The sequence below is a fragment of the Tateyamaria sp. Alg231-49 genome (assembly GCF_900143535.1).
Classification (GTDB): domain Bacteria; phylum Pseudomonadota; class Alphaproteobacteria; order Rhodobacterales; family Rhodobacteraceae; genus Tateyamaria.
In genome coordinates this window covers 1-57,671 of sequence record NZ_FRFA01000016.1, presented here as the reverse complement: position 1 = coordinate 57,671, position 57,671 = coordinate 1, and the positions used below count along the sequence as shown (strand labels likewise).

General features: G+C 58.2%; 51 protein-coding genes (1 of these 51 running past the window's edge). 27 read left to right on the top strand and 24 right to left on the bottom strand.

Going from position 1 to position 57,671, the window contains the following annotated elements:
• The 11 genes in view from DHN60_RS18300 to hemA are tightly spaced (at most 57 nt apart) and all read left to right on the top strand, a layout consistent with a single transcriptional unit that may run on beyond the window.
• On the top strand, positions 1-2,147 hold the 3' portion of the coding sequence (locus DHN60_RS18300; RefSeq protein ID WP_234423704.1) for a magnesium chelatase subunit H. It extends 1,399 nt beyond the left edge of the window; 2,147 of the gene's 3,546 nt are visible here — the last part of the coding sequence; the start codon falls outside the window, past its left edge; it ends in the stop codon at positions 2,145-2,147.
• Positions 2,148-2,175: 28 nt separating this feature from the next.
• Positions 2,176-3,072 carry a ferredoxin:protochlorophyllide reductase (ATP-dependent) iron-sulfur ATP-binding protein gene (bchL, locus tag DHN60_RS18295; RefSeq protein ID WP_108838765.1) on the top strand — a complete coding sequence of 299 codons (897 nt, stop codon included), beginning with the start codon at positions 2,176-2,178 and terminating at the stop codon, positions 3,070-3,072.
• Positions 3,072-3,737, top strand: coding sequence for a magnesium protoporphyrin IX methyltransferase (bchM, locus tag DHN60_RS18290; RefSeq protein WP_108838764.1), 666 nt, complete (start codon positions 3,072-3,074; stop codon positions 3,735-3,737). The genes bchL and bchM overlap by 1 nt, the downstream gene beginning before the upstream one ends.
• Complete coding sequence (locus DHN60_RS18285) at positions 3,734-5,161, top strand: PucC family protein (protein WP_108838763.1); 1,428 nt, start codon at positions 3,734-3,736, stop codon at positions 5,159-5,161. Before bchM ends, DHN60_RS18285 begins: the two co-directional genes overlap by 4 nt.
• Positions 5,162-5,179: 18 nt before the next feature.
• Positions 5,180-5,953 carry a photosynthetic reaction center subunit H gene (puhA, locus tag DHN60_RS18280; protein ID WP_108838762.1) on the top strand — a complete coding sequence of 258 codons (774 nt, stop codon included), beginning with the start codon at positions 5,180-5,182 and terminating at the stop codon, positions 5,951-5,953.
• A 57-nt stretch (positions 5,954-6,010) separates the two neighbouring features.
• Positions 6,011-6,643, top strand: coding sequence for a photosynthetic complex putative assembly protein PuhB (gene puhB, locus DHN60_RS18275; protein ID WP_108838761.1), 633 nt, complete (start codon positions 6,011-6,013; stop codon positions 6,641-6,643).
• Between the two features lie 34 nt (positions 6,644-6,677).
• Positions 6,678-7,115 carry a photosynthetic complex assembly protein PuhC gene (gene puhC, locus DHN60_RS18270; RefSeq protein ID WP_234423703.1) on the top strand — a complete coding sequence of 146 codons (438 nt, stop codon included), beginning with the start codon at positions 6,678-6,680 and terminating at the stop codon, positions 7,113-7,115.
• Positions 7,116-7,137: 22 nt separating this feature from the next.
• Positions 7,138-7,434: a hypothetical protein gene (locus DHN60_RS18265; protein WP_108838759.1), complete on the top strand. Its 297-nt coding sequence runs from the start codon at positions 7,138-7,140 to the stop codon at positions 7,432-7,434.
• On the top strand, positions 7,431-8,558 hold the full coding sequence (gene acsF, locus DHN60_RS18260; protein ID WP_108838758.1) for a magnesium-protoporphyrin IX monomethyl ester (oxidative) cyclase: 1,128 nt from the start codon (positions 7,431-7,433) through the stop codon (positions 8,556-8,558). The genes DHN60_RS18265 and acsF overlap by 4 nt, the downstream gene beginning before the upstream one ends.
• Complete coding sequence (puhE, locus tag DHN60_RS18255; RefSeq protein ID WP_108838757.1) at positions 8,558-9,364, top strand: putative photosynthetic complex assembly protein PuhE; 807 nt, start codon at positions 8,558-8,560, stop codon at positions 9,362-9,364. The genes acsF and puhE overlap by 1 nt, the downstream gene beginning before the upstream one ends.
• The gene (gene hemA, locus DHN60_RS18250; protein ID WP_108838756.1) at positions 9,354-10,571 is read left to right on the top strand and encodes a 5-aminolevulinate synthase; all 1,218 of its coding nucleotides are present in this window, start codon (positions 9,354-9,356) and stop codon (positions 10,569-10,571) included. Before puhE ends, hemA begins: the two co-directional genes overlap by 11 nt.
• On the opposite strand, the gene DHN60_RS18245 is transcribed toward hemA, so the two are convergent.
• Positions 10,568-11,488 (bottom strand): NAD(P)H-binding protein, encoded by a 921-nt coding sequence (locus DHN60_RS18245; RefSeq protein WP_108838755.1) that lies wholly within the window; start codon positions 11,486-11,488, stop codon positions 10,568-10,570. The two genes, hemA and DHN60_RS18245, sit on opposite strands and share 4 nt — an antisense overlap.
• On the bottom strand, positions 11,469-12,419 hold the full coding sequence (hemC, locus tag DHN60_RS18240; RefSeq protein ID WP_108838754.1) for a hydroxymethylbilane synthase: 951 nt from the start codon (positions 12,417-12,419) through the stop codon (positions 11,469-11,471). The genes DHN60_RS18245 and hemC overlap by 20 nt, the downstream gene beginning before the upstream one ends.
• 94 nt (positions 12,420-12,513) lie before the next feature.
• Here hemC and hemE point away from each other — a divergent pair, with 94 nt between their 5' ends.
• On the top strand, positions 12,514-13,548 hold the full coding sequence (hemE, locus tag DHN60_RS18235; protein WP_108838753.1) for a uroporphyrinogen decarboxylase: 1,035 nt from the start codon (positions 12,514-12,516) through the stop codon (positions 13,546-13,548).
• 54 nt (positions 13,549-13,602) lie between these two features.
• Here the strand turns inward: hemE and DHN60_RS18230 are convergent, their stop codons facing one another.
• Positions 13,603-14,049: a cytochrome C gene (locus tag DHN60_RS18230; protein WP_108838752.1), complete on the bottom strand. Its 447-nt coding sequence runs from the start codon at positions 14,047-14,049 to the stop codon at positions 13,603-13,605.
• A gap of 152 nt (positions 14,050-14,201) precedes the next feature.
• Between DHN60_RS18230 and chlG the strand changes: the two genes are divergently transcribed.
• Genes chlG through idi form a run of 4 tightly spaced genes read left to right on the top strand, consistent with a single transcriptional unit; the run spans position 14,202 to position 18,094 of the window.
• Positions 14,202-15,101 (top strand): chlorophyll synthase ChlG, encoded by a 900-nt coding sequence (gene chlG, locus DHN60_RS18225; protein WP_108838751.1) that lies wholly within the window; start codon positions 14,202-14,204, stop codon positions 15,099-15,101.
• Complete coding sequence (locus DHN60_RS18220; protein WP_108838750.1) at positions 15,098-16,384, top strand: BCD family MFS transporter; 1,287 nt, start codon at positions 15,098-15,100, stop codon at positions 16,382-16,384. The genes chlG and DHN60_RS18220 overlap by 4 nt, the downstream gene beginning before the upstream one ends.
• 1 nt (position 16,385) lies before the next feature.
• A complete protein-coding gene (locus DHN60_RS18215) occupies positions 16,386-17,564 on the top strand; it encodes a geranylgeranyl diphosphate reductase (RefSeq protein WP_108838749.1) in 1,179 nt (392 codons plus the stop codon).
• Positions 17,564-18,094 carry an isopentenyl-diphosphate Delta-isomerase gene (idi, locus tag DHN60_RS18210; RefSeq protein WP_108838748.1) on the top strand — a complete coding sequence of 177 codons (531 nt, stop codon included), beginning with the start codon at positions 17,564-17,566 and terminating at the stop codon, positions 18,092-18,094. The genes DHN60_RS18215 and idi overlap by 1 nt, the downstream gene beginning before the upstream one ends.
• Here idi and dxs read toward each other — a convergent pair.
• From dxs to DHN60_RS18145, 13 genes are all read right to left on the bottom strand, one after another.
• Positions 18,091-19,971 (bottom strand): 1-deoxy-D-xylulose-5-phosphate synthase, encoded by a 1,881-nt coding sequence (gene dxs / locus DHN60_RS18205; protein ID WP_108838747.1) that lies wholly within the window; start codon positions 19,969-19,971, stop codon positions 18,091-18,093. The genes idi and dxs overlap by 4 nt on opposite strands.
• A 192-nt stretch (positions 19,972-20,163) precedes the next feature.
• On the bottom strand, positions 20,164-20,403 hold the full coding sequence (gene pufX / locus DHN60_RS18200; protein WP_108838746.1) for an RC-LH1 core complex protein PufX: 240 nt from the start codon (positions 20,401-20,403) through the stop codon (positions 20,164-20,166).
• Positions 20,404-20,432: 29 nt separating this feature from the next.
• Complete coding sequence (pufM, locus tag DHN60_RS18195) at positions 20,433-21,359, bottom strand: photosynthetic reaction center subunit M (RefSeq protein WP_108838745.1); 927 nt, start codon at positions 21,357-21,359, stop codon at positions 20,433-20,435.
• A 13-nt stretch (positions 21,360-21,372) separates the two neighbouring features.
• Positions 21,373-22,203, bottom strand: a complete 831-nt coding sequence (pufL, locus tag DHN60_RS18190) for a photosynthetic reaction center subunit L (RefSeq protein ID WP_108838744.1) — start codon at positions 22,201-22,203, stop codon at positions 21,373-21,375.
• Between the two features lie 108 nt (positions 22,204-22,311).
• Positions 22,312-22,476, bottom strand: a complete 165-nt coding sequence (pufA, locus tag DHN60_RS18185; RefSeq protein ID WP_108838743.1) for a light-harvesting antenna LH1, alpha subunit — start codon at positions 22,474-22,476, stop codon at positions 22,312-22,314.
• A gap of 12 nt (positions 22,477-22,488) precedes the next feature.
• Positions 22,489-22,647 (bottom strand): light-harvesting antenna LH1, beta subunit, encoded by a 159-nt coding sequence (gene pufB, locus DHN60_RS18180; protein WP_108838742.1) that lies wholly within the window; start codon positions 22,645-22,647, stop codon positions 22,489-22,491.
• Between the two features lie 142 nt (positions 22,648-22,789).
• Positions 22,790-23,020 carry a cytochrome PufQ gene (pufQ, locus tag DHN60_RS18175; protein WP_108838741.1) on the bottom strand — a complete coding sequence of 77 codons (231 nt, stop codon included), beginning with the start codon at positions 23,018-23,020 and terminating at the stop codon, positions 22,790-22,792.
• Positions 23,017-24,477: a chlorophyllide a reductase subunit Z gene (gene bchZ / locus DHN60_RS18170; RefSeq protein ID WP_108838740.1), complete on the bottom strand. Its 1,461-nt coding sequence runs from the start codon at positions 24,475-24,477 to the stop codon at positions 23,017-23,019. The genes pufQ and bchZ overlap by 4 nt, the downstream gene beginning before the upstream one ends.
• A gap of 88 nt (positions 24,478-24,565) precedes the next feature.
• On the bottom strand, positions 24,566-26,146 hold the full coding sequence (gene bchY / locus DHN60_RS18165; protein ID WP_108838739.1) for a chlorophyllide a reductase subunit Y: 1,581 nt from the start codon (positions 26,144-26,146) through the stop codon (positions 24,566-24,568).
• The gene (locus DHN60_RS18160; protein ID WP_108838738.1) at positions 26,139-27,140 is read right to left on the bottom strand and encodes a chlorophyllide a reductase iron protein subunit X; all 1,002 of its coding nucleotides are present in this window, start codon (positions 27,138-27,140) and stop codon (positions 26,139-26,141) included. The genes bchY and DHN60_RS18160 overlap by 8 nt, the downstream gene beginning before the upstream one ends.
• Positions 27,137-28,078 (bottom strand): chlorophyll synthesis pathway protein BchC, encoded by a 942-nt coding sequence (gene bchC, locus DHN60_RS18155; protein ID WP_108838737.1) that lies wholly within the window; start codon positions 28,076-28,078, stop codon positions 27,137-27,139. The genes DHN60_RS18160 and bchC overlap by 4 nt, the downstream gene beginning before the upstream one ends.
• 98 nt (positions 28,079-28,176) lie before the next feature.
• Positions 28,177-29,310, bottom strand: coding sequence for a methyltransferase (locus DHN60_RS18150; protein ID WP_108838736.1), 1,134 nt, complete (start codon positions 29,308-29,310; stop codon positions 28,177-28,179).
• Positions 29,311-30,186 (bottom strand): polyprenyl synthetase family protein, encoded by an 876-nt coding sequence (locus tag DHN60_RS18145; protein WP_108838735.1) that lies wholly within the window; start codon positions 30,184-30,186, stop codon positions 29,311-29,313.
• A gap of 131 nt (positions 30,187-30,317) precedes the next feature.
• On the opposite strand from DHN60_RS18145, the gene crtD reads away from it, so the two are divergent.
• The gene (crtD, locus tag DHN60_RS18140) at positions 30,318-31,784 is read left to right on the top strand and encodes a 1-hydroxycarotenoid 3,4-desaturase CrtD (protein ID WP_108838786.1); all 1,467 of its coding nucleotides are present in this window, start codon (positions 30,318-30,320) and stop codon (positions 31,782-31,784) included.
• 71 nt (positions 31,785-31,855) lie between these two features.
• Positions 31,856-32,695 carry a carotenoid 1,2-hydratase gene (gene crtC, locus DHN60_RS18135; RefSeq protein WP_159089289.1) on the top strand — a complete coding sequence of 280 codons (840 nt, stop codon included), beginning with the start codon at positions 31,856-31,858 and terminating at the stop codon, positions 32,693-32,695.
• Here the strand turns inward: crtC and DHN60_RS18130 are convergent.
• Genes DHN60_RS18130 through DHN60_RS18120 form a run of 3 tightly spaced genes read right to left on the bottom strand, consistent with a single transcriptional unit; the run spans position 32,692 to position 35,786 of the window.
• On the bottom strand, positions 32,692-33,171 hold the full coding sequence (locus tag DHN60_RS18130) for a TspO/MBR family protein (RefSeq protein WP_108838734.1): 480 nt from the start codon (positions 33,169-33,171) through the stop codon (positions 32,692-32,694). The two genes, crtC and DHN60_RS18130, sit on opposite strands and share 4 nt — an antisense overlap.
• Before the next feature lie 21 nt (positions 33,172-33,192).
• A complete protein-coding gene (gene crtB / locus DHN60_RS18125) occupies positions 33,193-34,236 on the bottom strand; it encodes a 15-cis-phytoene synthase (protein WP_108838733.1) in 1,044 nt (347 codons plus the stop codon).
• Positions 34,233-35,786, bottom strand: coding sequence for a phytoene desaturase (locus DHN60_RS18120; RefSeq protein WP_108838732.1), 1,554 nt, complete (start codon positions 35,784-35,786; stop codon positions 34,233-34,235). Before DHN60_RS18120 ends, crtB begins: the two co-directional genes overlap by 4 nt.
• A gap of 109 nt (positions 35,787-35,895) precedes the next feature.
• On the opposite strand from DHN60_RS18120, the gene crtA reads away from it, so the two are divergent.
• The 4 genes from crtA to bchO are packed head-to-tail and all read left to right on the top strand — an operon-like array spanning position 35,896 to position 40,117.
• Positions 35,896-36,597: a spheroidene monooxygenase gene (gene crtA / locus DHN60_RS18115; protein WP_108838785.1), complete on the top strand. Its 702-nt coding sequence runs from the start codon at positions 35,896-35,898 to the stop codon at positions 36,595-36,597.
• Entirely contained in the window at positions 36,594-37,601 is a 1,008-nt protein-coding gene (gene bchI, locus DHN60_RS18110; protein WP_108838731.1) for a magnesium chelatase ATPase subunit I, read from the top strand. Before crtA ends, bchI begins: the two co-directional genes overlap by 4 nt.
• 2 nt (positions 37,602-37,603) lie before the next feature.
• The gene (locus DHN60_RS18105) at positions 37,604-39,247 is read left to right on the top strand and encodes a magnesium chelatase subunit D (protein ID WP_108838730.1); all 1,644 of its coding nucleotides are present in this window, start codon (positions 37,604-37,606) and stop codon (positions 39,245-39,247) included.
• A 6-nt stretch (positions 39,248-39,253) separates the two neighbouring features.
• Positions 39,254-40,117, top strand: coding sequence for an alpha/beta fold hydrolase BchO (gene bchO, locus DHN60_RS18100; RefSeq protein WP_108838729.1), 864 nt, complete (start codon positions 39,254-39,256; stop codon positions 40,115-40,117).
• Positions 40,118-40,212: 95 nt separating this feature from the next.
• Here the strand turns inward: bchO and terL are convergent, their stop codons facing one another.
• Together terL and DHN60_RS18090 are read right to left on the bottom strand one after the other, a co-directional pair.
• Positions 40,213-41,682 carry a phage terminase large subunit gene (gene terL / locus DHN60_RS18095; protein WP_159089287.1) on the bottom strand — a complete coding sequence of 490 codons (1,470 nt, stop codon included), beginning with the start codon at positions 41,680-41,682 and terminating at the stop codon, positions 40,213-40,215.
• 234 nt (positions 41,683-41,916) lie between these two features.
• Positions 41,917-42,579, bottom strand: coding sequence for an IS6 family transposase (locus DHN60_RS18090; RefSeq protein WP_234423708.1), 663 nt, complete (start codon positions 42,577-42,579; stop codon positions 41,917-41,919).
• A 269-nt stretch (positions 42,580-42,848) separates the two neighbouring features.
• Between DHN60_RS18090 and DHN60_RS18085 the strand changes: the two genes are divergently transcribed.
• From DHN60_RS18085 to DHN60_RS18070, 4 genes are read left to right on the top strand one after another with little or no spacing between them, the layout of a single operon-like run.
• On the top strand, positions 42,849-44,288 hold the full coding sequence (locus DHN60_RS18085) for a hypothetical protein (protein ID WP_159089286.1): 1,440 nt from the start codon (positions 42,849-42,851) through the stop codon (positions 44,286-44,288).
• Positions 44,285-46,225 (top strand): ATP-binding cassette domain-containing protein, encoded by a 1,941-nt coding sequence (locus DHN60_RS18080; RefSeq protein ID WP_108838726.1) that lies wholly within the window; start codon positions 44,285-44,287, stop codon positions 46,223-46,225. The genes DHN60_RS18085 and DHN60_RS18080 overlap by 4 nt, the downstream gene beginning before the upstream one ends.
• Complete coding sequence (locus tag DHN60_RS18075; protein WP_108838725.1) at positions 46,218-47,519, top strand: HlyD family type I secretion periplasmic adaptor subunit; 1,302 nt, start codon at positions 46,218-46,220, stop codon at positions 47,517-47,519. The genes DHN60_RS18080 and DHN60_RS18075 overlap by 8 nt, the downstream gene beginning before the upstream one ends.
• 11 nt (positions 47,520-47,530) lie before the next feature.
• Complete coding sequence (locus DHN60_RS18070; protein WP_108838724.1) at positions 47,531-54,379, top strand: VCBS domain-containing protein; 6,849 nt, start codon at positions 47,531-47,533, stop codon at positions 54,377-54,379.
• Between the two features lie 53 nt (positions 54,380-54,432).
• Here DHN60_RS18070 and DHN60_RS18065 read toward each other — a convergent pair whose 3' ends face one another.
• From DHN60_RS18065 to DHN60_RS18055, 3 genes are all read right to left on the bottom strand, one after another.
• Positions 54,433-55,140, bottom strand: coding sequence for an IS6 family transposase (locus DHN60_RS18065; RefSeq protein WP_108838723.1), 708 nt, complete (start codon positions 55,138-55,140; stop codon positions 54,433-54,435).
• A 99-nt stretch (positions 55,141-55,239) separates the two neighbouring features.
• Entirely contained in the window at positions 55,240-55,986 is a 747-nt protein-coding gene (locus DHN60_RS18060; protein WP_159089285.1) for a hypothetical protein, read from the bottom strand.
• A gap of 559 nt (positions 55,987-56,545) precedes the next feature.
• Complete coding sequence (locus DHN60_RS18055; protein WP_108838721.1) at positions 56,546-57,313, bottom strand: DUF3658 domain-containing protein; 768 nt, start codon at positions 57,311-57,313, stop codon at positions 56,546-56,548.
• 123 nt (positions 57,314-57,436) lie between these two features.
• Here DHN60_RS18055 and DHN60_RS18050 point away from each other — a divergent pair.
• Positions 57,437-57,671: transposase (locus DHN60_RS18050; protein ID WP_159089284.1), on the top strand; the 235-nt coding region annotated here is incomplete at its 3' end.

Here is a 57,671-nt window from a genome sequence, read left to right as displayed (position 1 = left end):
ATGTGACGCCACCGGCAACTGTTAAAGATTTGCGCACAGCAATTTTGCAAGGTAATGCAGCAACTTACGGGCAAGACGCGAATGTGGCGGCCCGGGTCAGCGCCGACACAATCGTTGCAAACACGCCGTGGTTATCCGAGATTGAAACCGTTTGGGGCCCTGCCCCCGGTCGTATCCAATCAAATGGTGCGGATGTGTTTGTGTTGGGTGCGCAGTTCGGCAAAGTCTTTGTCGGTATCCAGCCCACATTCGGCTATGAAGGCGATCCGATGCGCCTGTTGTTTGAGACTGGCTTTGCCCCAACCCATGCGTTCAGCGCGTTCTATCAGTTCCTCAAGCATGAGTTGCAGGCAGACGCTCTGCTGCATTTCGGGATGCATGGCGCGCTGGAATTTATGCCAGGCAAACAGAACGGGTGTAACGGCAATGATTGGCCTGATCGGTTGATCGGGAATATGCCGAATATCTATCTTTATGCGGCCAACAATCCGTCCGAAGCGACGCTGGCGAAACGCCGTAGCAACGCGATTACGATCACGCATATGACGCCGCCGTTGCAAGCTTCTGGCCTGTATCGCGGTTTGGCTGATCTGAAAGACAGCCTGACCAAATGGCGCACGATGATGCCCGATGATACCGACCGCGCGCGCCTTGAGACGCTGATCAGTGCGCAGGCTGAAACGGTGCATCTGGATGCAAGCGATCTGCAAACGCTGTGGATCAAGCTGCTGGAAACCGAAGACGCCTTGATCCCCGATGGCTTGCATATCGTCGGGCGCGATCTGTCGGATGATGCCGTCGCAGACATGTTGAACCTGATGAGCTTTGACACGGATGCCGCCCGGAACGCCGCGCGCCAGCATCTATCGCACAGCGCTGAATTGGACGCGCTGATGCGTGCGCTGAATGGTCAGTTCATTAAACCTGTGGCTGGTGGTGACATCATCAACGCGCCAGATATTCTGCCAACGGGCCGCAATATTCACGCGTTTGATCCGTTCCGCATGCCGACGGCTTTTGCGATGCAAGACGGTGCGCGGCAAGCGGCCGAGCTGCTGAAAACGCATGCGGATTTGCCAAAGACCGTGGCGCTGGTTCTTTGGGGATCTGACAATATCAAGTCGAACGGTGGCCCGATTGCGCAAGCGCTGAACCTGATGGGTGCTGTGCCGCGGATTGACAGCCACGGTCGGTTATGCGGCGCTGATTTGGTGTCGCTGACCGATCTGGGTCGCGCGCGTGTTGATGTTGTGATGACGCTATCGGGTATTTTCCGCGATCTTCTGCCGTTGCAAACCAAACTACTGGCCGACGCCGCCTTGCAATGCGCGATGGCGGAAGAACCTTTAGAGATGAATCCGATCCGCGCCCATGCGTTGGCCTTTGCCAAAGCCAATGGGTGTGACATGCAGACCGCCGCCTTGCGCGTGTTTTCCAATGCCGAAGGTGCCTATGGGTCCAACGTGAACCAGCTTGTTGATGGCTCTGCTTTCGATGATGACGCGGATTTGGCCGATGCGTATCAAGCGCGCAAAAGCTTTGCTTACGGTGTTGATGGCGAGGCAAGCAAGCAAGCCGCGTTGTTGCAAGACACGTTGCAGCATGTGGAACTGGCGTATCAAAACCTTGAATCGGTGGAGCTTGGTGTCACGTCGGTCGACCATTATTTTGACACGCTTGGCGGGATTGCCGCTGCGGTGAAACGCGCCAAGAACGGGAAAGATACCCCGATATATATCGGGGATCAGACGCGCGGTGGTGCCAAAGTACGGACCTTGCGCGAACAGGTCGCGTTGGAGACCCGCGCGCGCAGTTTGAACCCTAAATTCTATGAACCGCTGTTGAACCACGGCCACGAAGGTGTCCGCCAGATCGAAGCGCATATCACCAATACCGTCGGGTGGTCCGCCACGACAGGCAAGGTTGATCCGTGGATTTATCAAGAACTGTCCGAGACGTTCGTGCTGGATGACGCGATGCGTCAGCGCCTTGCTGATCTGAACCCGCAGGCGTCGATGCGCATGGCGAACCGCCTGCTGGAAGCCTCTGACCGCGACTATTGGGTGCCGGACGCAGAAACACTGAACGCGTTGCAAAATGCAACGGACGCAATTGAAGACACACTCGAGGGCATTGCAGCCGAATGACCCGCAATTTTAGGAAAGGGACCACACAATGAGCCCACTTGATCGCAGTATTCCGAACCTTGGTGGTGACGGCGAAGGATCCGTGCAGGTCCATCAGGACGAAAGCGCCAAGATCGAAGGCGCGAAGGTTTTCAGCGTCTATGGCAAAGGCGGTATTGGTAAATCGACGACCTCTTCGAACCTGTCCGTCGCGTTTTCCAAGCTGGGCCACCGCGTTTTGCAGATCGGTTGTGACCCCAAACACGACAGCACATTCACGCTGACAGGAAGCTTGCAGCCCACAGTCATCGACATCCTGAAAAGCGTCGACTTCCATGCCGAGGAATTGCGCCCCGAAGACTATGTTGCGACGGGCTATAACAGCGTGAAATGCGTCGAGGCTGGCGGGCCACCTGCCGGTACAGGTTGCGGCGGTTATGTCGTGGGGCAGACGGTAAAGCTGCTGAAACAGCACCACATGCTGGAAGACACCGACGTTGTGATCTTTGACGTGCTGGGCGACGTGGTCTGCGGTGGCTTTGCCGCCCCCTTGCAACATGCAGATCGCGCGCTGATCGTCACGGCCAATGATTTCGACAGCATCTATGCGATGAACCGGATTATTGCCGCGGTGCAGGCCAAGTCGAAGAACTACAAAGTGCGCCTTGCGGGGTGTGTCGCGAACCGTTCGAAAGATACCGATGAGGTTGATCGCTATTGCAAGACCGTTGGTTTCGACCGCATCGCACATATGCCTGATCTGGATGCTATCCGTCGGTCTCGTCTGAAGAAAAAGACCTTGTTCGAGATGCCAGATGACGAAGATATCGTGCAGGTGCGCAAGGAATATATGCGGCTGGCCGAGACGCTTTATAACGGCACAGAGCCATTGGCCCCTGACCCGTTGCCTGACCGCGAAATCTTTGAACTACTTGGGTTCGATTGATGGAATATCAGGCTACACGCGACCGCGTCGAAACCTATTTCGACAACACGGCAACCAAAACATGGGAACGTTTGACATCAGACGCTCCCGTGTCCGGTATCCGTGCGACGGTGCGTGCAGGCCGCGATAAAATGCGCGACGTGTTGATCGGGCAATTGCTAAACGATCTGACGGGCGCGCGTATTTTGGACGCGGGCTGCGGCACCGGTGCGTTGTCGTTTGAACTGGCGGCGCGTGGCGCTGATATGGTGGGCGTCGATATCTCGCCGCAGTTGATCGCGATTGCAGAAAAGCGCAAGCCTGCGGATGTGCGCGGCACGATGACGTTTGCGGCGGGTGATATGCTGGACGCGGGTCTTGGGACATTTGACCATATCGTCGCGATGGACAGCATGATCTATTATTCCGCCGATGATATCGCGCGCATTTTGGACGACCTCGCACCGCGTTTGAATGACAACATGGTGTTCACCGTGGCACCGCGCACCCCGCTGTTGATGGCGATGTGGCGTGTTGGGAAACTATTCCCGCGCAGCGACAGATCACCGACAATGGTGCCGCACGATCCGGCGAAGATCGCCGCGAAAACCAATGGCCAGTTGCGTGAACTGACCCGCGTGAATTCCGGCTTCTACATCAGCCAAGCGTTGGAGTATCGCCCATGATCCCCAAGCGCGCAGTCCAAGGCATGACCCTGAAAATGCTGCCCTTCGCGGATGCAGCAAGCGAAGGTTTGCCTTTGTCACAACTGCTGCGCTTGTCGTTGTTCCAGATCTCTGTTGGGATGGCGGCGGTCATGTTGCTGGGCACATTGAACCGCGTGATGATCGTGGAATTATCGGTGCCTGCGATCATCGTCGCGACCATGATCGCGATCCCTGTTTTGATCGCACCGTTCCGCGCGCTGCTGGGGTTCAAGTCTGACAATTATCGTTCCGCTATCGGGTGGAAGCGTATCCCCTACTTGTGGTTTGGCACGCTTTGGCAGTTTGGCGGCTTGGCGATTATGCCGATGGCTTTGCTGGTCTTGGCAGGCGACAGCGCGATTGACGCAGGCGTGTTCGGCCAGATCGCAGCGGCGTTGGCGTTTCTGCTCACGGGCCTTGGGATGCATATGACGCAGACCGCTGGTCTGGCGCTAGCGGCTGACCGTGCAAGCGAGGATACGCGCGCCAAGGTCGTATCCCTACTATACGTCATGTACCTTTTGGGCATGGGCGTGTCGGCGTTGATTATCGGCACGCTGTTGAAAGATTACTCGTCCTTGCTGCTGGTGCAAGTCGTGCAAGGCGCGGCTGTTGTGACGATGGTTTTGAACATCACCGCCCTGTGGAAGCAGGAAAAGATGGCGCCCATGACCAAGGAAGAACGCAGCGTACCGCAGCCTGCCTTCCGCGCCGCTTGGGCTGATTTGACGCGCGACACTGATATGTTGCGGCTGGTTGTGACAATCTTTTTGGGCACCGTCGCGTTCAATATGCAGGACGTGCTGCTGGAACCTTATGGCGGTGAAATCCTTGGGCTGTCCGTATCAGCGACCACGCTTTTGACGGCGATGTGGGCGACTGGTGCTTTGCTGGGGTTCGGCCTTGCCGCGCGCTGGTTGTCGCAAGGCATCGACCCATACCGCATGGCGGGACGCGGTGTGATCATCGGCATCGCCGCGTTCAGTGCGGTGCTTTTGTCCGCGCCCATCGCCTCGCCTTTTCTGTTCTATACGGGGACCGCTTTGATCGGTCTTGGTGGCGGACTGTTCGCTGTGGCGACTTTGACGGCGGCGATGACAATCGACGTATCTGGTGCGGCGGGCCGCGGTCTGGCCCTTGGCGTTTGGGGTGCGGCGCAAGCGACGGGCGCGGGCCTGTCGATTTTTCTGGGAGGTGCGATCCGCGATCTGGTCAACACCGCCGCGAACACTGGCCTGCTTGGTAACGTCTTGCAAGCGCCATCCATCGGCTATTCGGTTGTCTATCAGATCGAGATCGGCCTGCTTTTCATCACAATAATTGCCCTTGGTCCGCTGGTGCGGGCACGCGGGCTTGGCACACAAAATCCGCGCAAATTGGAACTGACGGATTTTCCGACATGACACGCAAAGGAGATAAAAATGGTTGGCAATGAATTCTTCGGGAACTTTGATCTGGCAAGTATCGCGATCTGGTTGTTCTGGCTCTTTTTCGCGCTGCTGGTATATTACCTGCAAACCGAAAACATGCGCGAAGGTTACCCGCTAGAGCGCGAAGATGGCAAAGAATCCGCCAGCATTGGTCTGTTTCCAACGCCCAAGGACAAGACGTTTCGCCTGCCGCATGGGCGTGGTGATATCTCTGTCCCATCAGGCCAAAACCCTGAGCGTACGAAGCTCGCGATCGAGGCGACGTCGCAATCCGCAGGCTCGTCTTATGTGCCAACCGGCGATCCGATGATCGACGGTGTTGGTCCTGCGTCTTGGGCCCCGCGCCGCGACGTGACAGAGCTTGACGGTCATGGTCACAACAAGATCCAGCCGATGTCAGCCTTGCCAGATTTCGCCGTTTCAGCAGGTCGCGATCCGCGTGGCAAAGCGGTGGTTGCAGGCGACGGTGAAGTCATCGGCCGCATCATCGACATGTGGATCGACGTGCCGGAACAAATGGTCCGCTATCTGACGGTTGATCTGAACCCAGAGGGCAAAGGCAACACCCGCCTGATCCCGATGAATTTCTGCCGCATCCAAAGTGACCGCGTGACTGCGCGCGCGATCTACTCGGGTCAATTTGCAGATGTGCCAGGCATCAAAAAGCCCGACCAGATCACGCTTCTCGAGGAAGAAAAGATCATGGCCTACTTTGGTGGCGGCACAATGTACGCCGATTCAAAGCGTAGCGAACCCGTGATCTAAACCACGATTGTCGGGCCTTTCGCCAAGGCCCGACACCGACCACAAAGGGGATACCAAATGCATCACGATGATTTCAAATTTGAACCTGTGCGTGGCCTGCCAGAGGCGCTTCCAGCGGATGAACATATCCTGTGGCAAGGCAGCCCGCACGCGCTGCGCCTTGCCAAAGATGCTTGGGCGCTGAATTGGGTGTTGGGTTATTTCGCGCTGCTTGCTGCGATCCGCGTGATCATGGTGTCGCCTGATATGTCGCTGACGGCGGTGATGGCGCAAGGTATTCCGTTCTTGTTTGCAGGCGGTGTCGTAGCCTTGATCCTGATCGGGATCGCAACGGTCCAGGCCCGCAGCACCGTTTACACGCTGACAAATAAACGCGCTTGCATGCGCATTGGTGCCGCGCTGACGATGACGCTGAACCTGCCTTATGTGTGCATCGGCAACGCCCAAGCCGCCGTGCGCGCATCTGGTCTTGGCACCATCACGTTTGAATTGATTGGCGAGACGCGCCTGTCTTACCTGATGACATGGCCGCACGTGCGCCCTTGGCATATGCTCCGCACACAGCCTGCGTTCCGCGCCATCCCCGATGCGGCCCGTGTCGCCATAATCTTTGCCGAAGCCGCCGAAACACGCGTGTCTATGCCACACGTCACACGGGCCACCCCGTCTGACGTAATCGCCGCGGAATAAGATCATGGCTGTCACAAATTCACTCGCCACCCAAATGAAACATCGCGATCGCGATATGGTACCTGCCGTGCTGGTCAAAGCAATGTTCGGGCTCATGTTCGCCGCTGTCGCGCTTGTTGGTTACGCCAGTTACACCGACCGGCCTGTCACGGCCGTGCCACCCCACAGCGATATCGTAACCGAACGTGCGATTTCACTGATCGGGGACCGCAGCAACGGTGTTCAGGTTTTGGCCGCAGATGGCACACAGCTTGCCCATTCTACGGACGCAAAGTCCGGTTTCATCGACGTGATCTGGACCGCTGTAAGCCGCGAACGCACCGTGAAAGGTGCAAGTCTAGATGCGCCATTGCGGCTTGTGCGCCGCGAAAACGGCCATGTTGCCGTGATTGATGACACCACCGGCTGGAAGATCGAATTGATCGGATATGGCCAAGACAACGTCGCAGCTTTCGCCAAGCTGATCGACTGAAACTGAACAAGGGACAACACACATGGGACTTCTGACAAGATCAAAAGAAACCGCACCGTGCACCGTGACGATTAGCCATCGTTTCGAGGAACTTTCCGCGCACGTCAAATTCAACAACGGCGCTGTCGTGAACCCCGGTGATACTGTGCTGGTCCACGGGTCCGAGATTATGGCGCCTTACGGTGAAGTCGTCACCGCTGACCGCACCGCCACAATCACACGCGCATCCAAGCTGGAACAGCTCTGGACCCGCGCGACAGGTGATTTCGAATTCATGGAGCTGTGTGAATTTTCATTCTCAGAGCAGGTGATGTCATGAACAAGCCAGTACATTCCGCCTTTGCCACCACCGCAGAAGAGGCGATTGCAGCCCAAGACGCGCTTGATGGCCCAATGACATCAGAAAAAGCGACAAAGGTGGCGATGCAGAACACCCTGCTGACCCCGCGCTTTTACACCACTGATTTCGACGAGATGGACGCGATTGACGTCACGCCTGTGCGCGCCGAATGGGACAGGCTGATCGCGCAGATGAAATCAGATCCTAACAAAGGGCATTTCAAGAAAAATGACGATTGGGGCACCGTCGATTGGGACGGGATGGAGCCTGCATTGAAGGCCGAATTTATCGACTTCCTGATCTCGTCCTGCACGGCGGAATTTTCCGGCTGTGTGCTGTATAAGGAAATGAAGCGCCGTGGTTCGAACGAAGATATCACGACCCTGTTCCAACTGATGGCCCGCGACGAGGCGCGTCATGCGGGCTTTATCAACGACGCGCTGCGCGAGGCTGGCATCCGCGTGAACCTTGGGTTTTTGACGCAGGCGAAGAAATACACCTATTTCCGCCCCAAGTTTATCTACTACGCCACGTATCTGTCGGAAAAGATCGGCTACGCGCGCTATATCACGATCTATCGCCATCTGGAAAAGAACCCAGAGCTGCGGTTCCACCCGATTTTCCTGTGGTTCCGCGAATGGTGCAATGACGAATTTTCCCACGGCGAAGCCTTCGCCTTGCTGATGAAAACAGACCCTAAGTTGACCGAAACCTGGGCGAACAAGATGTGGATCAAGTTCTTCCTGACGGCGGTCTATTCCACCATGTGGGTCCGCGACCACCAGCGCCCTGTGTTCCACAAAGCCCTTGGCGTCGACGTCACATGGTACGGGCGAGAGGTGTTCCGCAAAACGTCCGAGATTACCAAACAGGTGTTCCCGATCACGCTGGACATCGACCACCCCCGCTGGCGTCCGAACCTTGACCGAATGGAAGCCGCCTCGCGCCAGATTGCAGCTGCAAAAGCGCGCGGTGGCATCGGTGGCTTCTTCAGCCGGATGACGGGGATGGCCAAAGCCGCGACAGCCTTTGTCGCCGTCTTTACGATCCCTGCGCACAAGCACGCCGTGCCTGAAAGCCCAAGGTTAGAGCCTGCTTATTGATGTTCACCTTTGCCTGGATAGCTGCTGCGATCGCAATTTTTTCTTGGTGGTTCTTCACCGGGATTATCTTGCTGATCGTGCGTCGCGCGGATGGCGGCGGGGCCACGGCCCACGGAAAATCCGTGGTCTTTGGCACGCCTCTGTTCGCGCTTGGCATCCTTGGGTTGGTGGTATCAGCAGGCACGCTGACAATCGCAAATGTCTATGTCGCGTTCGTGTCCGTGCTGCTGGTCTGGGGCTGGATCGAGCTTGCGTTTCTGTCAGGCGTCATCACCGGACCCGAACATCGCCCTTGCCCTGACACTTTGCAAGGCTGGCCTCGCTTCATCCGCGCGTGGCACACATTGTCTTACCACGAATTGTTGCTGCTGACGGGCCTCTTGATCGTGACGGTTGCCACGACGGGCGCTGAAAACACGTTCGGCTTCTGGGCCTATCTGGTGCTGTTCGTGGCGCGTATCTCGGCCAAGTTGAACCTGTTCTTTGGCGTGCCGCGGATCAACACAGAATTCGTGCCGCGCCCATTGCAGCACATCAAAAGCTATTTTCGCCAAGGCAACGTCACACTAGCTTTCGTTATTGGCGTCACCTTTCTTAGCGTTGCGACCGCATGCTTTGCCAAACGCCTGATGGTGGCGGAGACAGCCGCACAGACCGTGGGCTTTGCCCTTTTGCTGGCGCTGTCTGCGCTGGCGACAATTGAACACTGGTTGATGGTCATCCCATTGCCAGACGCGAAACTTTGGCGCTGGATGCTTCCGGCGCGCCCAACGACCCCGAAGACAGGACAATCCCATGAACTTTGATGCCCTTTTCCAAGCCCAGATCGACGCCCTCAAATCCGACGGCAACTATCGTTATTTTGCAGAGCTTGAGCGTAAGTGCGGCAAGTTTCCACACGCCGCCAATCACCAAGATGACGGCGAGGTCCGCGATGTCACCGTCTGGTGTTCCAACGACTATCTTGGCATGGGGCAAAACCCGCTGGTCATTGATGCGATGTGCGAGGCGGTTCAGCGCACGGGCACAGGTGCGGGTGGGACGCGCAACATCTCGGGCACGAACCACGATCATTTGTTGTTGGAACGCGAATTGGCCGATCTTCATGGGAAAGAAGCCGCTTTGCTGTTCACTTCTGGCTACGTGTCGAATTGGGCAGCACTTAGCACGCTGGGCAGCCGTCTTGATGGGTGCATCATCCTGTCAGATTCCGGCAACCACGCGTCTATGATCGAAGGCATCCGCCATGCCCGGGCACAAAAGGTAATCTGGAACCACAACGACGTGGCCGACCTCGAGGCAAAACTGGCAGCCCTGCCCGCCAACGCGCCCAAGATCGTGGCGTTCGAATCCGTCTATTCGATGGACGGCGACATCGCCCCGATCCGTCAGATCGTCGAGGTCGCGGAAAAGTATGGTGCGATGACATACCTTGATGAAGTTCACGCTGTCGGTCTTTACGGCCCACGCGGTGGTGGTATTGCAGAACGCGAAGGCCTGATGGACCGCATCACCTTGATCGAAGGCACGCTTGGCAAGGCGTTCGGCGTTGTCGGAGGCTACATCACAGGCTCCGCTGCGTTGTGCGACTTCATCCGCAGCTTTGCGTCTGGGTTTATCTTCACCACAGCACTGCCGCCCGCTGTTGCCGCAGCCGCGCGCGCGTCGATCATGCACTTGAAATCATCCAGCGACGAACGTCACCACCAACGCGAACAGGTCGCGAAACTGCGCGCAGGGCTCGACCGCGCCGGCATTCCGCATCTGATGAATGACAGCCACATCGTGCCGGTGATGATCAAAGATCCGGTGAAAACCAAAATGCTGGCCGATCACCTGATGAACGAATGGGGGATCTATGTGCAGCCGATCAACTATCCGACAGTGCCCAAGGGAACCGAGCGTTTGCGTTTCACCCCATCACCGCTGCACACCGACGCTGATATTGATCACCTTGTCGTCGCGCTGACATCCTTGTGGAAGCAATGCGCCATCGCGCACGCGGTCGCCTAAAACACAGTGTGATCGCTGCGTTGCACGGTCGCATTGTTGGCTGTCACAGCGGCGTAGTGGTCGCGCAACGTCTCGGTCCCCGTCTCTGGCGTGGCATCGGCATCATAGCGCGCGCCGTCCCACACCAGCATCGATTCCGTGGCATAGTAATGCCCGATCCGCGCCAGCTCTGCCTTGTCTGCTGCCCTTTTGCTGACCCAACCTACCACCCACAAAACGCGGTAGATCGCGGCGATCATCGCCGCTGGCACACGCTTTATTTTGATCCGCTGACCAAGCAAGTCTGACAGCGCAGCCACCTGATCCAACGGCGTGATCGCCGGACCAGGACCGCCAATGGGCAAGACCTGATTGTGCCGCAAAGGATCATCAATACAGCCGGTGATAAACCGCCCCAGATCATCGTCGCTGATCGGCTTGCACGCGGTCAACGTGCCATCGCCAAACACCAGAAATGGCTTGCCGTCGCGCACGCGGCCCAACTGGCCGGACAGCGATTTGAAGAACGCCGTGGGGCGCACGATGGAATAGGTCAGGCCCGATTGGATCAACGCCGCTTCAAACGCCAGCTTTGCATGTTGGAACGGCAGCTTGGGCTTTTGCACACAGATCGCGGATAGCAGGATAAAGTGCTGCACACCTGCGCCTTGCGCCCAGTTCAGAATGTTCAGTTGTGCGCCATGATCAATCGCCCAAGCATCCGCTGGGCTGCCCGACCGCGAGGCGAGGCATGAAACGACAACATCGAAACGATGTTCGATATCAAGGGGTTGCGTCACATTCGCGTCAATCCCGGCATCGCTTCGTCCAATGCACGTCACGTCATGTCCAGCGGCGATCAACACACGTCGTGCTGCTTGGCCCGCAGTGCCCGTCGCGCCAAAAACCGCGACACGTTTAGGCGGTGCGCCAGTCAAAGAAGCCTTCTCCGGCAGTGTCCAAAAGTTTGGCGGCCATGTCACGCCCTGCCGCCGCACCGTCTTCGATCAACACGGTCATGTCGTCGCCAATCGCCTCTGATCCATCGGGGCACAACACTTCGCCGCGCAGCCACAGCGATGTGCCGTCCAGTTCTGCAAGGCTCGCGATCGGTGTTTCGCATGATCCATCGAGTGCCGCCAGGAAGCTGCGTTCAGCCGCAAGGCGTTGCCCTGTCGGTCCGTCGTGAATAGCGGCCAGCATATCCGCGGCACGGCTGTCATTGATCCGGCGTTCGATGCCAATCGCCCCTTGCGCCACGGCAGGCAGCATGTCTTCCACTTCAATCGGTGTGCGCGGCACATCGTCCATCTGCAACCGCTTGAGCCCTGCCATCGCAAGGAAGGTCGCGTCGGCAACCTTGTCGCTCAGCTTTTTCAACCGCGTCTGCAAGTTCCCGCGAAATTCCACGACCTGCAAATCAGGCCGCCGCAACCTCAACTGTGCCCGACGCCGCAAGCTGGACGTGCCAACAACACCGCCCTGCGGCAAACCAGCCAAGGCCCCGCCATCCAACGCAATAAACGCGTCGCGCACATCTTCGCGCGGCAGATAAGTATCCAAGATCAGCCCGTCCGGTTGCTGCGTCGGCATGTCCTTCATCGAATGCACCGCAATGTCGATGGATCCATTCAGCATCGCCTCTTCGATCTCACGGGTGAACAGACCTTTGCCGCCGATCTCTTTCAGCGGGCGGTCAATGATCCGGTCGCCTGTGGTGCTGATGACCTGAATAAAGAACGCCTCAAGCGGCAGATCAAACGCGGCGGCAAGCCTGTCGCGGGTTTCATGCGCTTGTGCCAAGGCCAAAGGCGATCCACGGGTGCCAATATTCAGCGGTTTAGACGGTGTGGGTAGATTAGTTTCCATGAATCATTCCTAGACCTGTAAACTTACGTTGACAACTCTTGCGTCCAGAACGCGAAGCAGCCCATTATTTGGCATTAACGAAGGATGACCCCACATGACCAGCCAAAAAACGATCCTGCGCGCACTTGCCAGAGAAACCTTGCCGACGCCACCCATTTGGATGATGCGCCAAGCCGGACGTTACCTGCCAGAATACAAAGCGACGCGGGCGCAAGCGGGGGATTTCCTGTCGCTCTGCTATAGCCCCGATTTGGCGGCCGAGGTCACGTTGCAGCCGATCCGCCGCTATGGGTTTGATGCCGCAATCCTGTTCGCGGACATCTTGCTGTTGCCGCAAGCATTGGGCGCGGATCTATGGTTCGTCACTGGCGAAGGGCCTCGTTTGTCGACGATCACCACGGCAGATGAACTGGCTGCGTTGAAGCCTGCAGCAGACGTGAACGACCACCTATCCCCGATCTACGAGACGATCAAAATCCTGTCAAAAGAGCTGCCGTCTGAGACGACATTGATCGGGTTTGCAGGCTCTCCTTGGACCGTGGCGACGTATATGATCGCGGGTCAAGGCACGCCGGATCAAGCGCCGGCACATGCGCTGAAAGACGAAAACCGCGCCGTGTTTGACGGGCTAATCGACGTCATCACCGAAGGCACGATTGTCTATCTTAGCACGCAGATTGAAGCAGGCGCCGAGGTGATCAAACTGTTCGACAGCTGGGCCGGATCGCTGCACGGCGACGATTTTCAGCGCTATTCCATTGAACCGATGCGGAAGATCACCGCGGCCCTGAAAGCCGCCTACCCCCATGTGCCGATCATCGCGTTCCCGCGCGGTGCGGGCGATAAATACACTGATCTTCATGCCGCAATTGGCGCTGACTGTATTGCCTTCGATGATGGCGTAAGTGCTGACTGGGTCGCGAAAAATGTGCAAACGGGTGGCTGTGTACAAGGCAACCTTGCCTCAAGCCATATGGTCACGGGCGGCAACGCTTTGGTGGCTGAGACGCGCAAGATCGTCGATGCGCTTTCGGGCGGCCCGCACATCTTTAACCTTGGTCACGGCATCACACCGGATGCGGATCCCGCAAACGTGCAACTGATGATCGATACGGTGCGCGGCGGCTAGAACGCAAAAGGCCTGCCACATCGAGCAGGCCTTCGCAAAACTGTTGCAACTGGACTAGTTGCCTGCCGCCTCGGGGCCGACGGACACAAGGTAGGCCCAAATGTTCAGCGCATCCTCTTCGGACCGCAGCTTGAACGACATGTTGCTGCGCGCACGACGATCTTCGATATAGTCGCGCAAGAACTGGCGTGGATCAGCAACATATGTCGCAAAGTCCGCTTCGTTCCATGCAAGGCCCGCTTCGCCCGCTTCCACAAGCGAGTCACCATAACGGAAATCTTCAAGCGAACCCGCAACCCGCGTGTAGACGCCGTAAAGGTTCGGTCCATTCTTACCGCCGCGCAGGATGATGTTGTCATCTGCGTCAACGATAGAGTGACAAGCTTTACACTGTCCAAACGCCGCTTCGCCCGCAGCCGCATCACCCGTTGCGTGACCATCAGCAAACGCCGGAGCCGCCGAAAGGCCTAAGCCAAGTACAGTTACCAAGATTTTTTTCATTCATTTTTCTCCCATCGCTAAAAAAACCTAGCACGCTTCAACGACAGGTAAAGCCGCAGTTGCCAATTAAGGCAGATCACTGCGCACCCTGTGCATTTGTCAATTCACCTTTACACTTGAATATTCACAAAGTGTAACGATAAGCTTACGCTATGACTTATCTGACAGCCCTCTCCCCCCGACACCTGCCCGAACCGGCAGCGATGTTAAGGCTGATCAAACCCGTCACGTGGTTTCCACCGATGTGGGCATATCTGTGCGGTGTGATTTCATCAGGGGTATCGCCAAGCGGCCAATGGGGGCTGATTGTTCTTGGCGTCATCCTTGCTGGCCCCATCGTCTGTGGCATGAGTCAGGCCGCCAACGATTGGTGTGATCGCCACGTTGACGCGATCAACGAGCCGGGTCGCCCCATTCCGTCGGGCCGCATCCCCGGCAAATGGGGCTTGTATATCGCGCTGGCGATGTCGGTGCTGTCTTTGATTATTGGCGCGCAACTTGGCCCTTGGGGGTTTGGCGCGACCGTGTTTGGCGTGCTGGCGGCTTGGGCCTATTCCGCAGAACCCGTGCGCCTGAAACGATCTGGCTGGTGGGGTCCGGGGCTTGTCGGCCTATGCTACGAAGGCTTGCCTTGGTTCACAGGGGCCGCCGTTTTGTCCGTTGGCGCACCTAGCTGGCCTGTCATCATTATCGCCTCCCTTTACGCCACGGGCGCGCACGGCATCATGACGCTGAACGACTTCAAGGCGCTTGAAGGCGACCGCCAGATGGGGGTCAATTCGCTGCCCGTAACGCTCGGGCCGGAACGCGCGGCGCGCATGGCCTGCTGGATCATGACAATCCCGCAAATTATCGTCGCGGCACTGTTGTTCACGTGGGGCAAGCCGCTGTTCGCCGCGGCTATCGCCGCCCTGCTGGTCGCACAAATCTGGGCAATGACCATCCTGCTGACAGACCCGAAAGCCCGCGCGCCTTGGTACAATGGCACCGGCGTCGCGATGTACGTCAGCGGCATGATGATCGCCGCCTTCGCACTCAGGAGCATGCTATGACACTATCATGGGGCCAAATCGCTCGTCTTGGGCAGGTGCAAATGGCGCTTGGCGCGATTGTCGTGCTCACCACCTCGACGCTGAACCGTTTGATGGTTGTCGAATTCGCCCTGCCCGCCCTGTTGCCCGGCGCATTGGTTGGCCTGCACTATGGCATCCAACTGTCGCGGCCGCGCTGGGGCTTCACCTCTGACACAGGCGGCAACCGCACCCGTTGGATTATTGGCGGCATGGCGATTTTGGCGGCGGGCGGCATCGGTGCTGCCTTTGCCGTGACCATGTTCGCACAAAATTTTGCGCTGGCCATTGCATTGTCCATCATCTCATACGGGCTGATCGGCATCGGCGTCGGCGCGTCCGGCACATCGCTGCTGGCACTGCTTGCAACGGCCACCGCCCCTGATCGCCGCGCAGCTGCTGCCACGATCACATGGCTGATGATGATCTTTGGCATCGCCTTGACCGCTGGCCTCGCAGGGCAATTCCTCGACCCCTATTCACCGCAACGCCTGATAACCGTCGTCGCCGTCATCTCCACACTCGCACTGCTTCTGACGACCCTCGCTATCGGCAAGATCGAAAGCCGCGTCACCCCCATGCGCCCTGAGGCACCGACCCCCTTCATGCACGGCCTACGTGAGGTTTGGTCAGAGCCGAAAACACGCAACTTCACCCTGTTCGTGTTCCTGTCAATGAACGCCTACTTCATGCAGGAATTGATCTTGGAACCCTACGCAGGCCTCGTTTTCGGCTTCACTCCGGGGCAATCCACATCGCTCAGCGGCGCGCAAAACGGCGGCGTGTTCATCGGGATGCTGACCGTCGGCATCATGGCAACGGGCCTGAAAATCGGCGCGCTTCGCACATGGGTCATGGCGGGTTGCCTTGGGTCTTGCGCGGTTCTTACGCTGATCTGTATGACAGGCTTCGCTGATACCGCGCTGAACTTTACCTACCTTGTGATCGCACTTGGCTTCTTCAACGGCATGTTCGCGGTTGCAGCGATTGGCGCGATGATGGCGCTTGCGTCCCAAGGGCGGGGCCAACGTGAAGGCACGCGCATGGGTCTGTGGGGTGCAGCACAAGCCATCGCCGCAGGTTTCGGCGGTCTGACAGGTGCCGTGCTTGTGGACGTTGCGCGCACCTTCGCACCAGACGGCCCTGCCTTCGGTGCCGTCTTCACGTTCGAAGCGACCCTTTTTCTTGCCGCAGCTTTGATGGCTGCGCGCGTCATGGAAACGCCGCAGGCCACCATGCCTGCCACACTCGTGCCAGGAGAATAAAATGTATGATGTCGTCGTCATCGGTGGTGGCCCGTCCGGTGCCACAGCAGCAGAAGACCTCGCACGCTCTGGCAAGTGTGTCGCGATGATCGACCGCGATGGTCGGATCAAACCCTGCGGCGGGGCCATTCCACCGCGCGCCATCACCGATTTCCTGATCCCCGACGACCAACTTGTCGCCAAGGTGAACACCGCACGCATGATTTCCCCCACCGGACGCAAGGTCGATATCCCGATTGAAAACGGCTTTGTGGGCATGGTCGACCGCAAGGATTTCGACCCCTTCCTGCGTGACCGTGGAAAGCAAGCGGGTGCCGATTGCTTCACTGGCACCTTTCTGCGAATTGACCGCGACGCGGACCAAACCGCCGTCGTCTTTCGCGACAAGGAAACGGGCGAAGATCGCAGCCTGCAAACCAAACTGATCATCGGCTCAGACGGCGCGCGGTCTAAGGTCGCCAAGGCTGAAGTCCCCGGCGGCGACAAGATTCCGTATGTCATCGCGTACCACGAAATCATCGAAGCCCCCGCACTTAGCGTCGACTATGATCCGCTGCGCTGTGACGTGATTTATGACGGCGCAATCTCGTCCGACTTCTATGGCTGGATTTTCCCCCACGGCAAATCCGCCAGCATCGGCATGGGTACGGGCATCGAAGGCGTGGACCTGAAAAAGGCCACCGCCGACATTCGCGCCACACATGGGCTGACCGATTGCAAAACCTTGCGCCGCGAAGGTGCGCCGATCCCGCTGAAACCAATGGACAAGTGGGACAATGGCCGCGATGTGATTTTGGCAGGTGATGCCGCAGGCGTCGTCGCGCCGTCCTCTGGCGAAGGCATTTACTACGCCATGCTGGGTGGACGGGTCGCAGCAACTGCCGCCAGCGCCTTTTTGGAAACGGGCCGCTCCAAAGATCTGCAACTGGCCCGCAAGCTGTTCATGCGCGAACATAAATCAGTGTTCAAAGTCCTCGGTGCGATGCAAAACGCATACTACCGCAGCGATGAACGGCGCGAGCGTTTCGTGTCTTTGTGCCACGACGTCGACGTCCAACGCCTGACATTTGAGGCTTACATGAACAAGCGCCTGATCAAGGCCCGCCCGATGGCACATCTGAAAATCGGCATCAAAAACCTTGCGCATCTTACGCGCCTTGTGTCTGAAACCCACGTCTGATGACGATCATGATCCCCGCTTGGATCGACGGAACGCTCACGCCTGTCGAAAAGCTGGACGCGCATCTGCGTGGCTTGCGGCACAAGGCGATTTCCGTCTTTGCCATGTCCGGCGATCACATCCTGATCCAGCAACGCGCCATGTGCAAATACCACACGCCCGGTCTGTGGGCGAACACCTGTTGCACGCACCCCGATTGGGACGAGGCACCGCTGGCGTGCGCCGCGCGCCGCATGAACGAAGAGCTTGGCATCACAAACCTGACCCTGCACCATCGCGGGCAGTTAGAATACCGCGCCGATGTGGGCGGCGGCCTGATCGAACATGAGGTGGTCGAGGTCTATGTGGCCCAGGTCCCGTTCAGCTTGCGCATGGCCCCCAACCCGGAAGAGGTGATGGCGACCCGCTGGGTGTCCCAAACCGATCTGCGCGCACAATTAAAGACCACGCCTGACGCCTTCACCCCTTGGCTGCAAATCTACATGGCGCAGCACAGCACGATGATTTTCAAGGAAATGGCCGGCGCTTAAACCCGCGCTGGCGCTTTGATCGCCTGCAATGCGGTGGCCGCGATATCCGTCGCTGTCAGCCCTGCGTCGGCATACATCGCATCAGGGGCCGCTTGGTCGATAAAGCGATCTGGCAAGGTCATCGTGCGCACAGCCAAGTTGCCATCCACCAACCCCTCGCCCGCCATGTAATGCAAAACCATCGCGCCAAAGCCACCCTGCGATCCTTGTTCAATCGTGATCAGCGCCTTGTGGTGTTTTGCAAGCTGCCGGATTAGCGCATGATCCAACGGCTTGGCAAATCGCGCATCCGCGACTGTCATCGAAACACCCTGCGCCGCCATTACATCAGCGGCCTTCAAGCTTTCCGACAAATGCGCCCCAAACGACAAGATCGCCACATCTGATCCTTGGCGCACAACGCGCCCTTTGCCAATCTCAAGCACCGCGCCCACGTCAGGAATATCAACACCCGTGCCCGTCCCACGCGGATACCGAAACGCAATCGGCCCGCTATAGTGCGCCACAGCGGTGGCAACCATGTGCACCAATTCAGCCTCGTCAGAGGCGGCCATCACGGTCATGTTGGGCAATGCAGAAAGGTATCCCACATCGAACGCACCCGCATGTGTAGCGCCATCGGCCCCGACCAATCCGGCGCGGTCGATCGCGAAACGCACAGGTAGATTTTGCAACGCCACATCATGCACGATCTGGTCATAACCGCGTTGCAGGAACGTCGAATAAATCGCGCAGAACGGCTTCAACCCTCCCGCCGCCATGCCTGCCGCAAAGGTCACGCCATGCTGTTCGGCAATGCCCACATCAAACATCCGCTTGGGAAATTTATCCGCGAAAATATCCATCCCCGTGCCAGACGGCATGGCCGCCGTGATCCCAACGATCTTTGAATCTTGTGCTGCCATGCGGGTCAACGCTTGGCCGAACACCTTGGTATAGCTTGGCGCATTTGATCCAGATGTCGCCTGCGCACCACTGGCCACATTGAACTTTGAAACACCATGATACTTATCGGCAGAGGTTTCAGCAGGCGCATAGCCCCTCCCCTTCACCGTGCAGCAATGGATCAACACCGGCCCCGTCGCCCGCGTCCGCGCCGCGCGCAAAACACCCAGCAACTGATCCATGTCATGCCCATTAATCGGGCCGATATAATCAAAGCCCAGTTCTTCGAACATCGTGCCACTTGCCGCAGACGTCCCCGTCACCAATTCCCGCGCACGCCGCGCATGATCGCGCAATGGGCCGGGCAATGCCGCCTCGAACGTCTCGCCCAGAGCACCCAGCGGTGTGTCTGCCAAGCGCGACATATATTGCGACATCGCCCCCACGGGAGGCGCAATGCTCATTTCATTATCATTCAAAATCACGAACATGCGGCGGCCTTCGGCGCCTGCGTTGTTCATCGCCTCATACGCCATACCCGCGCTGATCGACCCATCCCCGATGATCGCCACGGCATCACCCGTCGGCTGCCCCATATCGCGCGCGACCGTAAACCCCAAAGCCGCTGAAATCGACGTACTCGAATGTGCCGCGCCAAACGGATCGAATTCGCTTTCAGAGCGTTTGGTGAACCCTGAAATCCCGCCTTCTTGTCGCAGCGTTTTCATCTGCGCGCGCCGACCTGTCAGCACCTTATGCGGATAACACTGATGCCCCACATCCCAGATCAACTTGTCGCGCGGCGTGTCGAAAACTGCATGCAGGGCAACCGTCAGTTCAACCACACCCAGCGACGACCCAAGATGCCCGCCGGTTGTCGCCACAGCCTCGATTACTTCGGTGCGTAGCTCGTCCGCGAGTTGCGCAAGGTCGCCATCGCTTAGACCCTTCAGGTCGGACGGCCCGGCGACACGATCAAGAATGGGGGTCATATCGGCAGCCCTTTCGATTTGGGAAAATTTAATCTGTTGGTACGGGGACAGACGGCGAAGGTTCGACGTCTGCCTCCCGTAGCCAACAGGAAATGTCAGAACCTTACGGCTCCAACGGTTTTCGGACTTTCAGGGACGAAAAATCCGAAACCTCGTGCCTTGGGCCAGCACAGTCGCGGCCCAAGGAAATCGTTAAACCAGATCGGTGCCCTGTTCGGTCACATAGAACGAATAGGGTGTCGGATCGGGCCGGAACTTGGAATCCTCGGGCAGCAGCAAACCCACCCAATGGATCGCGGCCAAGGTGAACCACAGCGCCAGACATAAGATTGCGGCATAGCCCGCCCCCTTCAGCATCAGCATTAGAACGTCACCACTTAGGCGCAGTTTCCGATTATCGGCCGTTCCCAGATAGTCGTGATTGTCACTCATAATCTTATTCCTCTCTCGGACTGCACCGCTTAATCAAGCGGCGCATAGCCATGTTCTTGGGCCCAGACGAACCAGTTATCGACAACCGTGCCAGTCAACAAAATTCCGATGCCGCCTGTCAGCGTTGTCAGAACCGCGAACCACCAAGCCCAGCGGTGAATGCCTTCCATTGTGGCGTTGAACCCCATGGTCCAGCGCCAGAACAAAGCCGCCCGCTCGGATGCCGTGCCGCGATCAACGATCTGTTCAATCTCACGCTCGCCACCGTAGCGGCTGACCGCCAGAATGGTCGCGCCGTGCATCGCAAACAGCAGGGCCGATCCATACAAAAAAGCAATCGAAAGCGCGTGGAACGGATTGTAGAACAAGTTGCCATAGGTCAGTGAAAACAGGTTCGTCCAATCAAGGTGGCTGAAGACGCCATAAGGCACAGCCTCGGCCCATGACCCCATCATAATGGGGCGGATCAAACCCAGCACCAGAAACAACCAGATGGCAGAGGCGAAAGCCCATGACACATGCTTGCCCATTCCCAACTCTTCAGCCCGCAAATACGTGCGGATCCACCAAGAGATGACAGACACCAGCAAGAAGAACGATGCGATTAGCCATGCACCACCATCATTCAACGGAGCCATGCTCAGACCGTATTCCTCGGACGGGGGATCAAGCGACAGCCAGAATAGCTCTTTTAGGAACAGCGGGATCGAATAATCCACCTGCGCCAGATAGCTGATCCCGACGATCATAAACCACAGCGCACCCGTCGCCAGCGACACGACACCAAAGGCGCCCAGATAAATCGGCCCCAGCTGCGCGTTACCGAACACACCCGCCAGCGTCGAAAAGCCCGCCTTCTTAGTCCGTTCTCTTGCCAGCGCCCCGTCTGGGTCCATGCCCATTTCAGGCGGCCCCTGAACTTGGACCTGTGTGAAAATATTTTGATATTCAGCCATTTTTCATATCCTCCTACAGGTCGCGCCACCACGGTAGATCAGCGTACCAATCCCACCATGCAGCCCAGCTATCGAACCAAATTGTTCCCGAAATCACGATGCAGATCGCGCTCCAGACCACGGCATTCAGCGCAAGGAACAATCCAAGACGGTGGATACCCAATGGCCCGATCGAATACCCAATCAAATCGCGGAAATACGTGTCTTCGTGATCCGGCGATGTGATCTGCTTGCCTTTGCCTGGGTTAACGGCGGACAACACCAAAGAGCCATGCAGCGCTAGCGCGAAACACGTCGTAAAGAAGAACGTAATCGCGACCATATGAGCCGGATTGTAGTGGAAGTTTCCGTAGGCATAGCCCACGTTATTCACCCAATCGAGGTGGCTGAAGATGCCATACGGAAAACCATGCCCCCACGCGCCCAGCAACAGCGGGCGGATTATCACCAGCGCCACATAAGCAAGGATCGCGATGCTAAAGGCGAATGGAACATGATATCCCATGCCCAATTTGCGGCAAATCTCGACCTCGCGCATCATCCAACTCAGGAACGCGAACGTGGCGCAAACGGTGATCGCTTGCCACAAGCCGCCTTCGGCCAATGGCGCAATGCCCAGACCAACCTCTAGCGCGGGTGGATCAATGGAAATCAACCACGGGTTCCATGTGTCGCCCATTGCGGCGCCATAGAAAATAAGAAATGTGCCAAGAGCGGCGAAGAAGATCGTCGTGACACCAAAAAAGCCAACATAGAACGGCCCCACCCAGAAATCGAATAGATCACCACCAACCAGTGTCCCGCCGCGGACCCGGTATTTTCTTTCGAAGCTGAGCAATGCCATCTTCTGTCTCCCTACTCATCGCCACACCGAAAGTGCCGCCATGTTGAAATTAAAACTGTTTGCTATGGGCGGCACATCGTCCCGCCCATAGCTTTGCTTCATGCTGAGTTACTCGTCGGCCATTGTGCTGAACGCACGGTCGAACCAGTTTGTCTCTGGATTGCTAAGCAGAACGAGGTGAATCATTGCTGCCAGCAAAAACAGGAAAACACCCTGTGCCACGAAAACGCGACGGGGGTCGAAGATCAGCCAGATTTTGTAAAACTGTGCCATATGATATTCTCCTTAGCCCCAAGCAAACCAGGGCAGTTTGATGTATGTCAGGATGTGCGCTACCACGGCGACCGCTGTGAATAGAATAAACCCCTGCATATAAACTGAGTGCAGTTCCTGCGCCTGTTCGTCTGAGAGACCTGTGAAGCTTAGGTCTTTTTTATCAGCCATTTTTTCTCCTAAGAATAAGTACTGATGCCGCGCGTCCCCCGCGACTGGGTTGCAACAGGGGCTCCTCCCCTGCCTTAAGCACCTTGGTCCCGAAGGACCTCAGATTGCGTCACCGCACCCCCGTCGGGCTGCGGAAATTTCGTCAGGCCCAGAAGATGCACGGCGTGATTGTGCGCGCTTCGCCGATGGCACTTTGAATGGGTCCTTGCGCTGGCATTTTTGCATGACGCACCAAGCCGTAAGCCCAAATCGCTGTGCAAGACGGCACGGCTGCAAGAAAAATCAGGCCAAAATAAACCTGATATTCCCTTGTTATTTGGCGTTGCCGTTTGGCGTCGCGCATATTATTGATATCATTATTAAAATCAGTCATTTAGTCTCTCCCATAGCTGGTTGAAGATCATCTACATTTTCCAACACGACCCGTTCCGCACCCGTTTCGAGCGCACGCTTTTCAGCGGCATCTCTCAGGGTTTTCGCGGCGGAAATCCGTGTCAGAATGGGATGGGATGCAACGATCTCATCCAGTCGTTTTTGCGCGTCAGCATCCCAAGGGAAATCGCGGCGCAATGTCGTTGATGTGGCAAGTGTCGCATCCATTTCAGTGCCAAGCGGCAAGATGTGGAACAGTGCATCAAACAAGCTGTTGCAAACTTCTTGCAACAAATACGTGGCCCCTGCGTAGCCCATAAACGGCGTACCCGTTGCCCGCCGAATTGCAGCGCCCGGAAATGATGCTGGAATAAACGAGGGTGCCGGACCAAAGCCCGCTTTCATTTCGGCCAGGTACATCTTTTCATTGATGGACCCCAGAACAATCAGCGGCTTTGTTTTGTGCATCATATCGCGCACATCGTCGTTATTCGTTTTCTTGCCGCGCAAACGCGCTATCGCAAATGCGCAAGGCAATCCCAAATCCGTATCCAGATAATTCTGAATACCGCGCGTATAGGTTTCATTGGCAACAATTGCGAAAGACGCGGTTGCAAAGAAATCTTGCGTCACGGACCGCCACAAATCCCAAACAGGTTTAATCGTCGAGTGTTTTTCTTGTTCAATAAACGGCGCGGGATCAAGGCCCAGCAATTCACCCAACATCCGCAAAAACTTAGTCGTAGATTCAATTCCGATTGGCGCTTGTAAATACGGCTTATTCAAAACCTCACAAAGTCCGCGCCCAAATTCGCGATACATACAGATATTCACATCCGCATTCACAAGACCGCGCATTTCAGCAACATGCGCACCCAGCGGCATGACCATATTAATCTCGGCACCAATGCCTTCGACCAACCGCCGAATTTCCGCTAGATCGGATGGCATATTAAACGTGCCATACATCGGGCCCAAAATATTCACGCGCGGGGCTGCACCTTCCTCGCGCTTTTTCTCGGGCGGCATCCGGCCTTTGGTCATCCCGAATTCGGTAAAGATCCACGTCATCGCGCGGTCAGCCGCTTCCCACTGATCCTCGTCAATCGTACGCGGCAAGAACCGTTGAATGTTGGTCCCCTGCGGCGTGACACCGCCACCAATCATCTCGGAAATCGACCCCGTCACCACAACCGCTGGCAAGGTAGGATCCAAAACGTCCCAAGCCCGCTTCATCGATTCCTCGGTGCCTGATCCCATTTCCTCTTCGCCCAATCCGGTGACGACGATGGGCAATTCATGCGGTGGCAAGCCGTCGGTGTAATGCAAGACGGACGTCACGGGCAGGTTTTCACATCCCACCGGCCCGTCGATCACACATTGCAGTCCTTTGACGGCGCAGAAGGCATAGACCGCCCCCCAATATCCGCCCGCGCGATCGTGATCTTGCACTAACACGTTGCACCCCCCTGATAGAGGTGGCACGAACACGATCGCTGCGCATTCGCTGCCTCGCGCTGTGCGCGTTTATGATCATAAACGCACACTAAATCATCTCCGCCGCTTTAGCAGCCTTAGCAGCACGCTCTAATTTCTTTGAATTCGTCGCACGGAACCCCGGTTGCACGTTTGGCGATTTTTCCCAAACGCCAGCTGTGTCGCCGTGACCTACGCCTTCGAAAAACGCGCGCATGTGATCCATCCGCGCCTTGTTGCCCATCGCCGCGTTGACGACCTGCGCCAAAGATCCCGCCCCCGCTGGCCCCATCAAAGGCCGCGCAGAAATCAGGTTCGTGAAATAGAGCGACGGGATACCCAACTCTTTGCCCTTTTGCACAACGGGCGTCGTGCCGATGGCCAAGTCCGGCTGGGTCGCCTCCATCGCGGCACAATCGTCTTCCAAAGACGCACGGAATTTCACCTGCACACCTTTGTCCGCCAACCAAGCTGCATCAGCCTCGTTCCAAGGCGTCTTCGGACACGCCGTGCCAACATACGGCACATCAGCCCCGCTTTCGATCAGAAGACGCGCCACCAAAAGCTCGCTACCTTCATAGCCCGACAACGTGATCGTCCCATTGATCGGCGCACCTTCCAGCGCACCTTTGATCACGGGCAAGAATTGGTTTTTCGCCGCATCAACCGTTTTCTGCGGCAAGCCAAACGCATCGCCAATCGCAGACAACCACGTGCCGGTGCCGTCAAAACCGACAGGCGCGGACCCGATCACCGGACGCCCCGCCGCTTGGAATTCGCGCACGCTGGCGGTGTAGAACGGATGGATCGCCGCGACCGCACCACAATCAAGAGCCGCATACAACTCGCGCCATTCACGGCACGGCACAACTGGACCAGCAGCCAGACCAAGCGGCGCCAACATCTGCCCGATCACCATCGGATCAGCAGGGAACATTTCGCCCAAAAGGCTAACAGTCGGGCGATCCGACTTGCCGCTTGCAGGCATGGCGACAGGACCTGCCTCAATTTCTTTGCGCGCGTAATTCAGCATCGCGCCCGCCAGCACATCTTTGGCTTCCGCATGCGTCGGAATGCCAAAGCCGGGCACGTCAATGCCGACGACACGCACGCCGTTAATTTCCTCTGGCAACAACCGCAGCGGCACGCCCGAAGCCGTTGGCACACACAGGTTTGTCACTACAATCGCGTCCAGCTTGGCGGGATCGGCCACGTCACGCACGGCCTCGCGGATGTCTTCAAACAGCTTACCCGTGACCAACGTTTCCGAGTTAAACGGCACATAACCCACCGACCTGCGCGCGCCATAAAAGTGCGACACAAACGTCAAACCATACACGCAACACGCCGACCCGCTGAGGATCGTGGCGGTGCGTTTCATCCGCAGACCAACGCGCAATGACCCGAACGCAGGGCACATGCTTTGTGGTTTATCGTGCGGTCCTTGTGGATAGTCGGCGGCGTATTGATCCAAGATCTCGGACTTGCCAGCAGCACGCGCCACCGCATCCATCGCACCGACCCCAGCCGTGCAGCCACCTTCGACGGCGATGGCTTCAACAGCCTCGCGCGCTTCGGTCACTGATAGGTTCCCGTCGGCGTCATAGCCGACCTCAAACCCTTCACGGCCAAGTTCCGTGCCTTCAGACATTATCATAAACCACTTCTAGGCTGGCCTTTGGCGCTGATTTCGTGCCGCGCATATCCGCGTCGGTTGCAGGCACCAATTCATAATCACCGCCGGTGTCTTTGCTATCGAACAGGCCCAGCAATCCGTCCTGATCCAGCGGTGTCGGTCGCACAGGCGGGGCAAGGCCCACCGCGTCACCAAGCTGACCAAACAATTCACCCCATTGGGATTCTGACGTTCCAACAATCTGATAATTTGCGGACTTTTTGCGCAAATCATCGTCTTGCGGAATGGCGGAAAGGATTGGGATATCCACAGCCTCGGCAAAGGCCGCAGCCTCGCCCGTGCCGTCATCTTTGTTAATCACCAGACCCGCAACGCCAACATTGCCGCCCATCTTGCGGAAATATTCCACGGCGGAACACACGTTGTTGGCCACATAAAGCGACTGTAAATCGTTGGACGCCACAAGGATAACCTTCTGCGCCATGTCGCGCGCGATCGGCAAACCAAAGCCGCCGCAGACCACGTCGCCAAGGAAATCAAGCAGCACATAATCGAAATCCCAATCATGGAACCCTAGCTTTTCCAGCAATTCAAACCCATGAATAATCCCGCGACCACCGCAGCCGCGACCGACCTCTGGTCCGCCAAGCTCCATCGCGTAGACACCGCCGCGCTTGAAACAAACGTCACCGATCTTGACCTCTTCGCCAGCAATCTTTTTCTTGCCAGAGGTTTCGATAATCGTCGGGCACGCCTTGCCGCCAAACAGCAACGACGTCGTGTCGGACTTCGGGTCGCAACCAATCAACAACACGCGCTTGCCTTGCTCGGCCATCATATGGCTGAGGTTCGCAAGCGTGAATGATTTGCCGATGCCACCCTTGCCGTAAATCGCGATGATCTGTGTCTTGCTGGTCGGTTCCCCTTGAGGAACCTCGAGCGTTGGTTCAGCTGCTTCGTCACGCAGGCGCTGGTCAAAATCTTTGAGATTTGGCACTTCGTCTTTCACGACGCATCCTTCCAGTTAAGCATCATCTTCAGGCAAGCCGGATCGCTGAACGCCGTGTCATAGGCGCCCCGCGCGTCAGCCGCGTTTGATGTGTGTGTGATTAATCCGCCAAGGCTTAGGCTGCCGCTTTCAACAAGCGCGCGCGTGACGGTCAGATCGTCTTTGGTCCATTCGGCCGCGATGCGGAACCGCGCCTCTTTCATAAAGGCAGGCGGGAAGGCAAAGCTGATGGGATCAGTGTAGAACCCCGCCAACACGATCTCACCGCCTTTGGCGATCCGCCCGATCAGTTGCGGCAAAACCGCTGTCGAACCCGAAGCATCGTAGGCCGATGCGTAATCGCACCGGTCGTCGGTTTCGGGATCAATCACATCATAGCCAACAGCACCGATCCGGCGCGCGGGGTCAATTTCCCATACCGTGGGCGCAGGCGCGCCAGCGGCCACAGTCAAGCGCGCAAGCAAGTGACCAAGCACGCCGTGCCCCACGATCAGATCAGGTACCGCTTTCCCCTGCCCCGCCATCGCGTGACGCGCAGTTGCAGCCAGCGCAAGCAGCGCACCTTCGGCACCAAAACCTGCATCAATCTTCGTGACGCGATCCTCGGCGGTGACAAGCAAACGCGCCGCACCACCGAACAGGCCGAACGCTTCTTCATAACAATTTGCGCCCGGCACAAAGACCCGGTCGCCCACTTTGAACTGACTGCCCGCACTGGTTTCAACAACCTCGCCCGCAGCCTCATATCCCGGCACAAGCGGATAACCCATACCAGGGAACGGCGGCATCTCGCCCGACCAGAACAGTTTTTCAGTGCCTGTTGAGATGCCAGAATGATCGACCCGCACAACCAAATCACCAGCCATCGGGGCGGTGATATCCAGCGTATCCAGACAAAGATCGCGCGGACCTTTCAGAATGACGGCAGTGGTTTGCAATGCGGCTCCCCTCCCGAACAATGCGTTTTTCCGAACCAAGCGTCAGAACGCATAACGGCATTTTCTAGAATGTAGCGTAAAACTGACATATTTAAGTGTCAATATTTATTGACATTTAACTTCCGCGCCAACAAACACCGCGTCACGAAAGATCGCAGCGGCTTAGGCGTTGCAATAACTTCAAAACCAGCGTCGGTGCAAAGTGCCGAAATCTCGGCAATAGAACGCGCCTTTCCGGTCTGCATCGCCAATGTATAAAGGGCAAAGTATACATCACCCGCCCGTTCCGGCGCATCGCCCCCCGACATCGGTTCCGAGATATAAAGCAACCCGTCGTCAGCCAGCGCTGCGTGACACTTGGCCAACAAAGCCGCGACCATGGTGTCAGAATGATCGTACAACACCCGCACCAAACTGATCGCATCGGCCCCTGTGGGAATCGGGTCGTGCACGAACGACCCTTCAGCGATCTGCGCGCGCGCCATCATGCCAGCGGCGGCAAAACGCGGTGCCGCACTTGGCGCGACTTTCGGCAGATCGAACAACATCAGGTCCAGCTTCGGATAGGCCCGCCCAACCTTTTCCAGAAACGCACCCGACCCGCCGCCAACATCCAACAGCGTCGTAGCCTTGGAAAAATCAAGCGCACGCAACGTGTCTTCCGCCACAAGCTCTTGGCTTTGCGCCATCAGATCGGAATAAGTCTTGGCCACATCCGCATCCATCTCGCCACCAAAAACATAAGGCCAGAAATCGGCCAGCTCTGTCTTCGTCTCGCCGCGAAAGAACGCGACGGAATCGGCCAGATCGCGGTACAGAATGTCGTGGTGCTTGATCATATCCGCCAAGCCCGGCACCCCGACCAAAGCGGCCCCGCGCCGCGCAAGCACAAACCGTCCGCCGCGCTTTTGCTTGACCAAAGCCAAGGCTTCGGCGGCACGCATCAGGATCACCATCCGCGCAGGGGGCACATCACAAAGCTGCGCCAATTCATCAACCATGCGCGGACGCGCAAGCAACATCTGAGGGATATCAAACTGCACCAAGGCCATCAAAATCTGGCTTTGGCAAAACCCCGATAGCAGATCAAACAACGCCTCGCCTTCACGCCGCACGATACCGCGTGTGGGCAAAAACCCTGCCGCCCATTTCTGGAATTTGCGCGAGGCGATTAGCCGCGCAGCCCAGCCGCGCCCCCGCAGGACGCGCGCACCGACAGGCACATCGGTCATCTATTCACCGGGAACTGTGCTGCGCCATTTCATCGGCGTCAGCATCTCGGCCTGCGCGTTGACCATCTGCGCCAGCATCGCCTCCCCGGGACATTTCGGGATCGACGAAATCGCACCGCTTAGGATGTCTTTCATCCGCGCAATCGCGCCTTCGACGCCCAGTTCAGCCACAGCATTGGGGCGTCCGTGCAAATCATCCTGACCCACAGGCTTACCCAATGTCACTTCGTCATACAGCGCATCGCGCAGATCATCGGCAACTTGAAACGCCTCGCCAATGCGCGCGCCAAGTTCATCCCATGGCGCGCCGTCTTGCCCAGCAGCAATCGCGCCCATCTGGGTCGCAGCAATGAACAAGGCACCGGTCTTGGCACGGTGATACGCTGACAGATCAATCTGGCTTTCGCTTTCCCAGCCTTGGCCGGCACAAATCCCGTTCGGCATGCCGGTGCGTTCGGCAATCACCTTCATCAGTTCAATCGCGCGCGTTGGATGCAGATGTGCAGCCTGCGTCAAAACCGTGAACGCCATCACGATCAGACTGTCACCCGTCAGCACCGCAAGCGGTTCGCCAAAGGCGCGGTGCACCGACGGCTTGCCGCGCCGCGTATCGGCATCATCAAAGCATGGCAGGTCATCATGCACCAGCGACGCGCAGTGAATAAGCTCTAGCGCCGCTGCCGCCACATCCGCCAGTTTCGGGGTGTCATCACCACAGGCTGTCGCGACACTGAGCAAAATTGTCGGCCTAATCCGCGCACCCCCCGGCGTGACCGCATAATGCAAAGCCGAGGCAAGGCGACCCGGCGAAGGTGCCGTTTGCCCACCTACAATCGCGCTGGAAATTGCAGTCTCGATACGGTCAGTGAACGCCATGGGCCACTCCTCGGGTCAGCTTGCGCCACCATCACAAGTGTAAGATCTTGATGGCATGTATAATGTCAACTAAACTGGACAGATTGCCACCTGCTGTCAATCCCGAAGCTTTGCGAAAGGACTCCACCCCCTTGACCCACACCGCACCGCATATCGCAATCATCGGCGCGGGCATCGGCGGTTTGGCGGCGGCGCTGCGCTTGGCGCACAGCGGCGCGCGCGTGTCAGTGTTTGAACGCCACGCCACCCCCGGCGGCAAAATACGCACCTTGCCATCCGTCGCCGGACCCGTCGACGCAGGCCCCACGGTTCTGACGTTAAAATCAGTGTTCGATGCCTTGTTTGCAGAGGTCGGCTTGCAGTTGGACGATCACGTCACGCTGACCCTACAAGACGTCATCGCGCGGCACTTTTGGCCAGACGGCACCTGCCTTGACCTGATGCGCAACCATGCCGAAAGCGCCGATAACATCCACACAATGTTCGGCCCAAAATCAGCGGCAGAGTTTACAGCCTTCAGCCAAAAGACCGCGAAACTCTTTCACGCTTTCAACCCCAGCATGATGCAATCCGCTGCACCATCGTTGCCCGCGCTGACCCGTCTTGTCGCCACAAACCCCCACCTGATTCCCGCGATGGACCCGCTGCGCAGCCTTGCGGGATCGTTGCGCAAACAGTTCAGCGAACCGCGTCTTGCCCAGCTTTTCGCCCGCTACGCCACCTATGTTGGCGGCCTGCCAAACGCGGCTCCCGCGCTGCTGGGCCTGATCTATCACGCCGAGGCGCAAGGCGTCTGGCACGTCCAAGGCGGGATGCACCAGCTTGCGCGTGCCATCGAAAAATGCGCCATGACCTTTGGTGCGGTCTTTCACTACAACGGCCACATCAACCGGATCGAGGCGCAGTCAGGCACCGCTTGCGCGATCCACACGGACGGCGCCCGCCACGCGGTTGATGCGGTGATCTTCAATGGCGATCCGCGCGCTTTGACCACAGGCGCGCTTGGCCCAGCCGCCCAATCCGCCGTGCCGGACACAGGCACAGACCCGCGCAGCTTATCCGCCAGTGTCATGTCCTTCGCCGCGATCCCGCAGGGCGCTGACCTTTCGGCGCACAACGTCTTTTTCGCGCGCGACCCGCACACCGAATACACGCCACTGACCCAAGGCCAGCCGCAACCCGACCCCACGCTTTATGTTTGTGCCCAAGACCGTTTCGGCAACGCCACCCCAACAGGACCCGAGCGGTTTGAGATCATCCTCAACAGCCCCCCCGCCTCAACCGACAAAGCGAGAGAGACATGCAAAACACTGATCCTAAGCACGCTATCCCAGCACGGGCTGACGTTCTCGCCCACGCCGGACACTGTGACGCAACCACAGGACTTCGCGGCGATGTTCCCCGCGTCGATGGGGTCACTTTACGGGCGATCCCCGCACGGGATGATGGCGGCGTTCAAGCGGCCAACGGCGCGGACAGCGGTGAAAGGGCTTTACCTGACAGGCGGTGGCGCGCATCCGGGGGCGGGGGTGCCGATGGCTGCGTTATCCGCGCGCCACGCGGCCGCGGCGATCATGACCGACCTGCGTTTAACTTAGACGTCCCATCAGGCGGTTACGCATGGTGGTACATCGACGGCGTCAGCGACGATGGCAAAAAAGCAGTGTCTATCATTGGGTTTATCGGGTCTGTCTTCTCGCCTTGGTACGCATGGTCGGGTCGCGGTGATCCGACAAACCACTGCTGCATCAACGTGGCGACCTATGGCAAAGGTGGGCGTTTCGCGATGACCGACCGTGGATCCAGCGCCTTACGCGCAACCCGCGATACGCTGCAAGTCGGCCCGTCATCCATGACATGGACAGGCACCGATCTGGCCATTGATATCAACGAGGTTTCTTCCCTGCCCCTGATCAGCCGCATGCGCGGTAAGATCACCCTCACCCCGTCAGCGATCACCCAAGTCGAGTTGCCGCTGACACCAGACGGCGCGCATATCTGGCGACCCTTTGCGCCCACAGCGCGGATTAATGTCGACCTTGAAGCCCCCGGCTGGCAGTTCGACGGTCACGGCTATTTCGATAGCAACTTTGGCACGCGGCCCTTGGAAGCCGACTTCAAAACGTGGGTCTGGGCGCGCTATCCCACGACGGACGGCGCCACTTGTTTCTACGACGCCAAACGCACCGACGGCACCACGCTGGACACCGCGATCAACTTCGCCCCCGACGGCACTGCCACCCATGTGGAAGGACCGCCACAGACCCCGTTCAAGCGCACGCTTTGGTCGCTGCCCCGCGAAACGCGCGCCGATGCAGGCACCACGCCGCGCCAAATCAAAGCCATGTTAGACGCGCCGTTCTATTCGCGCAGCGTTGTCGAAACACAGATTGATGGCGCGGTGGTACAAGGCGTCTACGAGGCACTTGACCTGCGCCGCTACGCCAATCCGGTGATCAAATCCATGCTGGCGATGCGTGTACCGCGTCGCGCCGAATGGACGTTCTAAATTTTACTAAGGTCCACCGCAGGCGTGTCAGAGTTCAACTGCCACACACTATAATTCAGCGCGCCTGCAATCATGACCCAGAACAGATAGGGCAGCATTGCAAGCCCCGCCCACACGTCCAATTGCCAATGCGTGATCACACAGCACAGCACCGACACCCACAACGCCGCCATGACAAACAGCGCATCACGCATCCGGCGCAGGCCAAAAAACATCGGCGTCCATAACGTGTTGAACACAATCTGTGCGGCCCAAAACGCCATCGCATATCCGCTGCCTTCCAGCCCTGCAACACGGGCCGCAGCGAACGAAATCAGCACATAGATCGAGGTCCACATCACCGGAAACGCCCAGTTGGGCGGCGTCCAGCTTGGCTTGTTCAGTTGGCGATACCATTCACCTGTTGGAAACAGCGCACCTGTGGCCCCCGCCCCGAAACACGTCGCCAGAAAGATCAGAAATAGAAATACGTCCATCCGCCAACACTAGACCAAGGCTTACTCTGCCACCACCCCCGCGCTATCGGTGACGCCTAGCTCGCGGGCTTTCAGCTCTGCCATCACGCTCAGGAATGAACCCGCGCGCCCTGTTCCCCAGTCTTCGGCGCGGGGGCGGTTGGTTGCCACGGCATCGACCAAGAACCTCACTTCATCCAGTGGATGCGCAAACAAGATAGGCGACTTGGGCAAGATCACACTGCCCCCCGCCCGCATGGCGGATGTCCCGATCAGCACAATCTTGCGCGCCTTGCCAGACCGTCCACGATGATTGACAGAATCGTAGCCATTGCGCGCAACAGCCGTACCAATCGCCGCATAGATATAGCGCGCCGCGAAAATGCCCGTGCGTGCGCGCAACGGCAGTGCCGCAATCCCAGCCTCGGATTTCAAATACAAAGTACGCGCATCCGCCAACATGGATTTTACCATGCGCTTGATTTCAGGCGTGGCTTGCGGATCGGCCAAGAACGCATCTTGATCAACACCCGCATCCGTCAACCAATCCAGCGGCAAATAAATCCGCCCCATGCGCGCATCTTCACCGACATCGCGCGCGATATTCGTCAGCTGCATCGCCACACCCAAATCACACGCCCGCGCTAACGCATCCGCATCGCGCACTCGCATCAGCACACACATCATCGCCCCCACAGCAGAGGCGACGCGCGCACAATACCCGCGCAAATCAGCAAGGCTATCGTACTGCTTTTCCACCGCGTCCCATGCCAGCCCTTCAAGCAAGGCCTCGGGCAACGCGCGCGGCATATCAAAATCTGCAACCACGGCAGCAAAGGCACGATCCTCGGGCGCGTTGCGCGGCGTGCCTGCATACACCAGCTCGAGCCGTTCTTGCAGATCAATCACGGCGCGGGCCTTGTTATCGCCTTCGTCCACCTCGTCATCAGCCAACCTGCAAAACGCATACAGCGCCAGCGCAGGGTCGCGCACCGACGCGGGCAACAGTTTGGACGCCGCATGGAACGACAGCGACCCTGTGCGGATCACATCGCGGCAATGTTCCAGATCACGTGGGTCAATCATTCGGCTGCCAGCTTTGTTGTGGACGTCATCTCAGGCATATCCGGCACCAGTTTCCCTAACACCTCGGCACTAGACACAACCCCCGGCAAGCCCGCCCCAGGATGCGTCCCCGCGCCGACCAGATACAGACCCTTGGCTTCTTCACTAACGTTATGCGGCCGGAACCAAGCGCTTTGCAAAATCCGCGGCTCGATCGAGAAACCGCACCCATGCGGGGTTAGATACCGATCGCGAAATGTCTCGGGCGTGAACACCGCTTCGGTGACGATATCATCCTGAAACCCAGGCATGATTTTTTCAATCTCGGCTGCAACCTTGGCGCGGTAGATCGGTTCTTCGACCTTCCAATCAACCGGATTATCCCATCCCAAATGCGGCACAGGCGACAGCACATAAAACGTGTCATCCCCCTTTGGCGCCGCCGTCGGATCAGTGACCGAAGGCCTGTGCACATAAAGGCTCATGTCATCCGGCAACTTGCCCTTCATGAAAATGTCGCGCAGCAATCCTTTATAGCGCGGCCCGTTCACAATCGTATGGTGCCCCACATCGACCCACTTATCCGCCGTGCCCTTGGTGCCAAAATACCAAACATACAGCCCCATCGACCACCGCTTGCGCGACAGCTTTTTACGGGTCCAGCGCCGCTTGGTATGGTTGCGCAGCAGATGGTCATAGGTGTGGCCTGCGTCCGCATTGCTGACGATCAGCGGCGCTTGCAATTCTTCGCCACTTTCCAGCCGCACAGCCTGCGCCGCACCACCCTTCACAATGATCTCGTCCGCGACAGTGTTGTGCTTTATCAAACCACCTTGCGCGCGCACAACATCAGCCATCGCATCCGCGATCGCCTGCACACCACCCATCGCATAATGCACGCCGTAAGTCTTTTCGAGGTGCAGAACCAGCGCATAGATCGAGGTTACATGCATCGGATCACCACCGATAAACAGCGGATGAAACGACAGCGCCATGCGCAAACGTTCGTCCTTCACCCGTGACGCCGCAAGCCCATAGATCGACCGATCCGCCCGCAGTTGCGCGAACTTTGGCAGTACCTTGATCGTCTCCCACAGCCGGTGCATCGGCTTGGCGACCATTCCTTCAAAACCCACGACATAGCGCGCGTGACTGTCTTTAAGGAACCGCTTGAAACCTGCCACATCGGCCGGGTTCAGCTTGGCGACCTCTGCCAGCATCTCGTCATCGTCAGAGCTTGCCGCGAACTTTGACCCATCGGGCCAGCGCACTTCATAAAACGGCTCAAGCGGGCGCAGATCGACATCGGCGCGAAAGTCACGCCCGCAATCGGCCCAAAGCTGTTCAAACACTTGCGGCACCGTGACAATCGTCGGCCCCAGATCAAACCGATACCCGTCTTGGGCAATCGACGATCCACGCCCACCAGCGCGATCCAGCTTGTCCAGCATAGTCACCGCATAGCCCTTGGCCCCCAACCGCATCGCAGCCGCCAGCCCGCCAAGGCCTGCGCCAATCACAACCGCGCGGTTGTCGGTCAAAGTGTCCGTCAAAGGGTCTGCCATCGCCATTTGATTCCAATGTAATGTAAACTTTACCTTACAATTCTAGCGCCGCGCATCTTCCCATTGCAAGGCATATGTGTCAGGATAACTTGACATATCTTAGGAATCTATGCCCATGACGCAGGTCGTCAGCCTCAGCTTCTTCCGATTTGGATCGTTTCGATCCCGCCTTTGGGCATTCTCAATGATGGGCCTTGCACGCGGGGCGATCAAACGCACTCCCGACATCGGATTTTGGAAGCTGTGCGGCTCTGGTTCGGGCGAAGGCTTCACCCCGATCCCAAACACCGCCGTTTACGCGATCCTTGCCACGTTCCCCGACGCCGCAACCGCGCAAGCCGCGCAAGACACTGCGATCTTCCAGAATTACCGCGCCCACGCGGTCGAGGATTGGACGGTCTTCATGGCCGTCGACACCACACGCGGCTCATGGTCCGGCCAGACCCCGTTTCTTGCCACCGCGCAAAACACCAATGGCCCACTTGCCGCCTTGACCCGTGCGACGATCAAGCCCAGCATCTTGACTAAGTTCTGGCGCCGTGTGCCCAACATTTCAGCCGTGATTGGCCGCGATCCCAACGTCGTTTTCAAAATCGGCATTGGCGAAGTGCCATGGCTGCACCAAGTGACCTTTTCGATCTGGCCCGACGCCACCGCCATGCATAATTTCGCCCACACTGGGCCCCACGCCGAAGCGATCAAAGCCGTCCGCGCCGATGGCTGGTTTCACGAAGAGCTTTACGCCCGTTTCGCGCTGCTGTCCGACACGGGCACATGGGGCGGCGCGTCGCCGCTACAACAATTGGACACCGCATGAAGCTTCCATTCCCCTTCTCCGCCATCGTCGGCCAAGAGCAGATGAAACAGGCGATGATCCTCACAGCCATCGACCCGTCCATCGGCGGCGTTCTGGTGTTTGGTGAACGTGGCACCGGCAAGTCCACCGCTGTGCGCGCGCTTGCCGGTCTTCTGCCGCCAATTAGTGTCGTCAAAGACTGCCCAGTGAACTGCGCGCAGCCTGAAGATTGCCCCGATTGGGCGCAGATCAACGACATCACGACCCACGACGTACCCACCCCCGTCATCGACCTGCCCCTTGGCGCATCCGAGGATCGCGTGACAGGTGCTTTGGATATTGAAAAGGCTCTAACAAAAGGCGAAAAGGCGTTTCAGCCAGGTCTATTCGCCCAAGCGAACCGTGGATATTTATACATAGACGAGGTGAACTTGCTTGAAGATCACATCGTTGATCTGCTTTTGGACGTCGCCCAATCCGGTGAAAACGTGGTGGAACGCGAAGGCCTGTCCATCCGTCACCCCGCCCGTTTTGTGCTGGTGGGTTCAGGCAACCCCGAAGAAGGTGAATTGCGCCCACAACTGCTGGATCGCTTTGGTTTGTCGGTCGATGTGGTGTCACCCACCGACATCGACGACCGCGTTGACGTGATCAAGCGCCGCGATGCTTATGACAACGATCACAGCGCCTTTATGCTGCGCTGGCAGGCCGAAGATGCCGCCTTGCGTGACCGCATCGTGACGGCGCGCCAAACGCTCAAAGATCTCAAGACGCCGGACAGTGCTTTACGGACAGTTGCCGCGTTATGTATTAACCTGGGTTCCGACGGTTTGCGCGGTGAATTGACCCTACTTAAGGCGGCACGTGCCTATGCCGCCTTCCGCGACGACACGGTGTTAACCACATCACACATTCGCGCCACAGCCGCCGTTGCCCTGCGTCACCGCCTGCGCCGCGATCCGCTGGACGAAGCCGGATCAGGCGCGCGCGTCGACCGCATCGTAGCCGAGACTTTGGACGCTTAACCATGACCCCGTGGCAACGTGCGACCCTTGCTCTGACCTTGCTGGCGATCAACCCGCGCGCTTTGGGTGGTCTTGTCGTCCGCGCCCGCAGCGGCGCTGCGCGCGACGCGCTACTGAAAGCCGCGACCAACCTGCCAATTCCGTCCGTCCGCCTGCACCCGCATATGACGGCCCAAGTTCTTGACGGCGATATCGACCTGTCTTCGACCCTTTCGGGCGGCACGTTAGTCATGCAACGCGGCCTGCTGGATCGCCCGCCTTCGTTGTTCATCCTGCCCATGGCTGAACGCGTTGATCCATACATGTCCACGCGTCTTGGCCAAGCCCTTGATGCCGGTCACAGCCACGCGCTTCTTGCCCTCGACGAAGGCGCCGAAGAGACCGAGGCACTGCCTCCTGCCCTATCGGACCGCAGCGCATTTCACGTCACCCTCGGCGAAGTGGCGATCTCGGATATCACACAGATCACGCTGCCGGATAATCTTGATGACCTGCGCCGCACAGCGCGCAAAATCAGCGTTACGCCCGCGATCCTTTCTGATTTGGTGACACTCGCCGTCAGCCTTGGCATTTCCAGCCTGCGCGCGCCGACATTCGCCCTGAACGCAGCCCAAGCGCACGCAGCTTTGTACGAACGCGACACCGTCACCACAGGCGACGTGACCATCGCCACAGCCCTAGTCTATGCGCATCGCGCCACGCAGATACCGCAAGACGATACCCCCGACGACACACCGCCTGACGCGCCACAAAACAGCATACCCCAAGACCACCCGCTGTCGATACCGCAAGACATTTTGCTGGATGCAATCAAAGCGGCATTGCCCCCTGACCTACTATCAAACCTCGATGCAAAGGCCAAAAAGCGCACAATAGGGTCTGGTTCCGGCGCAAAGCGCACCGGTAATCGCCGTGGCAAGCCCCTGCCCGCCCGCCAAGGCCCCAAGGCCAGCGCCGCCCGCGTTGATCTGGTTGCCACCTTGCGCGCAGCGATCCCGTGGCAGACCTTGCGCAAGCGCGCGCAGCCCGACCGCACAGGCCCGGTTTTTCAGCAATCCGACCTGCGGCACAAACGCTATCAATCCCTGTCGGACCGCTTGTTGATCTTTACCGTCGATGCCTCCGGCTCTGCTGCGATGGCGCGACTGGCCGAGGCGAAAGGCGCTGTCGAATTACTATTGTCCGAAGCCTACGCCCGCCGCGACCACGTCGCCCTGATCGCCTTTCGCGGCACAGACGCCGACCTGATCCTGCCGCCCACACGGTCCTTAGTCCAAACCAAAAAGCGCCTTGCAGCCTTGCCCGGCGGCGGCGGCACGCCGCTTGCCTCTGGCCTGACGGCCGCGCTGACACTGGCGCAGACGACACATCAAAAAGGCCTAACACCGACAATCGTTTTGCTGACAGATGGCCGCGCAAATGTTGCTCTTGACGGCACTGGAAACCGCGCGCTTGCCGCAACCGACGCACAACAGATTGCGACCCAAATCGCCTCTAATAGGGTCGAATCTATCGTCATTGACACCACGATCCGCCCTGAAAAAGCGTTACGCCACCTCGCGCAGATCATGGACGCCACCTATGTGCCGCTGCCGCGCGCAGATGCCAAGGGCGTGTCTGCGGCGATCACCACTGCTTTGGCGTAGCACAGCATGGACTGGGCCAAAAACAGCGCCACTTGGCCCCACGCGCAGCATTCGCGTTTTGTCCTTTGCAAACCCCATCGCTGGCATATCCAAGACATCGGCCAAGGCCCGCTGATCTTGCTGATCCACGGCGCAGGCGGCGCGACGCACAGCTGGCAACACCTGATCCCGATCCTGTCGCAAACACACCGCATCGTGGCAGTTGACTTACCCGGCCAAGGCTTCACCCAGCTGGGCGCGCAACGCCGCTGCGGGCTGAATCACATGGCCGAAGATATCGCCGCCTTGTGCCATGCCGAAGACCTGCACCCCAGCGCCATCATCGGCCATTCCGCAGGTGCCGCCATCGCGCTGCGCATGGCCGAACTGATGCCTACCCCGCAAGTCATCGGCATCAACGCCGCCCTTGATACGTTCCAAGGCATCGCAGGCGTGCTGTTTCCCATGTTTGCCAAAACAATCGCTGCCCTGCCCTTTGCCGCCCATGTGTTCAGCGCCACCGCATCAAATAACCAAGGCGTCGCACGGATCATTCAAGGCACAGGATCCACGCTGCCTCCTGCCGATCTTAATCTCTATCGTCGTTTGGTTGGCAGCCCAAAGCATGTCCAAGCGACACTGCAAATGATGGCGCAATGGCAGCTTGAACCGCTGCTGGCGCGGCTGCCACATCACCCGACCCGCACTCTTCTGATCGCGGCTGAAAATGATGGCGCGGTCCCGCCAATCACATCGACAAATGCCGCGAAAATCATGCCGCACGCGCAGGTCACCATGATCCCAAAATTGGGCCACCTCGCCCATGAAGAGGACCCAAACGCTATCGCGCCACACATCCTGAACGCGCTGCTGGCGCAAGCAACATCGTAAAAGGCACATCACAATGACCGACACGTTTGAAACCGAAAAAGGGAGGAGGTGGGATTCAAACTAGCGGTACGCTTCGCCTTGCACGTAGCCAAAACTCAGCGCCTGCGCCTTTGTCGCTCTCGTCGCTCAATAGAAAGTGGATGTTCCCGACCAAGCGCGCGATAGACGCCGGTACCTTTTGACCAATTCAGAAACTGGCTGAAGCTATCGACCTGATCATCGTTTCGACCACGCGGGAACGACTGCAGCTCTCGTTTGAAGGCTGGCAGCCAAAGGGCATCCGATGGTAAAAACACTTTGCCTTCTTCAACCGGCGCGCAGGCCGACTGAAACCGCGTTTCTTTGTCCTTGTCCGGACGTACACGCTCGTATTGGCGACGATCGTCTCGGAATAATTCGTCAAACAGAGGTTTGCCCGTCGCCGCGTCTTCGATCAAAACTTGTTCAGGGTCCCACCTCTCGACGAGAGCAAGCGCCTTAGCCTTGAGTGCGGGATAATCCAGTTGACCCTTCCAGACATCAAGCAAGTACCAATTGTTTTCGCGGAATCCCCATGTCGTACAGACAGAAAAAGCAGCCGACGGATTAGCGGACATACCCGTGTCCCAGCTTTGGATCACTGCCTGATACCAACACCTGTCCTCTACCTTGTCATAAGTCCCAAACCACTCCCATCGCAGCGGCGAGCCGTCAGGCGCGATTGGGTTCTGCTGGTATTGACAGTTAAAAGTGGCTGAGCCCATTTCGCGCCGCATGCGATCAAGTGTCTCCTGGTCCAGCCGGGTTGGAGACAGAAGATCGCCGGGTTGGCGGCAGTGGACCCTACCCTGCCCAATCGCCACAACTTCTTCCTCCTCGGCAATCGCCGGAAGATTGAGATGCCGGTAGGTTTCCTTGTCGAGCAGATAACCCGGTGGATCCATTTCATGCAGTCGTTGCGCCACCATTACCACACGGCCTTCCGAGGGATTGTCAAAGCGAGACAATAACGTTCGCTCGATAAACTCCTGCGCTTTGAGAAGCTCAGCTTCAGAACTGGCATCGCCGGCCTTCATCAAGTCGTCAATGATGATGTAATCCGCGCCATGACCGGTCACAGCGCTGCCAATAGACACCGCCTTTCGGCCGCCGCCCTTGGTTGTCTTTATCTCTTCAGAGGTATTGCCTTTCTTCGCCAGGCGCGTTTCAGGGAACATTTCCTGATACCAGGGCGTCTCAATCACTTTGCGACAATCCTCAGAGTGCTTGCGTGCCAGATCGAGTCCATAGCTTGCCACTATGATTTTGGCGTTCGGATGGTGCCCAAGCAAATACGCAATATAGGCCACTGCGACAGTGACAGACTTCAGGCAGCGCGGTGGGATGTTGATTACCAACCGCTTGTTTTCGCCTGTTCTGACGTTGTCGAGTTCATGGCACATCGCGCGGACATGCCAGGCCGGTTCAAACTTATCATCCTTGCCCTGATGGAGCGTATCAAAGACTTTCCAAACAAAGGGGAAAAAGTTGTTGCGACATACTTCAATAGAAGCGAGGTGGATCATTTCTGGGTCATGGTTAGTCATGTTGTTTCTCCTTATGACTGGGGCTGGAGTCGTCGCCATCTTCATGGGACTGTGAGAGAAAATCCCGCAGGATTTCAAAGTCGACCGGCGCCGGCTGGCGTCCGGTCTCTGCATCATCGGCATCACCCTGAGCGGTCACGCATCCGAAGAGATCTGGGTCGAGGCGGATAAGGGCCAGAATGGGTGCGTAAGACCAATTCGAACCAGTCTCAGTTTACCGCAGAACGCGTGAACTTATCCGGAACAAAGCTGACGCCACTCGGAGAGAGCGGCGCTTCGGTTTAGTTTGAAATTGTCTCGTGAGTAGAGGTGGCGCTCCTGGTTGAAGTGGTTGTGGACCGAAGAATGGACTGCGGCGAACTTCTGTAAACATCGCATTTGCCTAAAGCGGAGCATGGCGCGTTCTCGTCGTCGAAAAGGCAGGTGAGAATTCTCCGCCCTATTGTTCACCCAGCGGCCCGTTTCCTGTTTGGTTACGTTACCTATGTCCTTCATCGCAGCGCCGTAGGATCGGAGTTTGTCCGTAACGATGATTTCAGGCTGGCCATAGCGCTTCATTGATTTCCTGAGGAATTTCAACGCTGCTTTACGATCTCGCCGCTTCGTAACGTAGGATTCCAGCACTTCACCTTCGTGATCAACGGCCCGCCAAAGGTAATGCGTCTCACCGTTGATCTTCACAAACACCTCGTCCAAATGCCACTGCCAGATCGAATAAGATCGCATCCGACTGACACGGTTTCTTCGGATCTCAGCCGCGAACATCGGGCCAAATCTGTTCCACCAGAACCGAACTGTTTCGTGGCTGACGTCGATGCCACGTTCGTGCAGAAGATCTTCGACGTTGCGGAGTGAGAGCGGGAACCGGACATACAGCATCACCGCCAGGCGGATGATCTAAGGGCTGGTTTTGAAGTAGCGAAATGGGTTGGGTTTTGTCATCCCACGAAGCTACAAAACCGCCCTGCCCGCCTCAACCGAAATCTTTCTGACAAAACCTCTCGGTTTGATTTCGCCTTGTTGGAACTTAGTCTTTCAACTTAATATATGTGTTCGCTCAGGTCAGACGAAAGAATCGAATGGATACTGTCGCACCAAAACATGAGCATTTTAGTCGCGCTCAAGATTCAGAGCCGGGGTCGCGCGTTCTTGTGGGTTTTCTCTCCGTGGGAATCAACGCGCTGACGTTGGCGCTTCCTCTGGCTCTCCTTCAAGTCTACGACAGGATTTTGCCGAACCAGTCGACCGGGTCGGCCATCGTCATATTCTCGGCGGTTGTCGTCGCGTTGGTGTTTTCAGGATTGCTCCGATACGTCAGGTCTGGCATCTTTGCGCGGTGGTCGGCACTGGAAGAGTACAGGCTTTGGTCTCGAACCGCCCGACAACTGCTTAAAGGTTATCACAGCCGCGAGGACGCACTTCTCCTCGCCGCCGCGCCCGCAAAGGCGCGGGATGTGAATGTCGGTCAAACGATGCTGGCCCGGTTCGATGCGCCTTTCTCAATCATCTTCCTTGCACTCATTGCGTATCTCGGCGGAATCGTTGTCGCCGCGCCCTTACTGGTCGCTGCCGTCTCAGTGATCGCATTCCTCGTGGTCGCGTCGCGGAATCGATCCGCCCTAGAGCAGGAACTGCTAGCGGGCGCGCGGTACGAGGCGGGTGTCACCGCGCTAGCGAACACATCCTCGAACACTACGACCCTGGCCAGTCTCGGCTCTGCATTTGCCCGTTTGACCCACAGTCGCAGCGCTCAGTCAAAGGCAAACAGAACGACGCAGAACATCAGCAGCTTCCAGTTGGACCTTTTGCAGAGTGGCGCGCTGATCTCGACCGTCGGTGTTGTCTGGTTGGGCGCCGGAGAGGTGCTCGCAGGACAGATGACGACTGGCGGCCTTGCAGCCTGCACGTTGCTGGGCTCCCGGGCGGCATCCCAGCTTGTCGGCGTTGCGGCGACGGGCCTGCGTGCCCAGCCCGCGGCCGTTGCGGCGAAGAAATCGACGGCGATCCTTGAATCCAGTGGAGAGAGCGTCCGTCAGCCGTCACACCGGACGACTGAGTACCTGAATTCGACTGGCGGGGGCATTTGGGTGCTGGAAGCATCTTCACATCAGACAGCGTCCGAAAAGCTTGAAGCCATAGTCAATCAGTTGCCCCGCGACATGCCGGATCCGGAAGCGGTTCGGATCGTGTCTGCCCGACCACGGCTTTTGACAGGTCGACTGATGAATTGCCTGTCCCGTCTGGATAAGAAACTCGAGCCCAAAGCGCTGACCCTGTCGCGCGAGATCGGTCTGGACAGCCTAGTTTGCCGGCTTCCCCACGGGTACGACACGGAGCTTGCATCTTCCGGCAGACCTCTGCCGGATGGCGGTGCCAAGCGCGCCGCTATCGTCCAAGCATTCACGGGCAGGCCGGGGTTGGTCATTCTCGAAGCGCCTGAAGCGTCCCTCGATGTCGATGCCGTGAAGAAGCTATCGGGGTTCCTTCTGTCCCACTCGGACGAAGTTAAGATCCTTGTGCAGACGTCGTCGGAGGATCTCCGCGACGGCCTGAAAGATGCCGCGCGTCTCGAAAACCCAAGTAATTGGATCGAGGGGGTCGAATGATGTCTGATGCCGCCGGCTTCCTCGAATCCGTTCTAAAATATCTCGACGGGCGCCACTCCGATAAGGCCGTAGAGGCGGCATTCGGGGGGTTCTCATCATCGCTGTCCGACATGGCACGCGCCAGCAACCTGATCGGGGTGCACGCGTCCATACATAAGGGCATACCTGCATCCTGGAGAGACGGTCATGATGGCGCCCTGATTGCGAAAGACGGCACCAACTGGATAGGCGTCGCAAGGCGGGACGGCGATCTCGTTGCGTTCCCGGAGAACGACGAGACAGGGCTACTCCACCTGCCGGCGGGGCCGCTCCTCTATCTGCGCATGCTTCCCGAAACCGAAGCATCCAAGGTCACCTACGCCAATATCTCGTCCCGCGCGCGAGGCGCATTCGTGCATGTCGCATGGCAATCCCTGGTCATCAACCTCTGCGCGCTGGCGGTGCCTTTCTTCACCATGGCCGTGTATGACAAGGTTTTGGGGGGCGGCGCCGCCCATTCGCTTCCGGCCCTGTTGTCAGGCGCAGTGATCGTTCTAGTCACGATGCTGGCAATGCGGCGTGTTCGGTCCGGACTTGCTTCCACGGAATACGCCTCGCTTTCGGGGCAGATCTCGACATTGTTGGCCGGCAAGGCACTCCGTTCGCCGGCTTCAAACGTTGCGGGGAACTCTGGAAGTACGATTGTCGCGAAGGTGCGGCAGGGCGAGCGTGCCGCCGACCTGTTCGCCTCCCCTAATATTGCAGCGATCTATGATGCGCCATTTATCCTGCTGACCTTTGCCGCCCTGGTGATCGTCGGCGGGGGCATGGCGATCATTCCCGCGATCTACCTCGTGCTGTTTTTCGGCTTCGGCTTGTTGATAAACGCCGGAACCGGCGGCAGGGACCCGTTTGCCGTCCGCCAGTCCCAGCGACGCACGCAGATGATCGGGGAACTGGTCGATGCCAACGGCGCCATTCAGCGCGCCGGGCTAGGCGAGAAATGGCTTCAACGGTTCGACGCTACCTTGCGCTCGAGCGCGCGCGACACACACCGATCCATGACCCGAACCGGGTCGCAGTCGGCAATCGCAACGACGCTCGGATCCGGCACTGCGCTCGTGACCCTGGTCGTCGGGATCGACCTCGCGCTGAAAGGCCACTTGTCGCCCGGCACGCTGATCGGGACCATGTTGCTCACCTGGCGCATCACCGGCCCGGCGCAATCGCTGTTCCTAGCGATCCCGCGCCTAAAGGCAATCCGCAACGGCTGGACCTCTCTTGAGACCCAGCTCCGGGCGCCCACGGTAGGCCAGGAATCCCATCTCCAGATCGCACTCGAACCCGAAGCTCCCGCCGTGGCCGCACAGGGTCTGTTCTACCGTCATGAAGCCGGTCAGCCGCCCGCCCTCACCGGCGTTACATTCGATGTGGCCCCCGGCGGCGTCGTCGTCATCATGGGGCCGAACGGGTCGGGCAAGTCCACTTTGCTACAGCTCGTCGCCGGGCATCTCCGCCCACAAACTGGGCATCTGACTCTGAACGGGCGCCAGATGTCCCAGTACGATCCCGACGAGATCGATGCTCGCTGCGCTTATGTCGGTGGCGACAAAAGCGTTTGGCTGGAGCAAGGCAGAACAAGGCCCGGCGTCGGGTTTTCCGCGGAAGCCAAGGTGGAACGCGCAGCCTGGTCCGCGATCACGGAACTTGACAGCAGGTTCTTCGTTCTCGACGATCCGCTACCCGCGAATGGCAAAGATGCCTTGAACGAGATCGGGAAGTTCATCGACGAAACGCGAGGCAAGGCTACTATCTTCCTTGCGACCCACGACACGGAACTCGCGGCGCACGCCGATATCGCCATCGTACTGGACGCCGGAAATGTCGTCTATTGCGGACCTGTTCAGACAGAAAAGCCAGAGGCAGAAGCTTTGACGGAGGAGAAGAGAGATGGGTGAAAATCGCGGAGATCAACCTTTCGACCTGTACGACACGTCGACCTTCGTCTGGACGCGCCGGGCGGCAATCGTCGTTCTGCTCGGCCTAACCGCGTTGGTGATCTGGATGGTCTACACGCCTGTCGACGAGATATCCAAGGCGCGTGGGGAAGTTGAACCCATCGCCCAGGTGAAGCGGGTCGAAAGCCGGCATGGCGGCCAGTTGGCCGAATTGCTGGTCACGCGCGGTCAAGTGGTGGAAGCGGACCAAATCGTGGCTGTGTTGGATCAGGCGGAAGCGCAATCGGCGCTTCGGGCCGCCGAAGCGCGCATTGCAGGACTGTCCCTTGAGATCGAACGCCTCCTCGCGCTTGCGGAGGGGCGGGAGCCGGATTTCTCGGCCCATGCCGAGGACTTCAACGATCTCGTGGAACGCGAAACGGCTGCGCTTGCGGCAACGCGTGCCTTCATCCGCGCCGAACGCTCGGTGATCGGGTCGCAGATCGAGGAAAAGCGTGCCGAGATCGCAGCCATTGATGAGGAACGCCCCCAGCTCATTCAACAGATCGCCGTCGCCGAGGAGGAGCGCGCCGTTCAAGAGGACCTGATGAATCGCGGCCTGAGCGCACGTGCGAAGCTCGCGGAACTGCGAGAGCAGGAGGCACAGTATCGTTTTGACCTTGCCCAACTCGCCGGCCGTCGAACCATCGCCGAGGCTGAGGTGGCCGAGCTTCAGGCGTCGCTGACCAAGGTCGAACTGGACGAGTTTGCCAAGGCGAGAAGCCGGATTGCAGAAGCAGATTCCCAGAGGCGCGCCTTGCAGGCCGAAGCAGCGGGCCTGGAGAGCCGTGTCGCGGAGACGGAGATCCGGTCACCCATTGCCGGAGTGATTCAGTCCATCCCCGACGACACGATCGGCGATGTCATTGATCCCGGCGGCATGGTCGTCACCATCGTTCCCGCCGACGGCGGCTATCGTTTCAGCGGTCGCTTGTCGCCGCGCGATGTCGGCTTCGTCTCGGTGGGGCAACCCGTTCGGTTGAAAATCGACAGCTTCGATTACAGCCGTTTCGGCGCATTGCCGGGCACCGTCGAGGAAGTTTCGCCGACAACAGCAGTCGATGAGCGTGGTACAGCGTTCTACGAAGTCCTTGTGCAGCTGGACAGCGACCATTTCCGCGATGCCGAGGACGGCCTCACATTGATCGCCGGAATGACCGGCGAGGCCGATATCAAGACCGGCGCTAAGACCGTGTTCCAATATGTCTGGAAACCCATCTACACCAATCTCGACCTAGCGTTGACCGAGCGGTGAGGAGAGACGTGATGTCCGATCAGAACCCGAGAAAGCCCCAGACCTCCCGCGCCACTGCGGATCAAAGAGACGAGTTGTCCGAAGAGGTTTTTGCCTGGGTTGTGTCCGACACGAGTGAACTTCCGGAGGTTCAGACCGAAGGCTCCCATGCCGCGCCGGATGGCAGAGCGCGAGACAGCGGAGGTTATGGCAACCGGCAGTTGATGGTCTCGGCGTCGGCCCTGGCACGCCACATGGGTGCCGAGCTTTCCGAATTGCATTCCCAACCGGGTCGTCCCGGGGCGGAACCCGGTTCCGACTGGTTGGCCTCGTCCGGCCTTGCACCACTGCCCCAGGCCCATCCACGCGGCTCGGGCGCCGGCCATCCCGGCTTCACTCATGCCCTGCCCGGCATGGGTACAGGTCAGAATGTTGGGTACGCGATCATTCCGAACGTGTCACCGGGCAGCGGCGGTCACGCGTCGGGACAATTGCCGAGCCATATCGTGTCGAGCAACCAGCCCAGCGGGCCTGCTATCGCCGGGCTCATCCCCGGCGGTAAGGAAGGTAGCCCGGTTCCAGTTCTAATTTCGGTGACTAATGGCAACAACACACCCGGCGGATCGACCGTGACCATCGCTGGGTTGCCGCCTGGAACGATCATGAACCTGGGACATGCTGGCCCAGGCGGTACATGGATCCTCGGTCCCGGCACCGATCTGAAAAACCTGACCATGACGCCCCCAACCGACTGGTTTGGATCAGGGCATCTGACGGCGACCGTCGTGGATCCAAACGGTCACTCGGCACAGATTCAGATGCCGTTCAATGTTTTGCCACAGCCCGACGCTGCAAGGATCTCCGGAACCGACACCGGAACAACCTCCGAGGACCGTGTTCTGACAGTTTCCGGCGGGTTGACGATCGTCGACCCGGATCCGGGCGAGGCGCATTTTCAGGCCTCGACATTGAGAGGAAATTTCGGTCGCCTACAGATCGATCAATCGGGTCATTGGACCTACACGCTCGATAACACCTCTCCCTCGGTTCAGGCGCTGATCTCGAGGCAGACCGAGCGTGAAACCTTTACGATCCACAGCGTGGACGGAACGAGCCACCAACTGGTCGTGAACGTGATGGGCACCGACGACAAGGCCACGATCGCCGGTACGGCGGTCGGCGCGGTGACCGAGGACAAGCTGACCTCGACCGGCGGCAAGCTCGACGTGACCGACCCGGATGCGGGGCAGGATCAGTTCGTGCCGCAGACCGGCGCGGCCGGCGCCCATGGCAGCTTCACCGTGCAGCCCGACGGCACCTGGAGCTACGCGCTCGACAATGGCCAGCCGGCAGTGCAGGCGCTGAAGACAGGCGACCAGATCACCGACACCCTGACCGTCTCCACCATCGACGGCACCACCAAGCAGATCACCGTCTCCATCAACGGCACCGACGACAAGGCCACGATCGGTGGCGTTGATACCGGCGATGTGACCGAAAACACGGCTGGGGTGGACATGTCGCCTGACTACGCGCAGCCAGGTTTGGCCACACTCCAGAGGTCCGTACTCTATGCGGACGGCAAATTAACGATCCTCGATCCCGATGCCGGTGAAGCGGAGTTTGACACGGTTCGACCGGGCATAAATTATCACGGAACCTATGGCGACCTGTACCTGAAAGCCAATGGGGAATGGCACTATTACGGTGATGCCGGTCATCTGGCAGACGCTGGTGCTCGGCCGACCACGCGCGGCACGGCGATCGACCAGCTGGGCGAGGGGCAGACGCTGACCGACACGATCACGGTGCATTCCAAGGACGGCACGCCGCATGACATCGTGATCACGATCCATGGCAGCAACGACCGGCCCTATTGCTCGGCGGAGGTCGTACTGCGCCCCGGCACCGAGGACACGCGTCAGACGCTCACCACCACGCAGCTGCTCGCGAACACCGTCGATGTCGATGCCAACGATGCCGGCAAGCTGAGCATCGAGAACCTGCACCCCGATCACGGCTCGATCCGCGACAATGGCGACGGCACCTTCACCTTCACGCCCGAGACGGATTACAGCGGCACGGTCCACTTCACCTATGACGTGAAGGACGCGCATGGCGGCGTGACCCATACCGGCGCCACCACAACGCTAGCCGCCGTCGGCGACGCGGCGGTGATCACCGGGACGGATACCGGCACGGCCACCGAGGACAAGAACCTGAAATACGGCCGCATCGTCGTGAGCGGCGACCTCGACGTGACCGATCCGGACGGTGCGGCGCAGGAGCATTTCCAGTTCAGCCAGTTCGGTGAACACGCGATCTCGGACCCGTTTGGCGGCAGCCTGCATATCAGCTCGGCGGGGATGTGGAGCTATGTCACCGACAACAGCAATGCCGCCATCCAGCAGCTGGCCGCGGGCGAGGTTGGCCATGCTACCTACCGGGTGGCCTCTGCCGACGGCACGACGCACCAGATCCAGATCACGATCCACGGCACGAATGACGCGCCGGTTCTGAGTGCTGCGACGGCCTCGGCGACGGAGGACGGCAGCCGGGTGACGGGGCAGATGTCGGCGACAGATGCCGATACCGGCGACACGCAGGCCTATTCGCTGGGCCAGGCGGCGCCGGCGGGCTTCACGCTGAACGGCGACGGCTCCTGGAGCTTCGATCCGACCGACGCAGCCTACCAGCAGCTCGCCGCGGGCGCGACGCAGCAGCTCACCATCCCGGTGACCGTCACCGACAAGACCGGCGCCACAGATACCGAGAACCTCGTCATCACGGTGACAGGCTCCAATGACGGCCCCGCCGTCAGCGGCCCGGTCACGCTGCCGGGTGGCACCGAGGACAAGCCGGTACAGATCACCGCGGCGCAGCTTCTCGAGCATGCGACCGATATCGACACGGGCGATGCGCTCTCGGTCACTGGCCTCAGCGCCAGCCACGGCAAGATCAGCGGCGACGCCGCCCACGGCTTCACCTTCACGCCGGACCCGAACTACAACGGCCCGGTCAGCCTGAGCTACACTGTCACCGACGGCCATGGCGGGACAGTCACGCAGACTGCGTCTCTGACTTTGGCCGCCGTGGGTGATGCCGCGGTGATCGGCGGTGTGGACACTGGTAGTGTGACCGAGGACCGCATTAGCGGGATGCAGTGGCTTCAGACCAGTGGTAGACTGACCGTTACGGATCCCGATAGCGGCGAGGCCGTATTTGTCGGTGCTCCGATGCGTGTATCCTATCCAACCAGTTTGGGAGGGAACTCTTCACTGGCGATCGCCCCCGATGGCCACTGGGTTTACGATGGCGACAACGACAATCCACGTGTTCAGGCTTTGAAGCAGGGAGACACTCTGGTCGACACGGTGATCGTTCAGACCAAGGACGGTACAACGCACCAGATCCAGATCACCATTCATGGGACAAATGACGCGCCGGTACTGAGTGCGGCGACAGCGTCTGCGACCGAGGATGGCAGCGCGGTCTCAGGCCAGATGTCAGCGACGGACGTTGATAGCGGCGATACGCAGAAATTCACACTGGGTCAGGCAGCGCCTGCCGGCTTCACGCTGAACGGCGATGGCTCCTGGAGCTTCGATCCGACCGACGCAGCCTACCAGCAGCTCGCCGCGGGCGCGACGCAGCAGCTCACCATCCCGGTGACCGTCACCGACAAGACCGGCGCCACAGATACCGAGAACCTCGTCATCACGGTGACAGGCTCCAATGACGGCCCCGCCGTCAGCGGCCCGGTCACGCTGCCGGGTGGCACCGAGGACAAGCCGGTACAGATCACCGCGGCGCAGCTTCTTGAACATGCGACCGATATCGACACGGGCGACACGCTCTCGGTCACCGGCCTCAGCGCGAGCCATGGCAGCATCTCTGGCGCCGCGGCCACCGGCTTCACCTTCACACCGGACCCGAACTACAACGGACCTGTCGCCCTGAGCTATCAGGTCACGGATGGGCATGGTGGAACGGTTGCACAAACGGCCGCTCTGACGCTGGCCGCGACCGGCGATGCGGCGGTGATTGGCGGTGTGGATACCGGGAGCGTGACCGAAGGAACCGCAGGTCAGGATATGTCACCTGATTATGCCCAACCCGGCATGGCTCATCTTCGAATGGCGACGCTGAAAGTCGACGGACAGTTGACCATAATCGATCCTGACGCAGGGGAAGCCGAGTTTGACGGCAAAGGAATTGGTTTCAATTATCAAGGCCAGTTCGGTGATCTTCTTCTGAACCCTGATGGGTCCTGGCATTATAATGCGGACGCCGGTGGCTTGCGGTTTGTCGGTGGACGGCCCACTACGCGAGGCACTGCGATTGACCAGTTGGGCGACGGTGAGACGCTGACCGACACGATCACGGTACACTCCAAGGACGGTACCCCCCATGACATCGTGATCACGATCCATGGCAGCAATGACCGGCCCTATTGCTCGTCCGAGGTCGTTTTGCGCCCTGGCACCGAGGACACGCGCCAGACGCTTACCTCTGCGCAGTTGCTCGGGAACACGGTCGACGTGGATGCCAACGATGCCGGCAAGCTGGCCATTGCCAACCTGCATCCGGATCACGGTTCTATCCTGGACAACAAGGACGGTACCTACACATTCACGCCAGAGAAGGACTACAACGGCACGGTCCACTTCACCTATGACGTCAAAGATGCCCATGGTGGGGTGACGCATACAGGCGCGACGACGACCCTGGCCGCAGTCGGTGATGCTGCTGTGATCACAGGTGTAGGAGCATCGCTAAAAGAAGATGTTGGAGTTGGAACCGGTGTAGGCGACCATGGATTGCTGAGCGCTTATGGCCAATTTCATGTCACTGATCCGGATGGTGCCGCTGAATCCCAGTTTCCCAATATGGGGTTCCAAACCTACACCGGATCTTTGGGGGGCAGCCTTCAGGTCAATCCGGATGGGCAGTACATCTACCACCTCGCCAACACTATCGTTGACCATCTTAAAACAGGCGAAGAAGCAAAGGATAGCTTTGTCATTCACAGTGTAGATGGCACAACTCATCCAGTTGATTTCACCATCGCTGGCACGAATGACGCACCTGTCGTCTATCGCAATCTCGTAACCAAGTTCGAGGGCGAAAAGGTCTTCAACGGCCATATAGCTGCTGGTGATTTGGATCACGATGATTCAGCGTCATTGACCTTCACAAGCAATGCGCCCGTTGCGGGCTTCCACCTGAATAACAATGGAAGTTACAGCTTTGATCCATCAAACGCCGCATATAGCCACCTTAACAATGGTGACCATACGATAATTTCGATACCCATTACGGTCACGGATTCGGATGGGCTGAACAGTACAGGAAGCCTGAGAGTTCAGTTGCTTGGAAGGAACGATGCTCCGGTTTTGGCCTCTGCGTCGGCTTCGGCGACTGAGGATGGCAATGCAGTCACTGGGCAAATGTCGGCGACGGACGTCGATGGCAGTTCTTTTGCGCAACAGTATTCGCTTGGCCAAACAGCACCCGCGGGGTTCACGCTGAACGCGGACGGATCCTGGAATTTTGATCCGACCGACGCCGCCTACCAGCACCTCGCAGCCGGCGCGACGCAGCAGGTGACGATTCCGGTCACGGTAACAGACAAGCAAGGCGCGACCGACACCGAGAGCCTCGTCATCACCGTCACCGGCACCAATGATGGTCCAGCCGTACAAACGGGAGATCTTGGAGCCACGCAGCCGGGAGCAGGCAAGACCTTGTCTGCAGCAGACTTGTTGGCGGCAGTTCATGCGACCGATGTCGACACTGGCGACCAGTTATCGATTTCGAATGTACAGGTGGATCCTCAATACGGGAGCTTCCATCAATCCGGCAGCAACTGGGTCTTTACACCGACAACTGGCGCAAGCCAAACCGACGTTCCAGTGACGATCTCAGTCACTGACGGCCATTCAACTAGTTCGACGACGGCGACACTCGACGTCACAGCTGCCCCCACCCCACCCACCGCCACGCAGGTGCATGGTTCCGGGACGACGCACCTGTCGGGTACTCTGACCGGCGGAACTGGTGGTTGGTCGATCGACAACGGGCACGGTGGTGCACTGTCCTTGCAAGGACAGTATGGCACACTGACTATCGACCCAAAGACGGGGCATTTCGAATACGATTACCGGGCGCAATCCGCGGTAATCAAGAGCGGTGGCGGGGGTATGCCATCCGGTCATCACACCGATACGTTCCATATACTTCAACACGGAACGCATACCTCGGACGCAGATGTGCAGGTCAACATTAATGTGCAAAGTGTGCATGGCAACAGTGGTCATCATGTGGATCACACGACCCTGATCGGTATTGATATTGTACCGACAACACCACCGCAACACGACGCCCCGAGTAACGATGAACCGATTTTCGAAGTCACTCTTGACGACGATGCTCAAGGCCCGTCCGCCGCCGGGCTCGGATTGACCGGCGAAATGGACGTGTCCCTCGCCACAAGAGCGGACAGCGCGGACGATCCCGCTGGACACGATAACAGAGGCTTCGAGCCCTCCAACGAGCATCTTGGCGAGAACCCACCTCCTACCCATCACATTGACCCGGTTAACCACTATCTTGATGCAGTTGGAGCCAGTCTGCATTCCGACGCTCCAGATCAGCCACAGGATGCCGAACAGGCCAATCCTTACACCGAGGCGCTCGGGGTTGATGCTGACATCCCGACCGACGCACCTATGTTGGATCCATCGATGCTGGATGATCCCGCGACTGCCACGGATCTGAATTCAGGCAGCGCGACCAGCGATGAAGGGATCGAACTCCCACCTGATGAACCGCTTGTTTCATTACCGGAGGAGGACGACCCTTCAGCCAACTCAGGTTAGGGTGCTGTCAGACGAATTCGAACCAGTTTCAGTTTTCCTCAGAATACGTGAACCTATCCGGAACAAAGCTGACGCCACTCGGAGAGAGCGGCGCTTCGGTTAAGCTTGAAATTGTCTCGTGAGTAAAGGTGGCGTTCCTGATTGAAGTGGTTCTGGACCGAAGACTGGACGGATGCGAATTTCTGCAAACATCGCATTTGTCTAAAGCGGAGCATCGCCCGTTCTCGTCGTCGAAACGGCAGGTGAGAATTCTCAGCACGATTGTTCAGCCAGCGGCCAGTTTCCTGCTTGTCGGCATTGCCAATATCTTTCATCGCCGCGCCGTAGGATCGGAGTTTTTCGGTCACCAGTATATGAGGGCGACCGCGGCGCTTCTTTGATTTCTTCAGGAATTTCAATGCTGCCTTGCGATCCCGTGTCTTCGTGACGACGCTTTCCAGAACCTCGCCTTCATGATCAACGGCACGCCAAAAATAATGCTGCTCGCCACTGATCTTCACAAAAACCTCGTCCAAATGCCATTGCCAGTTTGAATACGACCGCATCTGCTGGACGCGTTTCCGGCGGATCTCAGTGGCAAACATCGGGCCAAATCTATTCCACCAGTACCGCACCGTTTCGTGGCTGAGGTCGATGCCGCGCTCGTGCAGCAGGTCCTCGACGTTTCGGAGCGAAAGTGGAAAGCAAACGTTCATCATAACAGTCAGGCGAATGATCTCCGGGTTGCTGTGAAAGTACTTGAAGGGGTCTTTTTTCATCATATGCAGAAGCTACGGAACAGCCCTGCCCGTCTCAACCAAAATCCTTCTGACAACACCCATGCTGGGGCTCAGAGTGTCGTAGAAGGTGATTGGGCCTGTCTAGTCCACGCGCCGCCAGCTCGGGTCAAGGGCGTACAGTTCTTTGACAGTTCCGGCACCGTGAGCCGCGCCATATAGAACAAGGACACTTCCTGATGCACTATTGATGGCCTCCGCCAAATGCTGGTTTCGCCGGTCGATTGTGACACTGGTAATCTGCATGACATCCGCGGTTGGCATGACGAATTCCCCAATTGGCATAGTCAGGTTTTCATCGCTGATCTCGAGCGGCCCAACTAGTCTCTCATAGGCATCAGCAAGTTCTGCCGGCGTTAGGTCGACGTTGACATCCCTGCCTCCTGGAAAACCTAGGAATTTCGAGTTGTCTTGAGCCACCAAGCCACCAGATACATTCTCTGCATAGAAAGCCGGTGAGGGAAGAAAGCCGAGCATAGCCCGGACCCTGCGCTTGTTTTCAAGGGTCACGTCATCGAAGTCGATGAATTCGTAGAAAAGGTCCATTCCTTGCGCTTTGAGCTGTTTCACTTCGCCCGCCACGGCTTCATAGAACGCAGGCTCAGCTTGGTGGATCATAGGAATGAAGTGGAGAGACCGAGATCCGTTCGCGAACGTGAATACTCTCGCACTGGTCGCCGATCCATCCACGTAGAACTGTTCCTCGGTGAGCGCGTCTATGTCGCCTTCTGGCCCTTCGGGCAGGGTTCCGGACTTGATGTGCTGAGACGCACCCGCCAATACTGCCCAAACGACCACAGCTAAAGTTGCAACACAGGTTCTCAAAAACATCACACGTTGCTCCTTTGGCCCGTGGCATCAGCCCGAGTATTGGCAGACAGCCTGTATTCGGAAGAGATCATGGAAAGCTAATCCAAAATGGGCCGCGTCTCAAGCAGCGGGAGGGAATGAATGGGGTTAGTGATGGGCCAAGCTGAAGAACGAGAAGCTGTTCGTTTGGGTGATTATCTGCGCCCCTATCTCTGCGATAATTGTCTTCATCGCGGACCTGCCTGCAGGACACCGTTCTCATCTATGTCGCCGTAAAGAGCTGACTCTGCCAACCAAGACAGGCCAGCGAGAACCATAGCTATTAAGCCCGCGATGCGAAGTTTAAATTCCATGATGATCTTTCCATTTTGCATTGGGTTTCGGCATTGGTTACCTAAAAATGGGAGCAGCTATTGGTCAGTTCGTGCTCTGCGTGAGCAGTCATTCCAGTTTTTCTGCCTGCATTCTGGAAAGCACCAAGATGACGCTAGCACCTTGGATCGCATCAGCGATCTGGACAGAATTGCTCAGTTGGTCTCCATCTCTGTGAGCGTAAATATTGCCGAAATGTACGGCAACGTTATCTACGTCGCACGTCAAAGTCTCGCAGGCTTGTTTGAGGGCCAGATGCCTCAATCATACCTTGCATGATCAGATGCTGAAGCCTCCCAGATAAGAACACATCACCCAACAAGTTGTGTTCGTCGCATCGCCCCATGGCCGTACCGACAACGCGCGCAGCAGGTGTCCAGTTTGTTGCACAGCATGATAAAAGTAGACTGTCATAGAGATTGTCGGAAACATCGACAATCTTGCCTGCTTCCCATTTACGCAGTGTAGCACCACTGTCTCGCAGGCGCAGAAAATCAGAATAAAGCGTTGCTCTTGTGACCGGGTCTACCGCTTCGCGTTGATCAAAAAGGCTCGCCAGTAAAGCCGGAGTTTGCGGACCTATATACGGCAGTGACTTTAAGCCAGTCGTTCCAACTCGGGTCACCGAACCTTTGAAAAGGCGCAGGCCATGACATGCCATCTCCAAAAACGTCCGCTCTGATGCATTCTCACCCGCCCATATGCAAACTTCTGGCGTGAGATCCTGCGTCAAATGGGCTGAGATCCGGTCGAAATCGACTAGTGAAGGAAACGGATTGTCAGGCAACTGGCCATAGTTTTGGAAAAGCTTTCTGAAATATGCTGCCCGCGCTTGCTTGTCGTTCAACGAACCATGGCTCAGATCATCATCGAACACATGCACACGGCCCATCAGGCCGCAATTCGCAACCGCCGCGCGCAGACATCCGCCGGCACTTCCTCCCAAAACCAGATGTAGGTATGCGGGCTGTGACATTGGTTACCTTTGGCTTGAGAACGCGGGTTGTGTTTTCTGTCTGACGTCAGCGCTTATGGGTCCAAATAGGGCAAATTGCTAAGAGAGTGTTCTTGGCTCATCGTAACCACCGAGGAGTGGAAGATGAGACAGACCAATGGAACACGCAAAAGCTCAGGCGAGAAGATCGTCAAAGACATCAAACGAGCGACCCGCAAGCATTACTCGTCCGAAGAGAAGATCAGGATCGTCCTGGACGGTCTGAGGGGCGAGGACAGCATAGCTGAGCTGTGTCGTCGTGAGGGTATCTCTCAAGGCATCTATTACAAATGGTCCAAGGACTTCATGGAAGCGGGCAAGAAGCGGCTGGAAGGCGACA

Excerpts from the sequence above, each read along its gene's own strand:
- bchM (WP_108838764.1), top strand. The coding sequence starts at position 3,072 with ATGGAATATCAGGCTACACGCGACCGCGTCGAAACCTATTTCGACAAC.
- bchL (WP_108838765.1), top strand. The coding sequence starts at position 2,176 with ATGAGCCCACTTGATCGCAGTATTCCGAACCTTGGTGGTGACGGCGAA.
- DHN60_RS18230 (WP_108838752.1), bottom strand. The coding sequence starts at position 14,049 with ATGAAAAAAATCTTGGTAACTGTACTTGGCTTAGGCCTTTCGGCGGCT.
- pufQ (WP_108838741.1), bottom strand. The coding sequence starts at position 23,020 with ATGACTGATTTTAATAATGATATCAATAATATGCGCGACGCCAAACGG.
- DHN60_RS18145 (WP_108838735.1), bottom strand. The coding sequence starts at position 30,186 with ATGGCGTTCACTGACCGTATCGAGACTGCAATTTCCAGCGCGATTGTA.
- DHN60_RS18060 (WP_159089285.1), bottom strand. The coding sequence starts at position 55,986 with ATGTTTTTGAGAACCTGTGTTGCAACTTTAGCTGTGGTCGTTTGGGCA.
- hemC (WP_108838754.1), bottom strand. The coding sequence starts at position 12,419 with ATGGAAACTAATCTACCCACACCGTCTAAACCGCTGAATATTGGCACC.
- DHN60_RS18105 (WP_108838730.1), top strand. The coding sequence starts at position 37,604 with ATGACCCCGTGGCAACGTGCGACCCTTGCTCTGACCTTGCTGGCGATC.
- pufM (WP_108838745.1), bottom strand. The coding sequence starts at position 21,359 with ATGGCTGAATATCAAAATATTTTCACACAGGTCCAAGTTCAGGGGCCG.
- pufA (WP_108838743.1), bottom strand. The coding sequence starts at position 22,476 with ATGGCACAGTTTTACAAAATCTGGCTGATCTTCGACCCCCGTCGCGTT.
- terL (WP_159089287.1), bottom strand. The coding sequence starts at position 41,682 with ATGACTAACCATGACCCAGAAATGATCCACCTCGCTTCTATTGAAGTA.
- DHN60_RS18080 (WP_108838726.1), top strand. The coding sequence starts at position 44,285 with ATGATGTCTGATGCCGCCGGCTTCCTCGAATCCGTTCTAAAATATCTC.
- DHN60_RS18215 (WP_108838749.1), top strand. The coding sequence starts at position 16,386 with ATGTATGATGTCGTCGTCATCGGTGGTGGCCCGTCCGGTGCCACAGCA.
- bchI (WP_108838731.1), top strand. The coding sequence starts at position 36,594 with ATGAAGCTTCCATTCCCCTTCTCCGCCATCGTCGGCCAAGAGCAGATG.
- hemE (WP_108838753.1), top strand. The coding sequence starts at position 12,514 with ATGACCAGCCAAAAAACGATCCTGCGCGCACTTGCCAGAGAAACCTTG.
- bchY (WP_108838739.1), bottom strand. The coding sequence starts at position 26,146 with ATGTCTGAAGGCACGGAACTTGGCCGTGAAGGGTTTGAGGTCGGCTAT.
- puhC (WP_234423703.1), top strand. The coding sequence starts at position 6,678 with ATGAAACATCGCGATCGCGATATGGTACCTGCCGTGCTGGTCAAAGCA.
- dxs (WP_108838747.1), bottom strand. The coding sequence starts at position 19,971 with ATGACCCCCATTCTTGATCGTGTCGCCGGGCCGTCCGACCTGAAGGGT.
- puhE (WP_108838757.1), top strand. The coding sequence starts at position 8,558 with ATGTTCACCTTTGCCTGGATAGCTGCTGCGATCGCAATTTTTTCTTGG.
- bchO (WP_108838729.1), top strand. The coding sequence starts at position 39,254 with ATGGACTGGGCCAAAAACAGCGCCACTTGGCCCCACGCGCAGCATTCG.
- acsF (WP_108838758.1), top strand. The coding sequence starts at position 7,431 with ATGAACAAGCCAGTACATTCCGCCTTTGCCACCACCGCAGAAGAGGCG.
- puhA (WP_108838762.1), top strand. The coding sequence starts at position 5,180 with ATGGTTGGCAATGAATTCTTCGGGAACTTTGATCTGGCAAGTATCGCG.
- pufL (WP_108838744.1), bottom strand. The coding sequence starts at position 22,203 with ATGGCATTGCTCAGCTTCGAAAGAAAATACCGGGTCCGCGGCGGGACA.
- DHN60_RS18070 (WP_108838724.1), top strand. The coding sequence starts at position 47,531 with ATGTCCGATCAGAACCCGAGAAAGCCCCAGACCTCCCGCGCCACTGCG.
- pufX (WP_108838746.1), bottom strand. The coding sequence starts at position 20,403 with ATGAGTGACAATCACGACTATCTGGGAACGGCCGATAATCGGAAACTG.
- crtB (WP_108838733.1), bottom strand. The coding sequence starts at position 34,236 with ATGATTGACCCACGTGATCTGGAACATTGCCGCGATGTGATCCGCACA.
- DHN60_RS18065 (WP_108838723.1), bottom strand. The coding sequence starts at position 55,140 with ATGATGAAAAAAGACCCCTTCAAGTACTTTCACAGCAACCCGGAGATC.
- DHN60_RS18130 (WP_108838734.1), bottom strand. The coding sequence starts at position 33,171 with ATGGACGTATTTCTATTTCTGATCTTTCTGGCGACGTGTTTCGGGGCG.
- hemA (WP_108838756.1), top strand. The coding sequence starts at position 9,354 with ATGAACTTTGATGCCCTTTTCCAAGCCCAGATCGACGCCCTCAAATCC.
- DHN60_RS18055 (WP_108838721.1), bottom strand. The coding sequence starts at position 57,313 with ATGTCACAGCCCGCATACCTACATCTGGTTTTGGGAGGAAGTGCCGGC.
- DHN60_RS18150 (WP_108838736.1), bottom strand. The coding sequence starts at position 29,310 with ATGACCGATGTGCCTGTCGGTGCGCGCGTCCTGCGGGGGCGCGGCTGG.
- crtA (WP_108838785.1), top strand. The coding sequence starts at position 35,896 with ATGACGCAGGTCGTCAGCCTCAGCTTCTTCCGATTTGGATCGTTTCGA.
- idi (WP_108838748.1), top strand. The coding sequence starts at position 17,564 with ATGACGATCATGATCCCCGCTTGGATCGACGGAACGCTCACGCCTGTC.
- DHN60_RS18120 (WP_108838732.1), bottom strand. The coding sequence starts at position 35,786 with ATGGCGATGGCAGACCCTTTGACGGACACTTTGACCGACAACCGCGCG.
- DHN60_RS18285 (WP_108838763.1), top strand. The coding sequence starts at position 3,734 with ATGATCCCCAAGCGCGCAGTCCAAGGCATGACCCTGAAAATGCTGCCC.
- DHN60_RS18220 (WP_108838750.1), top strand. The coding sequence starts at position 15,098 with ATGACACTATCATGGGGCCAAATCGCTCGTCTTGGGCAGGTGCAAATG.
- DHN60_RS18265 (WP_108838759.1), top strand. The coding sequence starts at position 7,138 with ATGGGACTTCTGACAAGATCAAAAGAAACCGCACCGTGCACCGTGACG.
- DHN60_RS18075 (WP_108838725.1), top strand. The coding sequence starts at position 46,218 with ATGGGTGAAAATCGCGGAGATCAACCTTTCGACCTGTACGACACGTCG.
- chlG (WP_108838751.1), top strand. The coding sequence starts at position 14,202 with ATGACTTATCTGACAGCCCTCTCCCCCCGACACCTGCCCGAACCGGCA.
- pufB (WP_108838742.1), bottom strand. The coding sequence starts at position 22,647 with ATGGCTGATAAAAAAGACCTAAGCTTCACAGGTCTCTCAGACGAACAG.
- puhB (WP_108838761.1), top strand. The coding sequence starts at position 6,011 with ATGCATCACGATGATTTCAAATTTGAACCTGTGCGTGGCCTGCCAGAG.